Annotated in this window: 59 protein-coding genes (2 of these 59 only partly in view); 25 read left to right on the top strand and 34 right to left on the bottom strand. The window is 73.9% G+C overall.

The features are described from left to right. Positions 1 to 493: the 5' portion of a LysR family transcriptional regulator gene (locus tag AB0F71_RS22635; RefSeq protein ID WP_360237443.1), read on the bottom strand. 398 nt of this gene lie to the left of the window's left edge; only the first 493 of its 891 coding nucleotides appear in the window; its start codon is at positions 491 to 493; its stop codon lies beyond the left edge, outside the window. A gap of 160 nt (positions 494 to 653) precedes the next feature. Here AB0F71_RS22635 and AB0F71_RS22640 point away from each other — a divergent pair, with 160 nt between their 5' ends. Together AB0F71_RS22640 and AB0F71_RS22645 are read left to right on the top strand one after the other, a co-directional pair. Continuing rightward, positions 654 to 1,616 (top strand): DMT family transporter, encoded by a 963-nt coding sequence (locus tag AB0F71_RS22640; protein WP_360237445.1) that lies wholly within the window; start codon positions 654 to 656, stop codon positions 1,614 to 1,616. Positions 1,617 to 1,623: 7 nt separating this feature from the next. Further along, positions 1,624 to 3,069, top strand: coding sequence for an MFS transporter (locus AB0F71_RS22645; RefSeq protein WP_360237447.1), 1,446 nt, complete (start codon positions 1,624 to 1,626; stop codon positions 3,067 to 3,069). Here the strand turns inward: AB0F71_RS22645 and AB0F71_RS22650 are convergent. The 4 genes from AB0F71_RS22650 to AB0F71_RS22665 form a co-directional block, all read right to left on the bottom strand. After that, positions 2,984 to 3,364 (bottom strand): hypothetical protein, encoded by a 381-nt coding sequence (locus tag AB0F71_RS22650; protein ID WP_360237317.1) that lies wholly within the window; start codon positions 3,362 to 3,364, stop codon positions 2,984 to 2,986. The genes AB0F71_RS22645 and AB0F71_RS22650 overlap by 86 nt on opposite strands. 55 nt (positions 3,365 to 3,419) lie before the next feature. Then, positions 3,420 to 4,571: an SUKH-4 family immunity protein gene (locus AB0F71_RS22655; RefSeq protein WP_360237319.1), complete on the bottom strand. Its 1,152-nt coding sequence runs from the start codon at positions 4,569 to 4,571 to the stop codon at positions 3,420 to 3,422. A 248-nt stretch (positions 4,572 to 4,819) separates the two neighbouring features. Continuing rightward, complete coding sequence (locus AB0F71_RS22660) at positions 4,820 to 5,215, bottom strand: MmcQ/YjbR family DNA-binding protein (RefSeq protein ID WP_360237321.1); 396 nt, start codon at positions 5,213 to 5,215, stop codon at positions 4,820 to 4,822. Positions 5,216 to 5,366: 151 nt separating this feature from the next. After that, positions 5,367 to 5,690: a VOC family protein gene (locus tag AB0F71_RS22665; protein WP_360237324.1), complete on the bottom strand. Its 324-nt coding sequence runs from the start codon at positions 5,688 to 5,690 to the stop codon at positions 5,367 to 5,369. A 231-nt stretch (positions 5,691 to 5,921) separates the two neighbouring features. Here AB0F71_RS22665 and AB0F71_RS22670 point away from each other — a divergent pair, with 231 nt between their 5' ends. Next, positions 5,922 to 6,248: a TfoX/Sxy family protein gene (locus AB0F71_RS22670; protein WP_360237326.1), complete on the top strand. Its 327-nt coding sequence runs from the start codon at positions 5,922 to 5,924 to the stop codon at positions 6,246 to 6,248. A 60-nt stretch (positions 6,249 to 6,308) separates the two neighbouring features. Here the strand turns inward: AB0F71_RS22670 and AB0F71_RS22675 are convergent, their stop codons facing one another. The 4 genes from AB0F71_RS22675 to AB0F71_RS22690 form a co-directional block, all read right to left on the bottom strand. Next, positions 6,309 to 6,899, bottom strand: a complete 591-nt coding sequence (locus tag AB0F71_RS22675; RefSeq protein ID WP_360237328.1) for a DinB family protein — start codon at positions 6,897 to 6,899, stop codon at positions 6,309 to 6,311. 98 nt (positions 6,900 to 6,997) lie between these two features. Beyond that, a complete protein-coding gene (locus AB0F71_RS22680; protein ID WP_360237330.1) occupies positions 6,998 to 7,570 on the bottom strand; it encodes a dihydrofolate reductase family protein in 573 nt (190 codons plus the stop codon). 116 nt (positions 7,571 to 7,686) lie between these two features. Continuing rightward, positions 7,687 to 8,424, bottom strand: coding sequence for an SRPBCC domain-containing protein (locus AB0F71_RS22685; RefSeq protein WP_360237332.1), 738 nt, complete (start codon positions 8,422 to 8,424; stop codon positions 7,687 to 7,689). Then, the gene (locus AB0F71_RS22690; protein WP_360237334.1) at positions 8,421 to 9,098 is read right to left on the bottom strand and encodes a helix-turn-helix domain-containing protein; all 678 of its coding nucleotides are present in this window, start codon (positions 9,096 to 9,098) and stop codon (positions 8,421 to 8,423) included. The genes AB0F71_RS22685 and AB0F71_RS22690 overlap by 4 nt, the downstream gene beginning before the upstream one ends. Positions 9,099 to 9,266: 168 nt before the next feature. Here AB0F71_RS22690 and AB0F71_RS22695 point away from each other — a divergent pair, with 168 nt between their 5' ends. The 3 genes from AB0F71_RS22695 to AB0F71_RS22705 all read left to right on the top strand — a co-directional run bounded on the left by AB0F71_RS22695 (position 9,267) and on the right by AB0F71_RS22705 (position 15,209). After that, positions 9,267 to 10,133 (top strand): hypothetical protein, encoded by an 867-nt coding sequence (locus tag AB0F71_RS22695; RefSeq protein WP_360237336.1) that lies wholly within the window; start codon positions 9,267 to 9,269, stop codon positions 10,131 to 10,133. A gap of 1 nt (position 10,134) precedes the next feature. Beyond that, positions 10,135 to 11,847 (top strand): DNA polymerase Y family protein, encoded by a 1,713-nt coding sequence (locus AB0F71_RS22700; protein ID WP_360237338.1) that lies wholly within the window; start codon positions 10,135 to 10,137, stop codon positions 11,845 to 11,847. 83 nt (positions 11,848 to 11,930) lie between these two features. Beyond that, the gene (locus AB0F71_RS22705) at positions 11,931 to 15,209 is read left to right on the top strand and encodes an error-prone DNA polymerase (RefSeq protein WP_360237340.1); all 3,279 of its coding nucleotides are present in this window, start codon (positions 11,931 to 11,933) and stop codon (positions 15,207 to 15,209) included. A gap of 13 nt (positions 15,210 to 15,222) precedes the next feature. Here AB0F71_RS22705 and AB0F71_RS22710 read toward each other — a convergent pair whose 3' ends face one another. Together AB0F71_RS22710 and AB0F71_RS22715 are read right to left on the bottom strand one after the other, a co-directional pair. Continuing rightward, complete coding sequence (locus tag AB0F71_RS22710) at positions 15,223 to 15,780, bottom strand: Uma2 family endonuclease (protein ID WP_360237342.1); 558 nt, start codon at positions 15,778 to 15,780, stop codon at positions 15,223 to 15,225. A 65-nt stretch (positions 15,781 to 15,845) separates the two neighbouring features. Further along, positions 15,846 to 16,679 (bottom strand): TIGR03084 family metal-binding protein, encoded by an 834-nt coding sequence (locus AB0F71_RS22715; protein ID WP_360237344.1) that lies wholly within the window; start codon positions 16,677 to 16,679, stop codon positions 15,846 to 15,848. A 171-nt stretch (positions 16,680 to 16,850) separates the two neighbouring features. On the opposite strand from AB0F71_RS22715, the gene AB0F71_RS22720 reads away from it, so the two are divergent. Continuing rightward, complete coding sequence (locus AB0F71_RS22720; protein ID WP_360237346.1) at positions 16,851 to 17,681, top strand: LuxR C-terminal-related transcriptional regulator; 831 nt, start codon at positions 16,851 to 16,853, stop codon at positions 17,679 to 17,681. A gap of 16 nt (positions 17,682 to 17,697) precedes the next feature. Here AB0F71_RS22720 and AB0F71_RS22725 read toward each other — a convergent pair whose 3' ends face one another. The 3 genes from AB0F71_RS22725 to AB0F71_RS22735 form a co-directional block, all read right to left on the bottom strand. Beyond that, positions 17,698 to 19,233, bottom strand: a complete 1,536-nt coding sequence (locus AB0F71_RS22725) for an AMP-binding protein (RefSeq protein ID WP_360237348.1) — start codon at positions 19,231 to 19,233, stop codon at positions 17,698 to 17,700. A gap of 51 nt (positions 19,234 to 19,284) precedes the next feature. Then, entirely contained in the window at positions 19,285 to 19,650 is a 366-nt protein-coding gene (locus AB0F71_RS22730) for a MerR family transcriptional regulator (RefSeq protein ID WP_360237350.1), read from the bottom strand. Positions 19,651 to 19,748: 98 nt separating this feature from the next. Further along, a complete protein-coding gene (locus AB0F71_RS22735) occupies positions 19,749 to 20,519 on the bottom strand; it encodes an SDR family oxidoreductase (RefSeq protein ID WP_360237352.1) in 771 nt (256 codons plus the stop codon). Between the two features lie 144 nt (positions 20,520 to 20,663). Between AB0F71_RS22735 and AB0F71_RS22740 the strand changes: the two genes are divergently transcribed. The 3 genes from AB0F71_RS22740 (at position 20,664) to AB0F71_RS22750 (ending at position 22,476) form a co-directional block, all read left to right on the top strand. Next, positions 20,664 to 21,254 carry a GNAT family N-acetyltransferase gene (locus AB0F71_RS22740; RefSeq protein WP_360237354.1) on the top strand — a complete coding sequence of 197 codons (591 nt, stop codon included), beginning with the start codon at positions 20,664 to 20,666 and terminating at the stop codon, positions 21,252 to 21,254. 4 nt (positions 21,255 to 21,258) lie between these two features. Continuing rightward, positions 21,259 to 21,645, top strand: a complete 387-nt coding sequence (locus tag AB0F71_RS22745) for a VOC family protein (RefSeq protein ID WP_360237356.1) — start codon at positions 21,259 to 21,261, stop codon at positions 21,643 to 21,645. 180 nt (positions 21,646 to 21,825) lie between these two features. Next, the gene (locus AB0F71_RS22750; RefSeq protein ID WP_360237358.1) at positions 21,826 to 22,476 is read left to right on the top strand and encodes an NAD(P)H-binding protein; all 651 of its coding nucleotides are present in this window, start codon (positions 21,826 to 21,828) and stop codon (positions 22,474 to 22,476) included. A 15-nt stretch (positions 22,477 to 22,491) separates the two neighbouring features. Here the strand turns inward: AB0F71_RS22750 and AB0F71_RS22755 are convergent, their stop codons facing one another. Beyond that, positions 22,492 to 23,274 (bottom strand): class III extradiol ring-cleavage dioxygenase, encoded by a 783-nt coding sequence (locus AB0F71_RS22755; RefSeq protein WP_360237360.1) that lies wholly within the window; start codon positions 23,272 to 23,274, stop codon positions 22,492 to 22,494. 113 nt (positions 23,275 to 23,387) lie between these two features. On the opposite strand from AB0F71_RS22755, the gene AB0F71_RS22760 reads away from it, so the two are divergent. After that, positions 23,388 to 23,855 (top strand): MarR family transcriptional regulator, encoded by a 468-nt coding sequence (locus AB0F71_RS22760; RefSeq protein ID WP_360237449.1) that lies wholly within the window; start codon positions 23,388 to 23,390, stop codon positions 23,853 to 23,855. Positions 23,856 to 23,872: 17 nt separating this feature from the next. On the opposite strand, the gene AB0F71_RS22765 is transcribed toward AB0F71_RS22760, so the two are convergent. From AB0F71_RS22765 to AB0F71_RS22775, 3 genes are all read right to left on the bottom strand, one after another. Beyond that, the gene (locus tag AB0F71_RS22765) at positions 23,873 to 25,153 is read right to left on the bottom strand and encodes a sigma-70 family RNA polymerase sigma factor (protein ID WP_360237362.1); all 1,281 of its coding nucleotides are present in this window, start codon (positions 25,151 to 25,153) and stop codon (positions 23,873 to 23,875) included. A gap of 62 nt (positions 25,154 to 25,215) precedes the next feature. Then, the gene (locus tag AB0F71_RS22770; protein ID WP_360237364.1) at positions 25,216 to 25,587 is read right to left on the bottom strand and encodes a YciI family protein; all 372 of its coding nucleotides are present in this window, start codon (positions 25,585 to 25,587) and stop codon (positions 25,216 to 25,218) included. Between the two features lie 139 nt (positions 25,588 to 25,726). Further along, positions 25,727 to 27,226 (bottom strand): helix-turn-helix domain-containing protein, encoded by a 1,500-nt coding sequence (locus AB0F71_RS22775; protein ID WP_360237366.1) that lies wholly within the window; start codon positions 27,224 to 27,226, stop codon positions 25,727 to 25,729. Between the two features lie 394 nt (positions 27,227 to 27,620). Here AB0F71_RS22775 and AB0F71_RS22780 point away from each other — a divergent pair, with 394 nt between their 5' ends. The 3 genes from AB0F71_RS22780 to AB0F71_RS22790 all read left to right on the top strand — a co-directional run bounded on the left by AB0F71_RS22780 (position 27,621) and on the right by AB0F71_RS22790 (position 29,994). Next, positions 27,621 to 28,106, top strand: a complete 486-nt coding sequence (locus AB0F71_RS22780; protein WP_360237368.1) for a molybdopterin-dependent oxidoreductase — start codon at positions 27,621 to 27,623, stop codon at positions 28,104 to 28,106. A 101-nt stretch (positions 28,107 to 28,207) separates the two neighbouring features. Next, positions 28,208 to 28,726, top strand: a complete 519-nt coding sequence (locus AB0F71_RS22785) for a GNAT family protein (RefSeq protein ID WP_360237371.1) — start codon at positions 28,208 to 28,210, stop codon at positions 28,724 to 28,726. 230 nt (positions 28,727 to 28,956) lie between these two features. After that, positions 28,957 to 29,994 (top strand): sphingomyelin phosphodiesterase, encoded by a 1,038-nt coding sequence (locus tag AB0F71_RS22790; protein ID WP_360237373.1) that lies wholly within the window; start codon positions 28,957 to 28,959, stop codon positions 29,992 to 29,994. Positions 29,995 to 30,015: 21 nt separating this feature from the next. On the opposite strand, the gene AB0F71_RS22795 is transcribed toward AB0F71_RS22790, so the two are convergent. Further along, a complete protein-coding gene (locus tag AB0F71_RS22795; RefSeq protein ID WP_360237375.1) occupies positions 30,016 to 31,065 on the bottom strand; it encodes a LacI family DNA-binding transcriptional regulator in 1,050 nt (349 codons plus the stop codon). Between the two features lie 156 nt (positions 31,066 to 31,221). On the opposite strand from AB0F71_RS22795, the gene AB0F71_RS22800 reads away from it, so the two are divergent. Then, positions 31,222 to 32,184, top strand: a complete 963-nt coding sequence (locus tag AB0F71_RS22800) for a DUF4436 family protein (RefSeq protein WP_360237377.1) — start codon at positions 31,222 to 31,224, stop codon at positions 32,182 to 32,184. Between the two features lie 29 nt (positions 32,185 to 32,213). On the opposite strand, the gene AB0F71_RS22805 is transcribed toward AB0F71_RS22800, so the two are convergent. From AB0F71_RS22805 to AB0F71_RS22825, 5 genes are all read right to left on the bottom strand, one after another. Continuing rightward, a complete protein-coding gene (locus tag AB0F71_RS22805) occupies positions 32,214 to 32,969 on the bottom strand; it encodes a GNAT family N-acetyltransferase (RefSeq protein WP_360237379.1) in 756 nt (251 codons plus the stop codon). A gap of 174 nt (positions 32,970 to 33,143) precedes the next feature. Beyond that, positions 33,144 to 34,238 carry an exo-alpha-sialidase gene (locus AB0F71_RS22810; RefSeq protein WP_360237381.1) on the bottom strand — a complete coding sequence of 365 codons (1,095 nt, stop codon included), beginning with the start codon at positions 34,236 to 34,238 and terminating at the stop codon, positions 33,144 to 33,146. 155 nt (positions 34,239 to 34,393) lie between these two features. Next, positions 34,394 to 35,839 carry an NAD(P)/FAD-dependent oxidoreductase gene (locus tag AB0F71_RS22815; RefSeq protein ID WP_360237383.1) on the bottom strand — a complete coding sequence of 482 codons (1,446 nt, stop codon included), beginning with the start codon at positions 35,837 to 35,839 and terminating at the stop codon, positions 34,394 to 34,396. A gap of 109 nt (positions 35,840 to 35,948) precedes the next feature. Further along, positions 35,949 to 36,683 (bottom strand): alpha/beta fold hydrolase, encoded by a 735-nt coding sequence (locus AB0F71_RS22820; protein ID WP_360237385.1) that lies wholly within the window; start codon positions 36,681 to 36,683, stop codon positions 35,949 to 35,951. An 87-nt stretch (positions 36,684 to 36,770) separates the two neighbouring features. Next, positions 36,771 to 37,160: a thioredoxin domain-containing protein gene (locus AB0F71_RS22825; protein WP_360237387.1), complete on the bottom strand. Its 390-nt coding sequence runs from the start codon at positions 37,158 to 37,160 to the stop codon at positions 36,771 to 36,773. A gap of 161 nt (positions 37,161 to 37,321) precedes the next feature. On the opposite strand from AB0F71_RS22825, the gene AB0F71_RS22830 reads away from it, so the two are divergent. The 3 genes from AB0F71_RS22830 to AB0F71_RS22840 all read left to right on the top strand — a co-directional run bounded on the left by AB0F71_RS22830 (position 37,322) and on the right by AB0F71_RS22840 (position 39,302). Next, on the top strand, positions 37,322 to 37,915 hold the full coding sequence (locus AB0F71_RS22830) for a hypothetical protein (RefSeq protein WP_360237389.1): 594 nt from the start codon (positions 37,322 to 37,324) through the stop codon (positions 37,913 to 37,915). 95 nt (positions 37,916 to 38,010) lie between these two features. Continuing rightward, a complete protein-coding gene (locus AB0F71_RS22835; protein ID WP_360237391.1) occupies positions 38,011 to 38,553 on the top strand; it encodes a sigma-70 family RNA polymerase sigma factor in 543 nt (180 codons plus the stop codon). Beyond that, entirely contained in the window at positions 38,550 to 39,302 is a 753-nt protein-coding gene (locus tag AB0F71_RS22840) for a zf-HC2 domain-containing protein (protein ID WP_360237393.1), read from the top strand. The genes AB0F71_RS22835 and AB0F71_RS22840 overlap by 4 nt, the downstream gene beginning before the upstream one ends. Positions 39,303 to 39,345: 43 nt before the next feature. On the opposite strand, the gene AB0F71_RS22845 is transcribed toward AB0F71_RS22840, so the two are convergent. The 3 genes from AB0F71_RS22845 to AB0F71_RS22855 all read right to left on the bottom strand — a co-directional run bounded on the left by AB0F71_RS22845 (position 39,346) and on the right by AB0F71_RS22855 (position 41,624). Further along, on the bottom strand, positions 39,346 to 40,050 hold the full coding sequence (locus AB0F71_RS22845; protein WP_360237395.1) for a hypothetical protein: 705 nt from the start codon (positions 40,048 to 40,050) through the stop codon (positions 39,346 to 39,348). Between the two features lie 138 nt (positions 40,051 to 40,188). Next, entirely contained in the window at positions 40,189 to 40,785 is a 597-nt protein-coding gene (locus AB0F71_RS22850; RefSeq protein ID WP_360237397.1) for a DUF1990 domain-containing protein, read from the bottom strand. Further along, entirely contained in the window at positions 40,782 to 41,624 is an 843-nt protein-coding gene (locus AB0F71_RS22855) for a YndJ family protein (RefSeq protein WP_360237399.1), read from the bottom strand. The genes AB0F71_RS22850 and AB0F71_RS22855 overlap by 4 nt, the downstream gene beginning before the upstream one ends. Before the next feature lie 158 nt (positions 41,625 to 41,782). Between AB0F71_RS22855 and AB0F71_RS22860 the strand changes: the two genes are divergently transcribed. Further along, a complete protein-coding gene (locus tag AB0F71_RS22860) occupies positions 41,783 to 42,052 on the top strand; it encodes a DUF1876 domain-containing protein (protein ID WP_360237401.1) in 270 nt (89 codons plus the stop codon). Then, positions 42,049 to 42,258 (top strand): hypothetical protein, encoded by a 210-nt coding sequence (locus tag AB0F71_RS22865; RefSeq protein WP_360237403.1) that lies wholly within the window; start codon positions 42,049 to 42,051, stop codon positions 42,256 to 42,258. Before AB0F71_RS22860 ends, AB0F71_RS22865 begins: the two co-directional genes overlap by 4 nt. Before the next feature lie 205 nt (positions 42,259 to 42,463). Here the strand turns inward: AB0F71_RS22865 and AB0F71_RS22870 are convergent, their stop codons facing one another. The 4 genes from AB0F71_RS22870 to AB0F71_RS22885 form a co-directional block, all read right to left on the bottom strand. Further along, positions 42,464 to 42,904: a PPOX class F420-dependent oxidoreductase gene (locus AB0F71_RS22870; protein WP_360237405.1), complete on the bottom strand. Its 441-nt coding sequence runs from the start codon at positions 42,902 to 42,904 to the stop codon at positions 42,464 to 42,466. A gap of 30 nt (positions 42,905 to 42,934) precedes the next feature. After that, positions 42,935 to 44,548, bottom strand: a complete 1,614-nt coding sequence (locus AB0F71_RS22875; RefSeq protein ID WP_360237407.1) for a cytochrome bc complex cytochrome b subunit — start codon at positions 44,546 to 44,548, stop codon at positions 42,935 to 42,937. Between the two features lie 240 nt (positions 44,549 to 44,788). After that, a complete protein-coding gene (locus AB0F71_RS22880; RefSeq protein WP_360237409.1) occupies positions 44,789 to 46,297 on the bottom strand; it encodes an MFS transporter in 1,509 nt (502 codons plus the stop codon). A gap of 195 nt (positions 46,298 to 46,492) precedes the next feature. After that, positions 46,493 to 47,173: a TetR/AcrR family transcriptional regulator gene (locus AB0F71_RS22885; protein WP_360237411.1), complete on the bottom strand. Its 681-nt coding sequence runs from the start codon at positions 47,171 to 47,173 to the stop codon at positions 46,493 to 46,495. 221 nt (positions 47,174 to 47,394) lie between these two features. Here AB0F71_RS22885 and AB0F71_RS22890 point away from each other — a divergent pair, with 221 nt between their 5' ends. Together AB0F71_RS22890 and AB0F71_RS22895 are read left to right on the top strand one after the other, a co-directional pair. After that, positions 47,395 to 47,976, top strand: a complete 582-nt coding sequence (locus AB0F71_RS22890) for a Uma2 family endonuclease (protein WP_360237413.1) — start codon at positions 47,395 to 47,397, stop codon at positions 47,974 to 47,976. A gap of 121 nt (positions 47,977 to 48,097) precedes the next feature. Continuing rightward, positions 48,098 to 48,886, top strand: a complete 789-nt coding sequence (locus AB0F71_RS22895; protein ID WP_360237415.1) for a VOC family protein — start codon at positions 48,098 to 48,100, stop codon at positions 48,884 to 48,886. A gap of 6 nt (positions 48,887 to 48,892) precedes the next feature. Here AB0F71_RS22895 and AB0F71_RS22900 read toward each other — a convergent pair whose 3' ends face one another. Next, a complete protein-coding gene (locus AB0F71_RS22900) occupies positions 48,893 to 49,396 on the bottom strand; it encodes a hemerythrin domain-containing protein (RefSeq protein ID WP_360237417.1) in 504 nt (167 codons plus the stop codon). 123 nt (positions 49,397 to 49,519) lie between these two features. Then, complete coding sequence (locus AB0F71_RS22905; RefSeq protein WP_360237419.1) at positions 49,520 to 50,116, bottom strand: TIGR03086 family metal-binding protein; 597 nt, start codon at positions 50,114 to 50,116, stop codon at positions 49,520 to 49,522. A gap of 192 nt (positions 50,117 to 50,308) precedes the next feature. Here AB0F71_RS22905 and AB0F71_RS22910 point away from each other — a divergent pair, with 192 nt between their 5' ends. Next, positions 50,309 to 50,899, top strand: a complete 591-nt coding sequence (locus AB0F71_RS22910) for a DoxX family membrane protein (protein ID WP_360237421.1) — start codon at positions 50,309 to 50,311, stop codon at positions 50,897 to 50,899. 157 nt (positions 50,900 to 51,056) lie between these two features. On the opposite strand, the gene AB0F71_RS22915 is transcribed toward AB0F71_RS22910, so the two are convergent. Further along, positions 51,057 to 51,923, bottom strand: a complete 867-nt coding sequence (locus AB0F71_RS22915; RefSeq protein WP_360237423.1) for a PP2C family serine/threonine-protein phosphatase — start codon at positions 51,921 to 51,923, stop codon at positions 51,057 to 51,059. Between the two features lie 146 nt (positions 51,924 to 52,069). Between AB0F71_RS22915 and AB0F71_RS22920 the strand changes: the two genes are divergently transcribed. Both AB0F71_RS22920 and AB0F71_RS22925 read left to right on the top strand, forming a co-directional pair. After that, positions 52,070 to 53,167: an LLM class flavin-dependent oxidoreductase gene (locus tag AB0F71_RS22920; protein ID WP_360237425.1), complete on the top strand. Its 1,098-nt coding sequence runs from the start codon at positions 52,070 to 52,072 to the stop codon at positions 53,165 to 53,167. Further along, positions 53,164 to 53,356 carry the beginning of an FMN reductase gene (locus AB0F71_RS22925; protein ID WP_360237427.1) on the top strand. The gene runs 437 nt beyond the window's last position, so 193 of the gene's 630 nt are visible here — the first part of the coding sequence; it begins with the start codon at positions 53,164 to 53,166; its stop codon lies beyond the right edge, outside the window. Before AB0F71_RS22920 ends, AB0F71_RS22925 begins: the two co-directional genes overlap by 4 nt.

The following is a 53,356-nucleotide window of genomic DNA, read 5'->3' on the forward strand; positions in this document are numbered from 1 at the left end:
GCACGGCGCGGTACGGATCGTCCTGCAAGTGCACCAACCGCACGCCGGTCGGGGCCTCCTCGGACCGGAACACCACCGCGAGGTCGGCCCGGCCGTCCCGTACCTCGATGAGCGGGTCGACGGGGTCGGTCAGGCCCAGGTCGAGCCGCACGCCCGGGTACTCGCGGCGGAAGACGGCCAGCGCGGGTGCCACCAGGGCGGAGCCGGCCGTGGTGAAGTAACGGACGGTCAGGCAGCCGGTGCGTCCGGCCCGCAGGTCGGCCAGCGCCGCACCCGCCTCGGCGACCTGCCGGTCGATGGCTGCCGCGTGCCCGGCCAGCAGCAGCCCGGCGGCGGTCGGCCGTACGCCCCGCCCGATCCGTTCCAGCAGTGCTGTCCCGGTCTCCCGTTCCAGCGTTGACACCTGCTGGCTGACGGCGGACGGGGTGTAGCCGAGGGCGTCGGCGGCCGCGCTCACCGAGCCGTGGTCGACCACGGCGCGCAGCACCTGCATCCGGCGGACGTCGAGTGAGGCATTCATGCAGCGCAGCTTAAAGGTGGTTCAGAACTTTTCGCTTGTGCTAAGTGATCACCGCGCGCGACCGTCATCGGGCACCCCGCCACCCGAAACCCGACCGCCACCACCACCGACAAGGAGCTGGACCGTGCTGCGGATGGCCGTCCTCGCACTGCTCTGGGGCTCAGGCTTCCTCTGGATCAGGCTCGCGCTGCAACACGGGCTCACCCCGGTGCAGATCACCGTGCTGCGCGCCGCCCTCGGCGCCGCCGTCCTGCTGCTGCTCGCCCGCTCCGCCGGGCAACGCCTGCCACGCGGCGGCGCGCTCTGGCGGCGGCTCGCCGTGGCCGCGTTCTTCTGCAACGCCCTGCCGTTCCTGCTGACCGCCTACGGCGAACGCAGCGTCGGCTCCGGCCTGGCCGGGGTGCTGCACGCGACCACCCCGCTCTGGTCGGTGCTGATCGGCCTCGCCCTCGGGACGGAGCGGGCCCGGGGGCCATTGCGCCTCGCCGGTCTGCTGCTCGGCTTCGTCGGCGTACTGCTGATCCTCGCCCCGTGGCAGGACGGCAGCGGCATCGGTGACGGCATCGGTGACGGAAGCGGCGGCACCGGCGGGGGCATCAGCATCCCCGGGGCGCTCACCCTGCTCGGCGCGGCGGCGAGTTACGCCATCGCCTTCGCCTACATGGCCCGAGCATTCGCCGGGACGGCCACCGCCCCGCTCGCCCTCTCCGCCGCCCAGCTCTCCGCCGCCGCCGGGCTGAGCACGATCGCCCTGCCCACGGTCGGCCCGCTGAACCCGCTCGCCGGCGCCGATCCGCTCGGCCTGGCCGCCGTGACCGTCCTCGGCATCGCCTGCACCGGGCTGACCTTCCACCTCAACTACCGCCTGATCGCCACCGAGGGCCCGACCAGCGCCGCTACCGTCGGCTACCTGCTGCCGGTCGTGTCCACCGTGCTCGGCGCCCTGGTCCTCGGCGAGCAGCTGACCGTACGGGCGGTGGCAGGGATGGCCGTCGTCCTCGCCGGGGTGTTCCTCGCGAAGCGCCGGCCGAAGCCCACCCCCGCCCCAGTACCGGCGGACCCCGCCCCCGTATCGACCGCCCCCGCACATGACTGAACGGACCATGCGCCCCGACTCCCTCTGGCGGATCCCCGACTTCCGCACCCTCTTCACCGCCACCGCCCTCACCCAACTCGGCACCAACGTCGGCTACGTCGCCGTCCCCCTGGTTGCCGTCGAGGCCCTCGACGCGGGCCCCGGCCAGGCCGGTCTGCTCGCCACCCTGAGTACCCTCGCCTTCCTGCTCATCGGCCTGCCCGCCGGTGCCTGGGTCGACCGGATGCACCACCGTCGCGTCCTGATCGTGGCCGACCTGGTGAAGGCCGCGCTCTACGCCTCCGTCCCGCTGGCCTGGTGGCTCGGCGGGCTGACCCTCGGGCAGCTGTACGCGGTCGCGCTACTCACCGGCGCTGCCACGGTCTTCTTCGACGTCGGCTCGCAGAGCGTGCTGCCCGGGCTGGTCGGCCGCGAGCACCTGGTGGACGCGAACTCCGCCGTGGTCGGGTTGATGGCGGTCAGCAATGTCGCCGGACGCGGCGCGGGCGGGCTGCTGGTCCAACTGCTCACCGCGCCACTGGCGATCGCCGTGACCGCGCTCAGCCACCTCGGCTCCGCCCTGCGACTGACCGCCCTGCGACCGACCGCACTGCGTCGCACCCCCGCCGATGGCGTCCCCGTCCACCCCGACACCCCCACCCCCACCCCCGGTCTCGGCGCGCAGATCGCCGAGGGTCTGAGGCACGTCCTCGGCAACCCGGAGCTGCGGGCCCTGGCCGCCACCGCCTCCCTCAACAACCTCGGCTCGCAACTGGTCAACACCCTGCTCCCGGTCCTGTTCGTACGTGAACTGAACCTCCCCGCCTGGGCGTTGGGCCTGTTCTGGGCGGTCGGCGGGGTCGGCATCCTGCTCGGTTCGCGCTGCGCCCGCCCGGTCTCCGCCCGGCTCGGCGACGGTCGCACCCTCGCCCTGGCCGGCCTGTGCCTGGCGCCCGCCGGACTGCTGGTGCCGATGATCGGTGGCGGGCCGTGGCTGCTCCTGGCCGGGGCGGGCTGGCTGCTGGTCTCGCTCAAGACCGGCATGGACAACGTGCTCGGGGTGAGCCTGCGTCAGCGGATGACCGCGGACCACCTGCTCGGCCGGATGAACGCCACCTTCCGCTTCCTGCTCTTCGGCGCGCTCGCGATCGGCTCCGCGCTCTCCGGGCTGCTCGGCGAACTCCTCGGCCTGCGCACCACGCTCTGGCTCGGCGGGGCCGTCCTCGCAACGGCCTTCCTGCCGGTCTACCTGTCCCCGCTGCGCACCCGCCGCCGACCGTCCGCAGCACCGGTGAGCACGGCCACCAGCGCCCCCACCAGCCCGGCCCCTACCGGTACGGCCCCCACCAGCCCGGCGCCTACCAGCCCCGCCCCCACCAGCCCCGCCCCTACCAGCCCGCCCCGGTACCGTGCCCCGGTTGCCAGTCCAGCCCCGGGTCCGGACACGGACGGACGGTGTGCACCAGCGCGATGACCGACCAGACCACCACGGTCAGCAGCGCGTAGAACAGCAGCAGCGCCCAGAACGGCGTGGTGGACAGGCTCCCGTCCTCGAACCGGCACCAGGCGTCCGGCGGGAGCCAGGAGGCACCCGTCTCCAGCAGCCGACCGCCGCCCGACACCAGGCCGCGCTCGCAGCGCTCCCCGTAGCCCAGCGACCGCACGTACAGCAGGGCGTACAGCGCGCCCGCCGAGGCGAGGGAGAGGCCGGCGCCGATGCCGAGGAGCACCGCCCGTCTTCGCCCGGCCGCCGTACGGATGTTCGTCACCGGGGCAGCGTACCGGCGCGGCGGCACCGGCCGAGGGAGGAGCGGCCCCCGGTGTTCAGCCGAGCAGTCCGCCCAGGTGTCCGTCCTCCGCGAGCAGCCGCCAGGACCGCCCGGGCGAGGCGAAGGCCTCCGGATCGACGCCCTCGACCAGCCGGTCCACCACGGTGCTCAGCAGCGACTGCGGGTCGAACACCGCCCAGGTGTCCCGGCCCCGGCCGTGCTCCCAGCGCTCCCACTCGGCGCGCAGCCGCTCGTACGTCCACAGGGCGTAGAGCAGGGCGGTCAGGTCGCGGTTGAGGTACGCCTCGGGCTGCCCGTCGTCGTACCAGTCGGGCAGTTCGAGCCGCCCGGTGGCGCCGTCCAGGGCGATGGTGAGGTCGGACGGCCAGTCCCCGAGCGCGAGGTAGTCCCGCTGGTACGGGCGTTCCTCCTCGCCGTCGAAGTACTCGGGGTACGCCTCCGCCATGGTGACCAGCGGCTCCTCGCACACCCCGAACATCGCGCCGCCGAGCGGCAGTCCGACCTCGGTCAGCAGTCGGCGGGTCGGCTCGTGGGTGAGGGCGGCGGGCAGCGCCTCCGGCCGGAACCGGTGCACCCGGCCCGCCCCGCCCTCCTCGTCGGTCAGTGCCGCGAGCTCGGTGACCAGTTCGGTGCCGACCCGGTACGCGGGGCCGCCCGGGCCGCCGGGCAGCGCGCCCCAGCCCAGGGCGCGGACCAGCAGGGCCGTGCCCCAGTGTGCGGGCGTGGCGTCGTGCCCGAACAGCCCGGGGTCGATCTCCCGCATCCGCCGCTCGGCGCCGACCGTCACCTCGGCCACCACGGCGGGCCCGCGCCGTCCGTCCAGCGCCTCCGGGCGCCGGGCCGCCTCGCCCACGGCCTCCACCTCCCGCACCAGCGCGGCCAGCGCGGGCAGGTCGGAGGCCAGCCGGTCCCGTCGGGGGCCGCCGTTGCCGAGGAGCACCTCGCCGGTGGTCCCGTCCAGCAGCACCAGGTCGCCGACGGGGGCGAAGGGGGTGCAGTAGTCCGTCTCCCCGAGGACGAAGAGCCGCTCGGGCCCGGCGGTCGGGAGGGCCTTCAGCGAGCCGCCGCCGAGCACCCGGAAGTCCAGGAACGCCCCGGCCGCCGGCAGCCCCTCCCGCACCAGGAACTCCCGGCTCCCCCCGTGCACCACGCCACCCGGCACCCCGGCCACCCGCACCCACTCCACGTGCCCCGCCCTTCCCCGTTCCGCCCCCTGTCCCACCCGACCCTAGCGGGCCGACCCGACAGCGCAGCCGCCCCTCCGGACCCGCCCCTCCGGACCCGCCAGTCCACACCTGCCTGGACGCCGCCGTCGCCCGACTCCGCGCCCGACTCCGCGCCGAGGGCCACGACATCAAGAACGAGGACGCCACCCGCCTCTCCCCGTTCAAGGACCGGCAGGCACGTCAACTTCCTGGGCCGCTACCTACCGTCCTACGGACGACGATGGGCCTGATCGCGGTGGAGCCTGCGCAGCCGGTCGCGTGGGGTGCGGGGCAGGCCGTCCACTACGCACTGCCAGGAGTGACTGATCATTTCGGCGATCTCCTCGTCGGGGACCGTGCCGTCCAGGTGCACGGTGATCCAGTGCCACCGCGGGCCCTGGTACCCGTACCCGGGGCGTACCGCGGGGTGCTGCTCGTACAGGTGCAGGGCGAGGGCGGCTTCGCACTTCATGCTCAGCCGGTCGGGCTGGGAGGTGTTGGCCGCTGCCAGGGTGGCGAAGATCTTGCCGCCGGTCTTGTAGACGGGCCGGTGCGGGCCCCAGGGCTCTTCCTCACTGACCTCGGGCAGGTCCAGGGCGTATGCCGCGACCTCGTCGGGATTCATTCGGTGTCGTCTTTCGTGCGCGGGTGGGGCAGGTCGCCCGTCGGGACCCGGCCAGGTGCTCCCGTGGGGCGATGCCCCCGGGCCGAGGGGGAGCGCGATCGGCCGGTCCCTCGCCGGACCACGCTCCGAGCCAGGGCGTCCTGAGCCCGGGTCAGGCGTATTTGCCGAGGTCGCTGGCCTGGAGGGCGGCTTGGTCGTTGATGCCGATGACGTAGCCGTCCGGGTCGCGGAAGTAGAAGATGCGCTGGCCGGTGTGGTCGGTGTCGGTGTCCTTGACGATCTCGGCGTGCTGAGCGATGTGGTCGTGCACGCCGTCGAAGTCGTCCACGCCGAGGTAGAACATGCCGGCGAAGCCGATGGGGGTGTCGGCCAGGCTGGGCAGCCAGTTCTTCAGGTCGGCGTTGCTGTAGAGCATGGCGCAGAATCCGCCCCGGTAGAGCAGCATGTGGATGTCGTCGCCGGGGCGTGCGTGCACTCCGGGGGCCGCCGTCCTGGTGAGAGCAGCCGCTGCGAGCGGCTGGGGCCGTCAGCGGGTGCGGCTGGTGCGGCTGGTGCGGAAGGGGTGGCGGGAGGGGTCGAGCAGGACGGTCCCGCGGTTTCGCCCTCCGAAAAGACCGTAATGGCCATATAGGACAGTTAATGTCCTATATGGCTCATGGTGGGGTTGCGCGGGCAGGGGCCGTGGCGCGTGGGTAGCGTCAGGGCCATGGCGTATGACGAGGTGCTGGCGGAGCGGATCCGGGAGCTGCTGGAGGAGGACAGCGAGGTCGTCGCGAAGAAGATGTTCGGCGGACTCGTCTTCACAGTGCGGGGAAACACGGCGGTCGGCGTGGTCGGCGACGAACTGCTGGTACGAGTCGCCCCGGACGACACCCCACAGGCCCTCGCCCAGCCCGGCGCGCGGCCCTTCGAGGTCCGCGGCCGGATCTCGAAGGGCTGGGTCATCGTGGCGGGAGAAGTCCTCGACGACCACGTCCTGGACGACTGGCTGCAACTGGGGCAGAGGGCCGCTGCCGCACTTCCGCCGAAGTGACCCCCCTCCGTCCCCGACGCGAGTTCCTGGGGTGAGCCGGTTCCGGTTCCGCCCCGGGGCTCAGGCGAGTCCGCCCGCCTCGCGGGCCGCCTGCTCCACCCGGTCGCGGTGGGCCTGCCACCACGAAGCGTCGCCGGGGGCCGTGTTGGCGCCGTCGGAGCGCTGGCCGGTGGCGCCGTCGACGAGTTCACGGACCAGGTCGGCATGGCCGACGTGCCGGTGGGTCTCGGCGATCAGGTGGACGAGTACCCGGTGCAGGGTCTGCTGCGGGCGGTCGCCGAACGGGAGTCGGCCGACGGCGTCCAGCGGCAGCGCCTCGATGGTGGCGTCCGAGTGCGCCCAGACCCGGCGGTAGCGCCCGACGATCTCCTCGGTGCTCTCCTCGGCCCGGGCCCACAGGTCGCCGTTCGGCTCGTCGGTGCCGATGATCCACAGCGGGGTCGGTTCGGGGAAGGGGCGCCCGAAGGTCTCGCCGAGGTACAGCGCCTCGGCTCCGGTGACGTGCTTGACCAGCCCCAGGAGGTTGGTACCGGTGGGCGTGAGCGGTCGCCGGAGGTCGTACTCGGAGAGGCCGTCCAGCTTCCACAACAGGGCGTCGCGGGCGTCCTGGACGTAGATCCGCAGGTCGTTCTTGTCGTTGTTCGCCGTCATGGGATCAGTCTGTTGACCGCCGGGAACCTGTCCATCGGTTTACCCCGGCGGTCCGCGACGGGCGCGGGCCCCGGGGACGCGCTGGGCGGGAACGCCGGTCAGCGCACGACGTCGAAGATCTGCTTCTGCAGGCCGTTGCCGTAGACCTGGTGCTCGACCAGCTCCAGCTTCTGGGCGTCCTTGTCCGTGGCGCTGAACAGGCGCTTGCCCGCGCCGAGCAGCAGCGGGTAGACGAGCAGGTGGTAGCGGTCGATCAGGCCGGCGTCCGAGAGGCTGTGGTTCAGGGCGGCGCTGCCGTGCAGGATGATCGGCCCGCCCTCGGTCTCCTTGAGGGCGGCGACCTGGTCGACCGAGCGCAGGATGGTGGTCTCGCCCCAGTTCGACACCAGGTCGTCCTCGGTGAGGGTGGTGGAGACGACGTACTTCGGCAGCGTCTTGTAGCGGGCGAACTCCGGCATGTCCGGCCAGACCGGGCTGAACGCCTGGTAGCTGACCCGGCCCAGCAGCATCGCGGTGGCCTCCTCCTGCTCCCGCCCCTTGATCTCGTAGGCCTCGGGGAGGAACTCGACGTCCTTGAAGGTCCATCCGGAGTTCCGGTAGCCGGGTTCGCCGCCGGGGGCCTCGACGACGCCGTCGAGCGAGATGAAGGCGGAGCTGATCAGGGTGCGCATGGGTGGTTCCTCGGTTCTCGTGGGTCTGCAGTCTCGTGGGTCTGCGGTTCTTGTGGCTCTGCGGAGGCGGTTACGGGCGGTGCGTGCGCGTCGGTCGGGCGAGGGCCAGGCGCGGGTCAGGCGAGGAGCCCGGTCAGCCACCGCTGCCAGGCGGCTTCGGCCCCGTCCGTCCCGGGCCCGAAGAGGTGGTGGAACATCAGCACCGTCCCCGCGCCGTGGTGGAAGGTGAGGAGCCCGTCGGCGGTGCGGAGTTCGAAGCGTTCGTCGTCCGCCCAGACCACCTCCCCGTCCAGTGCGGGCAGTCCGGTCGGCTCGGCGTGGGTCAGGGCACCCACGGTGACCGGCAGTGGCAGTGACAGTGCGTCGGCGAGGAGGCTGCGGACCTCCGGGTCCGGGCGCCCGCCTCCGGGCGCCGCGGCGAAGACCGGGGTGCCGGTGCGGCCGGGGAAGTGGGTGAGGTACTCGCGGAGCGTGTGCAGGTGGAACGGCCAGCCGCGGCGCAGCGCGTCGTACTCGTCCTGCCAGTCGTCGCCGAGCAGGCCGCTGTGGACGACGCGGAGCACGGTGCTGCCGCCGTCCCGGCCCTCGATCAGGTACTCGAAGGCCATGAACCGGCCGTCCTCGGCGGTGGCCGTGCGGGTGGCCAGGCGCTTGCCGGGCTCGTGGGCGGTGACCACCGCCTCCGTGCGGTGGCCGCCGATCTCCATGCCGGCGGTTCCGCCCCCGCGCGGGTCGAGTTCGTTGCGGCCCATGAACCAGGAGTCGAGGCCCGGTCCGGTGGCGATGGCCTCCCAGACCTGTTCCGGGCTCGCCGGGAGGGTCGTCTCCAGTTCGATCTCGAAGGGGTGGGTCACGTCCGGTTCTCCTGGTCGTCTTCGGGCTGCGGCCGGTCGCCTTCGGGCTGGGATCGGTCGCTTTCGGGCTGGGGTCGGTCGCCTTCGGGCTTGGGCGCCGAGGGGATCTGGTGGAGTCCGACGACCACCCGGTGGCTGCGGCCCCCGGGGGCGGACTCGTCGTGGTAGCGGCTGACCAGGGTGGCCACGGCCAGGGACAGTTCCTCGGCGAAGGCCGTCCGGTCGGCGGCGGAGGCGAACCGCACCTGGGCGTCGATGCCGAAGGTGGCGACCCGCCGCCCGGCCCGGGAGGCACCGGTGAGCAGGGCCCCGACCTCCTGCACCAGCCGGGAGCCCAGGGCGAGCAGCCAGCGGGCGGAGAGCTGGTCGGGGGAGCGGGAGGGGTCGGGGCTCACGGCGGCCAGGACGCTGGGGGAGATCACGTAGGAGGCGGCGGTGGCGCGGTACACCCGTTCGGTGACGTTGCCCTTGCGTCGTTCCTCGGCGAGTTCGACGAGTCCGTGCCGTTCCAGTTCTTTCAGGTGGTAGTTGACCTTCTGTCGGGGCAGTTCCAGCCGGGTGGCCAGCATGGAGGCCGAGCCGGGCTCGGCGAGGGCGGCGAGGATCCGGGACCGGATCGGGTCCAGGGAGGCCTCGGCCGCGGCGGGTTCTTCGATCACGGCGACGTCCAGCACTCCTCCAGCATTCAACCGACAAAAAAATTTGTCAAGGAAAAAAGGGTTGTCGGTCAGCCGAAAGGGCCAAGGGGGCTCCGGCATTCGGCGCATCCGACACGGAGTGTGACGAATGAGGGCGGTGGGGTGGACTTGAATCTTTGCGAACGGATGTTCGATCCTGGGGCTGTGTCCGTTTTCGAACCTGCTTTCGAATCCGCCGCCGAGCAGCCCGAACGCCCCGTGCTGCGGCCGGTGGCGCTCCCGGCTGCCGCGCCCGCCTCCGAGGCGGGGCGGGCGGCCGGGCGAACTGATGGGCAGGCGGACGGGCAGGCGGCCGGGCACGGACTGGTACCGGTGGTGCCCGCCCTGCGCGAGGTGCTGCCGGACGGCGGACTGCGGCGCGGGACGGCGGTGTCGGTGGCGGGCGGGGACGCCGGACTGCTGCTCGCGCTGGCCGCCGGGGTCCGGGAGACCGGGGGCGGCTGGGCGGCCGCGATCGGGCTGCCGGACCTGGGCCTCGCCGCCGCCGAGGGGTACGGGCTGGACCTGCGCCGCCTGCTGGTCGCCGACGACCCGGGGCGGCACTGGCCCGAGGTGGTGTCGGTGCTGGCCGGCGCGGTCGAACTGATCATGCTGCGCCCGGACGGCCCGGTGCCCCCGAAGCTGGCCGCCCGCCTGGCCGCCGTGCTGCGGCGCAGCGGCTGCGTGCTGCTGGTGGCCGGCCCGTGGCCGGGGGCGGCGCTGCGGCTGGGGGTGCGGTCCAGGCGCTGGTTCGGGCTGGGGGACGGCTACGGGCAGCTCGCCGGGCGTCAGGTGGAGGTGGTGGCCGAGGGGCGCGGCTCGGCGGTGCGCGGCCGGACGGCCCGGCTCTGGCTGCCGGACGAGCACGGCGCGGTGCGCCCGGTCCGGGAGCAGGCGCAGCCCCTCGCCGTTCCCCCGGGCCCCGTGGCCGTGCCCACGGCCGTCCCCACGGCTGTCCCGGTGGCCGTGCCCGCCGTCCCCGCCCTGCCCGCCGCACCCGAGGCGGCCCCGCTCGTGGCGGCGGTGGTGTGACATGCCGACGACGCCCGACGGCGACCGGACCCCCAGGGTTCTGGTGGTCTGGTGCCCGGACTGGCCGGTGGTGGCCGTCACCGGTGACGACCCGGTGGCCGTGACGGAGGCCGGACGGATCCTCGCCTGCTCGGCGGGTGCCCGGGCCGCCGGGGTGCGGCAGGGGCAACGGCTCAAGCTGGCCCAGCGGCTCTGCCCGGAACTGGAACTGCGCGACCGCGACCCGGAGGCGGAGACCCGCCGCTTCGAGCCGGTGGTCGCGGCGGTGGAGGCGTTCACGCCCCGGGTGGAGGTGATCCGCCCGGGCCTGTGCGCCATCCCGGTGAAGGGCCCGGGCCGCTACTTCGGCGGCGAGGAGGCGCTCGCGACCCTGGTCGGCGCGGCGGTGACGGACGCCCTCGGGCGACCGCCCGTCCCGGACGCCGTCCCCGGCGCGGTGGCGGTGCCCGCCATGCCCGCCACCACCCCAGGCCCGCCCGTCGGATCCACCGAACCTGCCGAAGCCGCTGGATCCACCGAACGCACCACCGAACCGATCGAGCCCACCACCCCGACCGCCCCTCACGCCCGGATCGGCGTCGCCGACGGCCTGTTCGCCGCCGTGCTCGCCGCCCGCGCCGGGGTGCTGGTGCCCGCCGGCCGTACGGCGGAGTTCCTCGCCCCCTACCCGGTGGCCGCGCTGGGCGACGAGGCGCTGGCCGAGCTGCTGGGGCGGCTCGGCCTGCCCACCGTCGGGGCCTTCGCCGGGCTGCCGCCCGAGGCGGTCGCGGACCGCTTCGGCCCGACCGGGACGGTCGCGCACCGGCTGGCCCGCGGCCTGCAGCCGCGCCCGCTGGTGCCGCGCGACGAGGAGCCGGACCTCGCCGTCGAGCAGCGCTTCGACCCGCCGGAGCGGTCGGCCGAGCCGCTGGTGTTCGTCGCCCGCACGCTGGCCGAGCAGCTGCACCGGCGGCTGGCCGGGGCCGGGCTGACCTGCCGCCGGGTGGCGGTCGAGGTGGCCTGCGCGGACGGTCGGACGGCCTCCCGGCTGTGGCGGCACGAGGGCCGGCTGTCCGCAACGGCGCTGGCCGAACGGGTCCGCTGGCAGCTCCAGGCCTGGCAGGGCATGGGCACCTTCGCCGCCGGGCATGGCGATCGAGAGGGCTTCGCCCTGCTCCGCCTCGCCCCCGACGGCCTCTCCCCGGACCAGGGCCGCCAACTCGCCCTGTGGGGCCAGGCCGTCGCGGACGACCGGGTGGAGCGCGCGGTGGCCCGGGTGCAGTCGGTGCTCGGGCACGCCGGGCTGCGCCGGATCGAACCGGCCGGCGGTCGTGGCCCGGGCGAGCAGCAGGTCCGGGTGCCGTGGGGCGAGCCGTACGAGGCGGCAGCCGCGGCGGAGGCGCCCTGGCCGGGGCGGCTGGCGGAGCGGTCGGCGGACCTCTGGCCGGCCGTGGTGCTGCGCGAGCCGGCGCCGGTACGGGTGCTGGACGAGGCCGGCCGGCCGGTCACGGTGGACGGCCGGGCGGGGGTGTCGGGTCGGCCCGCCCTGGTCGTGACCCGGGGCGGCGAGGAGCGGGTGGCGGCCTGGACCGGGCCCTGGCCGGCGGTCGAGTACTGGTGGGACCAGTCGCTCGCCCGCCGCCGGGCGCGGTTCCAGGTGGTGGTGGACGGCGGTCGGGCGCTGCTGCTCACCGTGGAGGGGGGTGCGTGGTACCTGGAGGCCGGCTACGACTAGCGGCCCGAAGGCCCGAAGGCCCGAAGGCCCGTAGCAGGGGGCAAGGGGGCAGGACCAGTACGAGAACGACGAAGGCAACCCCGATGGGCTTCACCAGCCACCCCACCGTCCCGTGGAGCGAACTGCACCGCCGGCTGACCGGCGCCGCGCCGGACCGCACGGTCGTCCCGCTGCGCCGCCCCGCCGAGGAAGCCCGCGCCGAACAAGCCCGCGCCAAGGAAGCCCCCACCGCGGAACCCCCCACCGAGGAGCCCCCTGTCGTAAAGTCCGGAGGCCCAGCCCCCGCCGAACCCTGGGCCGAACTGCACGTCCACTCCGCCTTCAGCTTCCTGGACGGCGCCAGCGACCCGGAGGACCTGGTCGCCGAGGCGGCCCGGCTGGGCGTGGAGACCCTGGCGATCACCGACCACGACGGCCTGTACGGCGCCGTCCGGCTCGCTGAGGCGGCCCGGGGAACAGGCGTGGCCACCGTGTTCGGCGCCGAGCTGACGATCAGTCACAAGAGTGCCACCGAACACCTGTTGGTCCTCGCCCGCGACCCGGCCGGCTACCGCCGCCTCTCCGCCGCGATCGCCGCCGCCCAACTGGCCGGCGGTGCCAAGGGCCGCCCGGCGTACGACTTCGCCGCGCTCGCCGAGGCGCATGACGGCCACTGGGCGGTGCTCACCGGCTGCCGCCTCGGCCGGGTCCCGGCGGCCCTCGCGACCGGCGGGGCGGAGCGGCGACTGCGCACCCTCACCGAGGCGTTCGGCCGCGAGAACGTGTACGTCGAGCTGATCGACCAGTGGCTGCCCGGCGACGACCGGCGCAACGACGCCCTCGCCGCGCTCGCCGGAGAACTGCGACTGCCCGTCGTCGCCTCCACCAACGCCCACCACGCCGGCCCCGCCCAGGGCCGGCTCGCCCAGAGCCTGGCCGCCCTGCACGAGCGCCGCACGCTCCAGGAGGCGGCCGGCTGGACCAGGGCCTCCGGCACAGCGCACCTGCGCTCGGGCCGGGAGATGGCCGCCCGGCTGGCCCGCTTCCCCGGCGTGCGGCAGGCCACCGCCGAACTCGGCCGGGCCTGCGCCTTCGACTTCACCAAGCTGGACCCGGAACTGCCCGGCTACCCCGTCCCCGAGGGGGAGACCGAGATCGGCCACCTGCGCGCCCTGGTCGCGGCCGGCGGCCCGGCCCGCTTCGGCCCCGGCAACGCCGCCGCCCGCCGCCAGCTCGCCAAGGAACTCGACGTGATCGAGGACCTCGACCTGGCCGGCTACTTCCTGATCGTGCACGACATCGTGGACTTCTGCCGGAGCCAGGACATCTGGTGCCAGGGCCGCGGCTCGGCCGCCAACTCGGCGGTCTGCTACGCCCTCGGGATCACCGCCGTCGACCCGATCCACTACAAGCTGCTGTTCGAGCGCTTCCTGTCCACCGCCCGGGACGGCCCGCCCGACATCGACCTGGACATCGAGAACCGCCGCCGCGAGGAGGTCATCCAGTACGTCTACCGCCGCTACGGGCGCGAGCACGCCGCCCAGGTCGCCAACGTGATCACCTACCGGCCCCGGCTGGCGATCCGCGACGCCGCCCGGGTGCTCGGCTACCCGCAGGGGCAGGTGGACGCCTTCAGCCGGCAGACCGACTTCCGCTCCGCCCCCGGCGAGGACGCCGTCATCCCCGCCGACGTGCTCTCGCTCGCCGCCCAACTCCACGGCCTACCACGCCACCTGGGCATCCACTCGGGCGGCATGGTGCTCACCAAGGAGCCGATCGGGGAGATCTGCCCGACCGAGTGGGCGCGGATGCCCGGGCGTTCCGTCCTCCAGTGGGACAAGGAGTCCACCGCGGGCGCCGGGCTGGTGAAGATCGACCTGCTCGGCCTCGGGATGCTCGCCGCGCTGCACGACGCCTGCGACCTGATCGAGCAGCACCACGGCCTGCGCTACGACCTGGCGACCATCCCGGGCGACGACCCGGGCGTGTACGCGATGCTGCGCCGCGCCGACACCGTGGGCGTCTTCCAGGTCGAGTCCCGGGCGCAGATGGCCACCCTGCCCCGGCTCAAGCCGGACCACTTCTACGACCTGGTGGTCGAGGTCGCGCTGATCCGCCCCGGCCCGATCCAGGGCGGCTCCGTCCACCCGTACCTGCGCCGCCGCGCCGGGGTGGAGCCGCCCGGCTGCCCGCACCCGCTGATGGAGAACGCCCTCGGCAAGACCCTCGGGGTGCCGCTGTTCCAGGAGCAGATGATGCAACTCGCCATCGACTGCGCCGGGTTCACGCCCGCCGAGGCCGACCGGTTGCGCCAGGCGATGGGCGCCAAGCGCTCGCACGAGCGGGTCGCCCGGCTGCGCGACCGGCTGCTCACCGGGATGGCCGAGCGCGGCATCCCGCCCGAGGTCGCCGAGGACGTCTACGGCAAGATCGAGGCCTTCTCCAACTACGGCTTCCCGGAGTCGCACGCGATCAGCTTCGCCTACCTGGTGTACGCCAGCGCCTGGCTCAAGTACCACTTCCCGGCGGCCTTCACCTGCGCCCTGCTGGCCAACCAGCCGATGGGCTTCTACTCGCCGCTCAGCCTGGTCGCGGACGTCCGCCGGCACGGCGTACGGGTGCGCGGAGTGGACGTCAACGCCAGCGGGCCGCGCCCCACCCTGGAGCCGTACCGGGGCCCGACCCCCGCGCCGCCGCTGACCGCCGGCCACCCCCAACCGGCCATCCGGCTCGGGCTGGAGACGGTGCGCGGCATCGGCACCCCGCAGGCCGAGCTGATCGCGGCCGGGCAGCCGTACGCCGACCTGGAGGACTTCGCCCGCCGCACCGGCCTGCCCGCGCCCGTCCTGGAGGCGCTGGCGACGGCCGGGGCCTTCGACTGCTTCGGACTGACGAGGCGTCAGGCGCTGTGGGCGGCGGGCGCGTTCGCCGGGATCTCGGCCGAACTGCTCCCCGGCACCACGCCCGGCACCGAGGCACCGGAACTGCCCGGGATGAGCCCGGTCGAGGAGACCATCGCCGACCTGTGGGCCACCGGCACCTCAGCCACCAGCCACCCGCTCCAGCACCTGCGCGCCCACCTGGACCGCGGCGGGGCGCTCAGTGCCGCCCAACTCCCGGACGTGCCACCGGGAACGGCCGTGGTGGTCGGCGGCCTGGTCACCCACCGCCAGCGCCCGCCGACGGCCGGCGGGGTGCTCTTCCTCAGCCTGGAGGACGAGACCGGCCTGATCAACGTGATCTGCAACCGCCCGGTCTGGGAGTCCCAGCGCCGCACCGCCCTGGACCGGGCCGGCCTGCTGGTGCACGGCCACATCGAACGCGACCGCGGCGCCACCAACCTGATCGCCACCCGCCTCACCCCGCTGCGGATCGGCCTCTGATTCCTTGGACCACTCAGCTGGGGTAGCGCACGAGCCCGCTCAGGTCCAGGTCGAAGTCGAACGGCTCGGGAATGCGCATGCTGTCGCCGAACTTCCGGTCGTGCCGCACGTGGTAGCGGTCGTGGTTCGGTTCGGAGAACAGCGTGACCGTGCCCTCCCGCGGATCGATGATCAGGTAGAGCGGGACGCGCATCACCGCGTAGTCGCGGAGCTTGTCCACCCAGTCGTTCCCCGCGTTGGAGGGCGACACCACCTCGACCGCGATGAGGGCTTCCTCGGCGGGAGTGGTGTTGCCTTCCCGAGTGAAGGAGGCGATCGGAAGATAGGTCAGATCGGGGGAGCGCTCCTTCGTCACGTCGAGGGTGGTCAGCGCACTGTTGCCGCTGAAACCGTAGTCGTCCGGGACGCGGCGCTCGAACTGCCGCTGGACGAGTCCAAGGTTCAACTGGTGAATGTTGGGTGGAGTCGTCTGCATGACCAACATGTCGCCGGACCATTCGACCCGGACGCCTTCGGGGGCCGTGCGCAGCACCTCCTCGACGAAGTCGCGGTGCCGCTCGTAGAAGCTCATGGTGCCTGCTCCGGTCTGTGCGTTCGGCCGCCTCGCAGTCTATGCGCGAAACCACCCCGGGCCGTTCAGGCGCCGGGGGCCGGCTGCCGCCCCTTGCCGGGAGGGCCGGCGAAGGCCTGGGCGATCGGCAGCCAGATGGTGGCGATCGGGCCGGTGGCGGTCAGGGCGAGGTCGTCGCGGTGGCGGCGCTGGGTGACCAGGAGGCAGAAGTCCAGGGCGGGACCGGTCACCACGTCCATCGCGTCCGTGGGGCCGAAGGCCCACGAACCCCCGTCGGGCGCGGTCAGTTCGAGCCGCACCGGGCGCTCCGGGGCGGGCAGGCCGTGCGCCGCGAAGGCGAAGCCGAGGGTGCGCAGGCCCAGGTGGGCGATGTTCCGCAGCCGGTCGGTGGGTTCCCGGGTCGCGCCCAGCGCGTCCGCGACGTCCTGGCCGTGCGCCCAGGTCTCCATCAGCCGGGCGGTGGCCATCGAGGCGGGCTTCATCGGCGGGCCGAACCAGGGCAGCCGGACGTCGGCGGGGGCGGCGGCCAGGGCGGCCTGCACCTGCGCCCGGCCGGCCCGCCAGCGGGCGAGCAGGGCGGCTGGTTCGGCGGCCGCGCCCTCCCGGGCACCCTCCTCGACCGGATCGGCGCCGGCGGCCAGCAGCTGGGTGAAGCGGCCGCCGAGCGAGGCGGTGAAGTTCTCCGGGTCGCGGGCGGCCAGTGCCGTCCAGTCGTCGGTCCAGGCCAGGTGGGCGATCTGGTGCGCGACCGTCCAGCCCTCGGCCGGGGTGGGCGCAGCCCAGTCCGCGGCCGACAGTCCGGCCACCAGCGCGTCCAGGACGGCGCTCTCGGCCCGCAGGTCGGCCAGCAGGCCGTGCAGGACGTCGCCCGCGGCGCCCGGGGTGTTCGGGTCGGTCATCGGTTCTTTCCTCCGGTCCGGGCGGTTACCACTCGTCCACTACTCGTCCACTACTCGTCGGTAGCCCCGCGGCGGCACCCTACGCCCCGACCGGCGTCGGCGCCCGCCACTCCACGGAACACGCACGTCAGGACTCTCGCCTCCGCTCGCACCGCGTGTGACAATTCCGCGATGACCAGGGCTGCGGACCCCCTCACCGCCGTGCCGGACGGCGCCCCCGACCACCCCTCCCACCCCTCTCACCCCTCCCACCCCGAGTACGCCGGCCGTCCGGAGCACCCCGACGACCCCGAACTCGCCGCCCGCGCCGCCGAGCTGGTGCGCCGCGCGGTGCTCGGTGACCTCGCCCGCCGGGTGGTGGCCGAGTGCGGCGCCGACGTCGGCCTGGTCGGCGTGCCCGAGCCGCTGCCCGGCAGCCGCCCCGGCAGCGAGGGCATGGTGCTGCGCCACTGGGCCGGCACCCGGGCGGACCTGCTGCACGACGTGCCGGTCCCGGCCGGTCTCGGCCTCGGCGGCCGGGCGCTCGCCGAGCGCGCGCCCACCTGGGTGTCCGACTACCGTGCGGCCACGACCATCTCGCACCAGTACGACGCGGCCGTGGCCGCCGACGACCTGTACGCGATGCTCACCGTCCCGCTGCTGGACGGCGACACCGTGCACGGCGTGGTGTACGCCTCGCTGCGCACCGTCGTCCCGTTCGGGGACGTCCGGATCTCCGCCGTCGGCCGGCTGGCGGCGACGGCCGCCCGGGCGCTCGCCGGGGCGGCGGCCTGGAACCGTACGAAGCCCGAACCAGTGGTGCCCGCACGGCCGTTGACCCGGCGCGAGCACGAGGTGCTGCGCTGGGCGGCGACCGGCCGGACCAACCCGGAGATCGCCGCCCACCTGGGCCTGACCTGCAACACCGTGACCGGCTACCTCAAGTCCGCGATGCACAAGCTCGGCGTCCGCAACCGGACCGAACTCGCCCTGGCGGCCCGCGCCTCGGGCCTCGTCAGCTGACGGCGGACGGCGGACGTTAGTTGACCTGGCGCTCCCGCCCGCTCCAGTACGGCTCGCGGAGCCGGAACTTCTGCAGCTTCCCGGTGGCCGTGCGCGGCAGCTCGGCCCGGAACTCCACCGAGGTGGGCGACTTGTAGCCGGCCAGCCGCTGCTTGCAGTGCGCGATCAACTCCGCCTCGGTGACGGCCGACCGGTCCTCCCGGAGCACCACCAGGGCCTTGACCGTCTCGCCCCACTTCTCGTGCGGCACCCCGATCACCGCGACCTCGGCCACCGCCGGGTGGCCGTACAGGCAGTCCTCCACCTCGATCGAGGAGACGTTCTCCCCGCCGCTGATGATGACGTCCTTCTTCCGGTCCGAGATGGACAGTTGGCCGTCGGTGAGGGTGCCGCCGTCGCCGGTGTGGAACCACTCGTCCCGCAGCGCCTCGGCGGTCGCCTCCGGCTGCCGCCAGTACCCGTCCAGCACGGTGTTGGAGCGCACCAGCACCTCGCCCTGGGCGTCGACCCGCAGCTGGGTGCCGAGCGCGGGGGCGCCGGCCTGCACCAGCTTCTCGGCCCGTTCGGCGGCCGGCAGGGTGTCCCACTCGGCACGCGAGCGGTTGACCGTGACGATCGGCGCGGTCTCGGTCAGGCCGTAGAGCTGCATGAACTCCCAGCCCAGCTGCTCCTCGACCTGCTGCACCACCGAGGTCGGCGGCGGGGCGCCGGCCACGATCATCCGCACCCTGTCCCGGCCGGGCACCGGGCCGTCCCAGTCGGCGGCCGCGTCCAGCACCATCTGCACCACGGCGGGCGCGCCGGACAGGAAGGTCACCCCGTGCCGCTCGACCCGGCGCAGGATCTCGGCGCCGTCCACCTTGCGCAGCACGATGTGCCGGGCGCCGAGTCCGGTGAGCGAGAACGGCAGGCCCCAGCCGTTGGCGTGGAACATCGGCAGGGTGTGCAGGTACACGTCCCGGTCGTTCGCGCCGTAGTGCAGGCCCATCAGCGTCGCGTTCAGCCACACGTTGCGGTGGGTGAGCTGAACGCCCTTGGGGCGGGCGGTGGTTCCGCTGGTGTAGTTGATGGTCGCGGTGTCGTTCTCGGAAACGGCGTACCGGCGGGGAGCGTTGTCGAAGTCGTACAGCAGCGCGTCACTGTCCGCGCCGAGCACGAACTTGTGCTCGGCCACCACCCCGTGCAGGGCGTCGGCGAGTTCGGGGTCGACCAGCAGCACGGAGGCGCCGCTCTGCTCGACGATGTACGCGACCTCCTCGGCCCGCAGCCGGAAGTTGACCGGCACCAGTACCCGGCCGTACCCGCTCACCCCGAAGAAGGAGGTGAGCAGCCGGGCCGAGTTGTGCGAGACGATCGCGACCCGTTCGCCCGGGCCGACGCCGAGCCGGTCCAGCCCGGCGGCCTGGGCCCGGGCGAGTTCGGCGACCCGTCGGTAGCTCAGCTCGCCCCAGGATTCGGCCGGTTGCACCGGCTCGTCGACGATGCCGACCCGGTCGCCGTAGACCAGCTCGGCGCGGTCGAGGAAGTCCATCGCGGAGAGTGGAATCTGCATGCGCCCACTGTGCTATCCCGCGCGCCCGCTGCACACCCCCGATCGGGGGTGTCACCCGTTCGAACGCAGCCGCTCGGCCGTCGTCAGCGCCGCGAGCAGCCGGTCCCGGGCCTCGGTCTGGGCGGCGATCCGGCGTTCCAGCGCGGCCAGCCGCTCCCGGACGATCTCCAGCACCTGCTCGGACGGCGGGCGGGACAGCACGTCCCCGTCCAGGCAGCCGAGCAGTGGCCGGAGGTCCTCCATGGTGAGCCCGGCGGCGACCAGGGCGCGGATGTTGCGGACCCGCGGGACGGCCGAATCCCGGTACTCCCGGTAGCCGTTGGCCGCCCGCTCGGAGTCGATCAGCCCGGCCTGCTCGTAGTGCCGCAGCGCCCGGGCGGTACTGCCCGTCCGCCGCGCCAGTTCACCGATCCGCACCGCCGCCCCGCCCCGTCCCTGCTCCGCCGCATCCCTGTTGCGCCGCGTCCCACTCCGCCGCGCCCCTGTTGCGCCGCGTCCGTCCCTGGTCCGTCCGGTCAGGCCACCAGCGCGCCCCCGTCGACGGACAACACTACGCCGGTCACGAACGAGGCCTGCGGCGAGGCGAGTCGGGTGATCGCCCAGGCCACCTCGGCGGGTCGGCCGATCCGGCCGAGCGGGGTGATCCCCAACTGCCACTCGCGGATCGCCGCCGACTGCTCGGGGCTGAACCCGGAGTGCTCGCCGATCGGGGTGTCGATCGCCCCGGGCGCCACCGCGACCACCCGGATCCCGCGCGGAGCGAGTTCCACCGCCCAGCTGCGGGTGATCGTCTCCAGCGCCGCCTTGCCCGCCGCGTACACCGAGTTGGTCGGCCAGCCACGCTGCCCGACGGCCGTGCTGACGTTGACCACCACGCCCTGGGTGGCGGCCAGGGCGGGCACCGCGGCCTGCCCGAGCAGCACCGGGGCGACCAGGTTGGTGGCCAGCAGCGCTTCGATGCCGGGCCGGTCGAAGTCGCCCAGGGCCTGCCCGCTCCGCACGATGCCGGCGTTGTTCACCAGCACGTCGAGCCGCCCGTACCGCTCCAGGGCCGTTCCGACGATGGTCTCCGGGGCGTCCGGTCCGGTGACGTCCGCGACCAGCGGCTCGATCAGGCCCGGGTGCGCCTGCGCCGTCTCCGCCAGCGGCCCGGGGCGCCGCCCGACCGCCACCACCCGGGCGCCCTCGGCCGCGAAGGCCCGCGCGGTCTCCCGCCCGATCCCCGTCCCGGCCCCGGTGACCACCACGACCCGGCCCGCTCCGGCTGCTTCGTTCGCTTCGCTCATGGGGGCAGTCTCCGACCCTGCCGCCAGCGTCAGGGTCAAGCCGCAACCGTCGAGCAGCAACCGTCGAGCAGCAACCGTCGAGCACCGGCTGTTCGTCCGTCAGGAAGATCGCGACGCGGTTCCGAACCCACGGGGAGAGCACCCATGAGCCACCACCGGCCCGACCCGGCCCTGACCACTTTCCCGACGGCGGACGGCCTGCTGCTGCGCCCCTTCGAGGACGCCGACGCGCCGGCCCTGATCGAGGCCTACCGGGACGGGACGCTGCGCCGGTTCAGCCGGACCTGGCCGGACGACCCGGAGCGGGCCGCGCACTGGCTGGCCGTGCAGCGCGAGGGCCGGGCGAACGGCACCCGGTACGCCTTCGCCGTGGTCGAGGACGGCGGGCTGGTCGGCAATGGCGGGCTGGTCGGCAACGTGGTGCTCAAGCGCGGTGCCCCGGGCGGGGAGCGGGCCGAGGTCGGCTACTGGACGGTGGCCGCGGCGCGCGGCCGGGGCGTCGCCCCGCGCGCGGTGGAGGCGCTCACCGTCTGGGCCTTCGAGGCCTTCGCCGGGGACGGCCTGCTCCGGATCGACCTGCTGCACGAGGGGGACAACGAGGCCTCCTGCCGGGTCGCAGAGAAGAGCGGCTACGCGTTCACGGAGATCGTCCCGGCCTTCCCGCCGTACCCGTCGGACGGTCACCGGCACTGCCGGAAAAGGCTGGACACGACCGAATGGCACAGGTCAGAGTGAGCGCATGGCTTCTCTGGTGCGTCACGTGACGATCGACTGCGCAGACCCGTTCGCCCTCGCGGACTTCTGGGCGAAGGTGCTGGACGGCACCGTCGGCGAGGACGACAACCCGGGTGACCCGGAGGCGGTGGTGGACTCCGCCGGCGCCTCGCTGCTGTTCATCCAGGTGCCCGAGGGCAAGACGGTGAAGAACCGGGTCCACCTGGACCTCCAGCCGCAGGACCGCAGCCGTGACGAGGAGGTCGAGCGCCTGCTCGCCCTGGGCGCCACGGTGGTGTCGGACCAGCGCCGCCCGGACGGCACCGGCTGGGTCACCATGGCGGACCCGGAGGGCAACGAGTTGTGCGTCGAGCGCAGCCAGGCCGAGCGCATCGCCACCGGCGCGTCCTGAACCCGCCGGGGCCCCTGAACCCGCCGGGGCCCTGAACCCGCCGGGCCCCTGAACCCACCAGTGCGTCTGAACCCGCCGGGGCGTCCTGCGCGGGCGGCCGTTCGCACTTCCGTCCGATAATCGACCTGTCTGAGGCCAGTGACAAGCGAGACCACCCTCCGAGCACCAGGCAGGTACCCCATGGCCAGAATCGCCGTGATCGGCGCCAACGGCAGCATCGGCAGCGCCGTCGTCGCGGAGGCGGAGGCCCGCGGGCACGAGGTCACCGCCGTGGTCCGCGAGCCGGACCGCTACCGGGGCACCGCCGCCCGGGTGGAGCGCGGCGACGTGCTGGACCCGGCCGACGTGGCCCGGGTGGCGGCCGGCCAGGACGTCCTGGTGAGCGCCGTCGGCGGCGGCGACGGCCCGGGCCACCTGGCGTTGATCGAGCCCGCCGCCCGTTCCCTGGTCGAGGGCCTGCGGGCGCTCGCCGACGGCACCGCGCCCCGGCTGATCGCGGTGGGCGGCGCGGGCGGCCTGGAGACCGCCCCGGGCGTGCGGGTCTGGGACACCCCGGGCCTGCCGGAGCCGCTCCTGCAGATCATGCACGCCCACGGCGAGGCGCTGGACTACTACCGGACCGTCTCCGACGTCCGCTGGACGGTGCTCAGCCCGGCCGCCGAGATCGGCCCGGGGGAGCGGACCGGTCGCTACCGGACGGGCCTGGAGCAGCTGCTCACCGATGCCGAGGGGCAGAGCCGGATCTCGGTGCCGGACTTCGCGGTCGCCCTGGTGGACGAGATCGAGCAGCCCGAGCACATCGGCGAGCGCTTCACCTGTTGCTCGCTGTAGCGCCGGCTCACCCGTTCAGCCCAGCTGGACGGACCGCTTGGCCAGTCCCATCCAGAAGCCGTCGATCACGCTGCGCTGGCTGCCGAGGTCGGCCTCGCCGGCGCCGAGGGTCACGAACAGCGGCGCGAAGTGCTCGGAGCGCGGGTGGGCGAGTCGCCCGGCCGGGGCCTTGTGCTCGAAGTCGAGCAGCGCGTCCACGTCCTGGGCGTCCAGCGCGCGCCTGCCCCAGTCGTCGAACTCGGCCATCACCGAGCTGATCCGGCCTTCCCTGCTGAGCGCCCGCAGGTTGTGGGTGAAGAAGCCGCTGCCGATGATCAGCACGCCCTCGTCGCGCAGCGGGGCGAGCCGGCGGCCGATCTCCAGCAGGCGCTGCGGGTCCAGGGTGGGCAGGGAGATCTGCAGCACCGGGACGTCGGCCTCCGGGAACATCTCCACCAGCGGCACGTACGCGCCGTGGTCGAGCCCGCGGTCGGGGATGTCCTGGACGGGCGTGCCGGGGGCGCGCAGCAGCTTGCGCACGCGCTCGGCCAGCTCGGGCGCGCCGGGGGCGGCGTACCGGACGGCGTAGTAGTGCTCGGGGAAGCCCCAGAAGTCGTAGACCAGCGGGACGGTGGTGACGGCGCCGACGGCCAGCGGGGCCTCCTCCCAGTGGGCGGAGACCATCAGGACGGCCCTGGGCCGGGGCAGGTCGGCCGACCAGGCGGCCAGCTGGCCCGGCCAGATCGGGTCGTCGGCGAGCGGCGGCGCGCCGTGCGAGAGGTACAGGGCGGGCATGCGCTCGGGGGCCGCGGTGCTCAAGGCGTCCTCCTCAAGGGGAACGAGTGGGTAGTTCAAATTTGAACCTCTACTTCGGGACGGTACACCTTCGTTCGAATTTGAACAACAGGAGTAGGCTTCACCCCATGTCCTCACTGAACGAACCCCGCTGGCTCGACCAGGACGAGATGGCCGCCTGGCGGGGCTTCGTCGTCGCGAGCAACCTGCTCAACCGGCGGCTGGAGCGCCAGCTCAAGGACGACTCCGGCCTCTCGCACCAGCAGTACGAGATCCTGGTGCACCTGTCCGCCGCCCCCGGCGACTCGCTGCGGATGACCGAGCTCGCCGACAAGCTGGTCACCTCCAAGAGCGGCCTGACCTACCAGGTCACCCAACTGGAGCGGATGGGCCTGGTCGGCCGCCGCTCCTGCCCCAGCGACGTGCGCGGCGTCATCGCCGAACTCACCGACCAGGGGCGGGAGACGCTCCGCCAGGCCGCCCCCGGCCATGTCGCCCTGGTGCGCGAGCTGCTGATCGACGTGCTCACCCGCGAGCAACTCGCCGTCCTCGCCGAGGGCCTGGGCGCGGTCAGCGCCCGCCTGCGCCAGGACGACACGCCGTAGGGCGTTTCCGACAACCCCTAACCGTCCCCCGTTCGGGCCCCGGTCGCCCCCTGGCCGTCACCCCCGAGTCCGGCCGCCCGCTCCAGCAGCAGCTCCCGCTCCCGCTCGTTGCGGGTCAGCCCCGCCGCCCGCTCGAACTCCGCCCGGGCCTGCGCCGTCCGCCCCAGCCGGGCCAGCAGGTCGCCCCGTACGCTCGGCAGCAGGTGGTAGTCGCGCAGCGCCGGCTCCGCCGCCAGCGCGTCCACCAACTCCAGGGCGGCGGCCGGGCCCCGGGCCATCGAGACGGCCACCGCCCGGTTCAGCGCCACCACCGGCGAGGGCGTCAGCACCAGCAGTCGGTCGTACAGCGCGGCGATCGTCGCCCAGTCGGTGTCCTCGTAGCGCCGCGCCCTGGCGTGGCAGGCGGCGATCGCGGCCTGCACCGAGTACGGCCCGCCGCCCGCCCGCCCGAACGCCTCGAAGCCGCGCCGGATCAGCAGTCCGTCCCAGCGCGCCCGGTTCTGCTCGGCCAGCAGCACCGGCCGCCCGTCCGGCCCGGTGCGGGCGGCCGCCCGGGAGGCCTGGAACTCCAGCAGCGCGGCCAGCCCGTGCGCCTCCGGCTCCCCGGGCACCAGCGCGGCCAGCACCCGGGCCAGCCGCAGGGCGTCCTCGCACAGCTGCGGGCGCAGCAGGTCGTCCCCGGCGGTGGCCGAGTACCCCTCGTTGAAGATCAGGTAGACGACCTCCAGCACCGAGGACAGCCGCTGCGCCCGGTCCTCGCCGTACGGCACCTCGAACGGCACGCCCGCCTTCGCCAGCGTCCGCTTCGCCCGGACGATTCGCTGGGCCACCGTCGCCTCCGGCACCAGGAAGGCGCGGGCGATCTCCGGGGTGGTCAGCCCGCCCAGCAGCCGCAGGGTGAGCGCGATCCGTGCCTGCGCCGACAGCACCGGGTGGCAGGTGGTGAAGATCAGCCGCAGCAGGTCGTCGTCGATGTCATCCGGGCCGGACGGCTCCGCCGGCTCCGGTGCGTCCTCCAACGACCGCCCCACCTCGGCGAGTTTGCGGGCGTAGACCTCCCGGCGGCGCACCAGGTCGACCGCCCGCCGTTTGGCGGTGGCCGTCAGCCAGGCGCCCGGGTTGTCCGGTACGCCGTCGCGGGGCCACTGCTCCAGCGCGGCCACCAGGGCGTCCTGGGCCAACTCCTCCGCGAGGCCGACGTCCCGGACGATCCGCGCGGCCGCGGCGATGATCCGCGCGGACTCGATCCGGAACGCCGCCTCGACGACCGCCGTCGCCTCCCTCTCCGTCACGGCCACCCATCAGAGCAGCCGGAGCGGCGGGAGGCAACGAACGCCGCGACCCTCACCTGGCGAGGCCCTTACTGCGGGGGCTGCGGCATCTCCTCGATCTGCCGGACCTCCGCCTCGACCTGCCAGTGCGCCGGGTGGGTCTGCAGGAAGCGGCGGGTCCACTCCAGTGCCTCCGCCTTGTCCTTGCACTGCAGGATCGCGTACCCGCCGACGACCTCCTTGGTCTCGGTGAACGGCCCGTCGGTGTAGCCGATCTTCCCGTCGGTCCAGCTCACCCGGGTGCCCTGGGCGGTCGGGGTCAGCCCGGCGGTCTCCAGCATCACCCCGGCCCTGGTGATCTCCTCGAACAGTGCCCCCATCCGCTGCTCGAACCCGGGGTCGGGCTCCCAGCCGTCCCGGCCCTTCTCGTCGATCCGGACCAGTGTCATGAAGCGCGGCATGGTGACTCCTCGGTCGTGCGGGCGGGGCCGTTCCCCGCCGCTCACCCCTGCGTCGATCGGGCCGGCGCCGGATCGACATCCGCCGGGAGGAATCTTCGAAGAATGTTTCCGCCGATTCCCCGGGTGCGGTCCGCGGGTCTCAGCGCCCCGCCGCCCCCGGCGCGCACAGCAGTGCCGCGCGCAGGTCGGTCCGGTCCCGGAGCCGGGCCAGGTTGCGGCCGGTCAGCTCCTCGATCCGGCGGATCCGGTAGTGGACGGTGTTGACGTGGATGTGGAGCTGCTCGGCCGTCCGCGCCCAGGAGCCGTCGTGGTCCAGGAACACCGCCAGGGTGCCGAGCAGCGAGACGCCGTTCTCGGCGTCGTGGGCGGTCAGCGGGGCCAGCAGCCGGGCGTGGAACGCGGCCGTCACCTCGGGCGGGATGCCGCGCAACAGCCCGTCCAGGGAGTCCAGTTCGGCGGTGCTGGCGATCGGACCGGTGGCGCCCGCCAGCACGTACCGGGCCTGCACCAGGGCCGCCCGCAGCGCCTGGGGGGTGGCCGGGGCGGCCGGACCGACGCCGATCCGCAGGGTGTGCCGGTCGGTCAGCCGGGCCTGGAGGGCGGGCCGGGCCCGGCGCAGCCGTTCGGCGACCCGCTCGGCGGGTGCGGCCACCAGCCCCGAGGTGAGCCCGGCGCGGTCGGTGCCCGCCGCGTACGGGGCGTCCAGCGGGTGCAGCGCCTCGGCCAGCGCGTGTGCCGCCCAGTCGGCCGGGGCCTCGTCGCCGGCCCGGCCGGGCTCGATCCGCGCGGTGACCGCCACCAGCGGGCCGGTCTCGGCCAGGCCGCAGGCGGCGAGCGGTTCGGCGAGTCCGGCGTCGTCGGCCAGCGCGTCCAGCAGCCGTCCGGCGGCCCGCCGCCGGGTGCCCGCCGCGGCCCGGGCACGGGCGGCGAGCGGGGCGAGCAGCTCGGCGAGGCCCTGGAGCGCCGGTTCCACGGCGGGGGTGTGCGGGTGGGCGCGCAGCCGCCAGCCGTCGAACGGGGAGCCGTCCTGCGGGCCGACCGGCAGCCCGGGCCCGCCGCGGCCGGTGGCCGGCGCGGGCTGGGGCGGGCCGGCCACCGGGCGGCCGCCGGCGGTGCCGATCGAGCACTCGGGCAGCCCGAGCCGGCCGACCGCGTGGGCCAGCACCTGCCCGGGCGCGGCCTCGGTGCGGACCAGGTCGAGCAGTTCGCTCCGGACGGTCTCCGGGATCGCTGCGGTGTCCTGCGCCCCGGCCCGCAGGTCGCCCCAGAGCCGCAGGTAGACCCGGTCGGTGACGGCCCGGAAGCTCACCCCGGCGGGCACCGCGAGCAGCGGGATGGCGTGGGTGCGGCAGGCCTCGGCCAGGCCGTCCGGGATGCTGCCGTGGGTGCCCTCGCCGGCCAGCAGGGCGGCCACGCCGGCGCTGCGCAGCGCGGTGGCGAAGCGCAGCGCGCCGGAGGCGTCGGCGGGCTGCCACCAGACCAGGCCGGTGAGCACGAGTTCGCCGGGCTGGAGGTAGCGGGCCGGGTCCTGGAGGTCGGTGGAGCTGACGCCGGTGACCGGGCGGTCGAGCAGGTCGGGGGTGCCCCAGGCCAGCCGGATGGACAGGTCGTCGAGGTGCAGCAGGTCGCCGACGATCATCTCTCGCTCGCTCTCGCCCGGGTGTCGCTCTGGTGCGTCGCGTCGCCTCCTCTCGCAGATGAGAGGGGTGTCAACGCATGGGCATCGTAAATGCCAGTGGAAGCGCCGTGAATCTTCTTGTCGGATCATCCAGCGGCGGGCCCGGTGGCCGGTGTGCGGAACCAGTGGTCCGCCCGATTGCCGGGCTGCTTGGATCGGGGTGCGGGGCGCACCGGGCCTTCTCCTCCCGGCGCACACCGTGACCGGCCTCGCACGTGCGAGCTGAAACCTCGACCAGTCATCTCAGCTGCCGCTGAATGAGGGCATTCAGCGCCGCAGGCGCGAATGACGGAGCTGCCCCTCGGGTAGTCCTCCTCCCGGGCCGCAGTGGCGCGGCCCGGGAGGAAGGAGCGCCATGATCCCGGCCGGCCCCGGTGTGACCCCGGCACCACCCACCGTCCGGCTGCACGGCCACCTCGACGAGCCGGCCGAGCTGACCGTCGAGCAACTGCGCACCCTCCCCGCGCACCGGGTCGAGGTCAGCTTCGACTGCCTGACCGAGGGCGAGCAGCGGCACGGCTACGAGGGCCCGGCGCTGCTGGACGTCCTGCTCGCCGCCCGGCCCCGGATCGACTTCTCCGGCCGCAAGCAGCGGCTGCGCTTCCTGCTCAACGTGGTCGGGGCGGACGGCCACCGGGCGGTGGTCTCCTGGGCCGAGATCGACCCGGACTTCGGCGGCCGCCGGATCCTGCTCGCCACCAGCATGGACGGCGCCCCGCTGGACGCGGACGGCCCGCAGCTGGTCGTCCCGGACGACCACTGCGGCGCCCGCTACGTCAGCGCCGTCACCGCCGTCTGGCTGGGCCCGCTCGGTGACCAGGAGCGGCCCGCCGCGGACTGACCGCCCCGGCCCCCGGCGTCGGCCGGCCCCGGTCGCAGTGCCGGCCGGGACCCCCGGAAAATCGCTGGCCGGGGGCGGCTTTCCGTGCCAACATGCCCCATATGGGGACGATTCTGCACGGCACCCTGGTCACCCTCCGCCCGGCCACCGCCGACGACATCCCGGCGCTGGTGGCGATCCGCAGTACGCCCGAGGTGTTCGCCCGCTGGCGGGGCGGTGACGATCTGGTCGACGCGGTCGCACGGGACTTGGAAGCGCCCGAGACCGAGACCTTCGCGATCGACGTGGGCGGCCGGGTGGTCGGCGCCGTGCAGTGGTACGCCGAGAACGACGACGAGTACCGGCACGCCGGGATGGACATCTTCCTCGACCCCTCGGTGCACGGCCTGGGCCTGGGGACGGACGCCGTGCGCACCATGGCCCGGCACCTGGTGCACGACCACCACTACCACCGGCTGGTGATCGACCCGGCCGCGGACAACCTGGCCGCCATCCGCTGCTACACCAAGGTCGGCTTCCGCCCGGTCGGCACCATGCGCCAGTACGAGCGCGGTCCGGACGGCACCTGGCACGACAACCTGCTGATGGACCTGCTCGCGGACGAACTGTCGGACGGCTGACGGCCGTTCACCGGCACCCGGCGGCGGATGCCAGGGTGTACAGACATCTTGTCAGCCGACTGCCCTGAGCTGTACAGACACCTCGGCGCCACAGGAGCGATCGCAACTGATCGCCTGGAGTTCTTCCCTGCGTACCGAGCAGTAGCTAGCGTTCCCCCGCCAATCACCGGCGGCCGGTCACCCCGGACCGTCCGGACCCCACCGGTTGACGGACCCCCAGGAGAACGCCCATGCTCTCGCGTCGCACGGCCACCGCCCTCACCTCGGCGGCCGCCGCCGCACTGCTGCTCGGCGGCACCGCCCCGAGCGCCTCCGCCACCACCGCGGCGAGTCCCACCCCACTGTCCGTCCTCGCCTTCAACGTCGACCTCGGCACCGCGATCGTCGACAGCACCCAGAACGAGCAGGCCGCCCGCCGCACCCCGGTGATCGAGCAGATCGTCCGGCAGCACAACGCCGACGTGGTCGTCCTGGACGAGCAGTTCAACAACAGCTCGACCGCCGACATCAACGCCAAGCTCGCCGACCTCTACCCGTACCGCACCCCGGTGGTCGGCGGGACCTGCTCCGGCGGCGGCTGGACGGGCGTCAGCGGCAACTGCTCCAGCTCGTGGTTCGTCATCAACGGCGGCACGATGATCCTCTCCAAGTACCCGATCACCACCCAGTACGCCCACGTGTTCAGCAACTCCACCTACGGCACCTGGGACTACCACGCCAACAAGGGCGCGGCGCTGGTGCAGGTGAAGAAGAACGGCAGCACCGCGTGGGTGGTCGGCACCCACCTCCAGGCGGACGAGGCCGACACCTCCACCGACACCACCCAGTCCACCCGACTCGGCCAGCTCGCCGAGATCCGCGCCTGGGTCGACGGCATCGTGGGCAGCGGCGCGCCGGTGCTGATCGGCGGCGACCTCAACGTCGAGTACTTCCACGGCCAGGCCCGCGGCGACTACGCCAACGCCCAGAACGCGGTGAACGGCGTGCTCGGCACCCCGGCCACCGTCCCGAACCAGGCCCGCACCACCATGGACTGCCCGGTCTCCTCCTGGTGCCAGTACATGGCGGGCGTGGAGACCTTCCCGACCGACTACCGGGACGACCTGGACTACATCGGCTACCTCAACGCCCCGGGCCGCCCGGTGCCGAGCTCGATGTCCGACGTGAAGATCGACTTCGACCCGCAGGCCGGCTGGGTGCCGGGGCAGCCGGACACCGTCGCGCCCAGCGACCACTACCCGGTCGAGGCCACCTTCCAGCTCAACTGACCGAGTCCCCAAGGCTGTTGTTCAGGGCGCCGACAGGGTCGGCGAGTCGGCAGGGGCGCCGGCCGGGCAGCCGCAGGAGCGCCGCGCCACCAGCCGGGCCGGGAAGGTCCGGGCCCCGGCGGCGCGGCGCTCCGGTCCGCCGAGCACCAGGTCCACCGCGGCCCGGGCCATCTCGTCCTGCGCGGTGGTGACGGTGGTCAGCGCCGGTCCGGCGATCACCGCCTCGGCGATGTCGTCGAAGCCGGCCACCGCGAGCTGCTCGGGCACCCGGATGCCCAGGTCGTCCGCGGCCCGGAGCAGGCCGATCGCCTGGTCGTCCGTCGCGCAGAACACGGCGGACGGCCGGTCGGGCCGGCTCAGCAGGGTGAGCGCCTCGGCGTGCGCCCGGACCCGGTCGAAGGGCGCCGGGGTGAGCCGGCCGTCGGTGGACAGCCCGGCCTCGGCCAGGGCCGCGGCCCAGCCGGCCGTCCGCCCGGTGACCGGGTCGAGCGGGCTGAGCGCGAGGGTGCCGCCGAAGCAGTGCACCTCGCGGTGGCCGTGGTCGAGCAGGTGGCGGACCACCTCGCGGGCGCCGCCCTCGTCGTCGGCCACCACGGCCACGCCGTCGACGCTCTCGGTGCGGTGGTGCAGCAGCACGACCGGGGTGCCGTCGGCCGAGTCGAAGCCGCTCAGCCCGGGGGCGGCCGGGTCCTGGGTGACCAGGATCAGCCCGTCCACCTGCATCCCCAGGAAGGCCCGGATGTAGTGCGCCTCGCGCTCGTCCGCGTAGTCGGAGTTGCCGATCAGCAGCAGCCGGCCGTGCTCGGTGGCGGCCTGCTCCACGGCGTGGGCGAGCCCGGCGAAGAAGGGCTGGCGGGCGTCCGGCACGACCATGCCGAGCAGGTCGGTCCGGCGGCGGGCCATCGCCTGGGCGACCCGGTTGGGCCGGTAGCCGAGCTCCTCCACCGCCGCGAGCACCCGGGCCCGGGTGGCCGGCGCCACCGGACGCGGTCCGTCGTTGATCACATAGCTCACGACCGCTGTGGACGTCCCCGCCACCCGCGCCACATCGTCCCGTGTCACCCTCGCCATGACCGATGAGCCTACACAGCGGCTCCGACCAGCGCGTTTCCGCGTCCGGGGAAGCCCCGATCGGCCCGCCCCGGTTGCGGGCCGGCCGCCGCCGCCCGGAGGGTGGCGGGACGGGCGGCACCCGCTGCCGTCACCGCCGACGGTGGGAGCAGGCCGATGAGCGCGCCTCCGCAGCGGCGGGCCGGTCGGAGCGCACGCCCGGCGGCCCGGCCGAGGGTCCGGATCCACTCCCGCGCGCGCTCCGCCGTCGCGGGCAGCGCCCGGCCGAGGGTCCGGCCCTGGCGGGCGTACACGGTGGTGGTCGCGATCGTCCTGTCCGTCACCGCGGGCCTGCTGCTCTACTTCGACGAGCGCTCCAGCCGCAGCCATGCCCAGGTGGTGGGCGCCACCGCCCCCGGCCCGGACTTCCTGGAGGTCGACGTGACGCTCCAGCGGGTGGACGCGGCCGCGCAGACCGTCACCGCGAAGATCGTCACGCAGCTCCGCGGTGCCCTGCAGACCGCGGACAACCCGCTGGTGCCCACCGGGGACGTGGTGCTGGAGACCACCTCGCTGGAACAGACCGTGCTCAAGTACCCGGCGGGCCAGCAGATCGGCTCCAGCACGGTGACGTTCAGCCTGTTCGACGGACGGATCTCGGACTACCCCTTCGACCGCTACTACGCGATCATCGGCTTCGCGGCGACCGTCGGCGGGCGGTCCGTCCCGCTGGTGATGGGGCTGACGGAGGGCGACCCCTTCTTCGTCTTCAAGCAGGACGGGAAGCTCAGCGAGGGCAACGGCGTCGCGGTGACCGAGCGGATCAGCCGCTCGCGCAGCACTTTCATCCTGGCCTGGTTCATGATGGCGGCGATGTGGGCGCTGGCGTTGTCCGTCCTGGTGGCGGCCTGGCTGATCGTCCGGCAGCGGCGCGGGATCATCTGGCCCGCCCTGAGCTGGATGGCGGCCACCCTGTTCGCCCTGGTCGGCATGCGCAACGCCGCGCCCGGCAGCCCGCCGATCGGCTCGCTGCTGGACTACGCGGCGTTCTTCTGGGCGGAGCTGCTGGTCGCGGTGGGCCTGACCATGGTGGTGGCGCGAGGTGTCCGGGTCGAGGGCGGGCGCGGGTCCGGCCCCTGACGCACTGCTCGGCCTCGGCGCCGGAGGACTCAGCCGGCGTCCGGCACGAGCACGGTCAGCGAGGTCTCCCGCAGCTCGAAGCCCAGGGACTCGTAGACCCGACGGGCCGGGTTGCCCTCGGAGACCACCAGGTGCACGTCGGCCAGCCCGCGCCCGGCGGCGTCCGCGACCGCCCGGCGGAGCAGGTCGGCGCCGAGCCCGCGGTAGCCGCGCTGGGGGTGGCGGAAGACCTCGGCGACCCAGGGCAGGCCGTCACGGTCGGTCAGTACGGCGGCGCCGACCACCCGGTCCTCGGCGTCCACGGCGAGCAGGCTGGACGGCAGCACCGGGCCGATGGCCTTCCCGGCCAGCAGCGGGCCGATCCGCTCGGCCAGGGCCCGGGCGTCGTCCCCGGGGAAGTGGTCCACGTGCGCCGGGTCGAAGGCGGCCCGCCACGGCTCCAGCAGCTCCTCGGGCGAGCGGTCGCAGGGCACCGCCCGGAGCCCCTCGCGCAGCGGCGCGCCGGCCCAGTCGGCGGGCGGGGGATCGGCGCGCAGGTCCCGCCGGAGGGTGTGGGCGTGGCGCAGGGCCCTCGCCCCCTGGGCGAGCAGCCGCTGCCCGAGCTCGGGGCTGGCGGAGACCACCCAGCCGGCCAGTTCGGCGCGGATGTACGCCACGGCGTCCGCCGAGTCGCCCAGCACCTCCAGCAGGTCGGCCCAGGGGCGCCCCTCCCGCTCGCCCGGCTGGTACCGCAGCACCGGTGCCCCGGCGCTGTCGTGCCTGACCACCCAGTCCGTTTCGGGCACGGCCCCACCCCATTCACAAGAGTCACGCGAGTCACGAGTTCGTTCGTCGACGGCCCATGCTCACCAGAACCGGAGCGCCCCGGCAACCGGTTTTCGATCGGCGGATCCACCTGCCCGGCGGATCCCACAGCCCGGCGGATCCCCTGCCCCGCGGATCCTCCTGCCCCGAGGAGCTCAGCCCACCACCGCCGCCCGGACGCAGAGCACGTCCGGCAGGTGGGAGACCAGCAGCGACCAGGTCTCGCCCTCGTCGCGGCTGCCGTACACGTCGCCGGTCCGGTTGCCGAAGTAGATCCCGGCCGGGTCGGCGTCGTCGGTGCGCAGCGCGTCGCGCAGCACGATGCCGTAGTGGTCCTCGCCGGGCAGCCCGTTGGCCAACTGCTGCCAGCTGGTGCCGCCGTCGGTGGTGCGGAAGACCCGGCAGCGGCGGCCCGGCGGGATCCGGTCGTCCGAGCCGCCGAGCGGGAAGAGGTAGGCGGTGTCGCCGCGGCGCGGGTGGGCGGCGATCGCGAAGCCGAACTCGGCGGGCAGGCCGTCCGCGATGGAGCGCCAGCTCCCGCCCCAGTCGTCGCTGCGGTAGACCCCGCCGTGGTTCTGCAGGTAGAGCCGGTCGGGGTGGACCGGGTCGGCGGCGATCTTGTGCACGCACTGGCCGAACTCGGGGTACTGGCGCTCCTGCGGGAAGAACTCGGCGCGCAGGCCGGTGTTGGAGGGCTCCCAGCTGTCGCCGCCGTCCTTGCTGCGGTAGACGCCCCCGCTGGAGACCGCGACCAGCAGCCGCTGCGGGTCGCGCGGGTCGGTGAGGACGGTGTGCAGGCCCTGGCCGCCGTAGCCGGCGCCCCACTCGGGCCGCTGGGGGTGGTTCCAGAGCGGTTCGACCAGGGTGAAGCTCTCGCCCCCGTCGATGGAACGGAACAGGGCGGCGGGTTCGGTGCCCGCGTACACCACCCCGGGGGCCTCCGCTCCGGCGGGCTGGAGCTGCCAGACCCGGGTGAGCGAGGCACCGGTGGACTCGGGGAAGCGGATCGCCGGGCGGGCCGGCTCGTGCCAGTGGGCGCCGAGGTCGTCGGAGCGCCACACCGAGGGCCCCCAGTGACTGCTGTCGGCGCCGACCAGCAGTCTGGTGCGGCCCTCACGGCGGTCGATCGAGACGGAGTAGATCGCGTTCATCGGGAAGTGCGGCCCGCTGAACTCCCAGTCCAGCCGGTCGCGGCTGCGGCCGAGAAAGAGGCCCTTCTCGGTTCCGACGGCCAACAGCACCTCGGTCATGCCTCACACCACCTGATCGCGAGCGGCCCCCCCTGGACGGCCCCCCGGGGCGCGGCGGACGCGGCCCCTCCGCCCAGTGTCCCGCCGTCCACCGGCGGTCACATCTCGCCGCGCCGCGTCCCCCGCGGAGGGGGAGGGGGTGCCCGGGGGAGGGGTCAGCCCCGGCAGCCCTCCAGCAGCCGCAGCCACACCTCGCTGATCGTCGGGTAGGCGGGGACGGCGTGCCAGAGCCGGTCGATCGGCACCTCGCCGACCACCGCGACGGTCGCCGAGTGCAGCAGTTCGGCGACGGCCGGGCCGACCAGGCAAGCGCCGATGATCACCTGCCGGTCCAGGTCGTAGACCACCCGGGCGCGGCCGCGGTAGTCGTCGGCGTAGAGCGAGGCCCCGGCGACCTTGCCGATCTCGTGGTCGACGGCCTTGACCCGCAGGCCGAGCCGCTCGGCCGCGGCCAGGGTCAGGCCGACGGCCGCGACCTCGGGCCGCGTGAACACCACCTGCGGCGCTCCGGCGAGGTCGGCGGACGCGGAGTGCGCGCCCCAGCGCGAGGTGTCCAGTGCGCGCCCCTCGGCCCGGGCGGCGATCGTCGCACCGGTGATCCGGGCCTGGTACTTGCCCTGGTGGGTGAGCAACGCCCGGTGGTTGACGTCCCCGGCGGCGTACAGCCACTCGCCGTCCACGCCCAGCACCGTGCAACTGTCGTCCACGTCCAGCCAGTTCCCCGGCCGCAGCCCGACCTGCTCCAGCCCGATGTCGGCGGTGCGCGGGGCCCGGCCGGTGGCGTACAGCACCTCGTCGACGGTCAGCCGCTCGCCGCCGGAGAGCGTCAGCACCACCGGCCCGGTGGCGTCGGCCCGCTCCAGTGCCCTCACCTCGGTGCCGAAGCGGAGGTCCACGCCGGCCTCCCGCAGCCCCTCGGCCACCAGCTCGCCCGCGAAGGGCTCCATCCGCGGCAGCAGCGCGTCACCGCGCACCAGCAGCACCACCTCGGAGCCGAGCGCCCGCCAGGCGGTGGCCATCTCCACGCCGACCACCCCGCCGCCGACCACCGCGAGCCGCCCGGGGACGGTCGGCGAACCGGTCGCCTCCCGGTTGGTCCACGGGTGCGCCTCCGCCAGCCCGGGCACGGTGGCCGGCAGCACCGGGCGGCTGCCGGTGCACACGACGACGGCGTGCCGGGCGGTGAGCACCCGCTCGGTGCCGTCCTCCGCCTCCACCGTGACCGTCCGCACGCCCGCCAGCCGGCCGTGGCCGCGGACCAGCTCGATGCCGGTGTCCCGCAGCCACTGCACCTGGCCGTCGTCCTTCCAGTGCGAGGTGAAGGAGTCCCGCCGGGCCAGCACCGCCGCCGCGTCCAGCCGGCCGTCGCCGACCGCCTGCCGGGCGCCGCCCACCGCGCGGGCATCGTCCAGTGCGGCGGCCGGGCGCAGCAGCGCCTTGCTCGGCATGCAGGCCCAGTACGAGCACTCGCCGCCGACCAGTTCGGCCTCCACGATCACCGTGCTCAGGCCCGCGGCGACGGTCCGGTCGGCCACGTTCTCGCCGGTCGGCCCGGCGCCCAGGACGATGACGTCGTACTCCCCGGTGGTGCTGCTGGTCATGTCCCGTCCTCCGTGGTCTCGCGGGTCGCCCGGTCCCTGGCCGGGTGCGGCGTGCGCCCCATCCTGCGACGCGGACCGGCCGGAGCGCGGGCGAACACGCCAACCGTGATCAGATCGCCGCGAGTTCCGCGAGCAGCGCGGCGGTGTCGGCCGGGCGGGAGAACATCGGCCAGTGCCCGGTGGGGAGTTCGCGCAGTTCCCAGTTCGGCCCGGCCATCCCGACGAACCACGGGTGGCCGGACGCGATCATCTCCCGTACCCGGTCGAGCGGGAAGGAGCAGGTGACCAGGGCCTGTGGCAGGGCGGCCCCGGCGCCGGTCAGCCGGAGCCGGTCCCGGTACGCCCCGACCGGGTGCGGGGTGAGCCGGGTGCGGATCCGTTCCAGCGCGGCCCCGTCCAGGCCCTCGGTGCTGGAGCCGTGGGCGGCCATGTACTCCCAGGAGGGCATCGGGAGCCGGCCGTCGACCGCGGTGGCGTCGGCCTCGGCCCGGAACTCGGGCTGCCACAGGTCGTACACCGAACCGCCGTCCGCCATCGGCCCGCTGTCCAGGTAGGCCACCCGCCGGATCCGTTCCGGCATCCGGTCCGCGACTCCGCCGACCGGGGCGCAGGCGCCGCTGTGCGCGACCAGCAGCACGTCCCACAGGTCCTCGCGCACCAGCAGGTCGGCCAGGTCCGCGATGTGCTCCTCCAGCCCGAAGTCGCCCTGCTCACCGGCCCGTTCGGCCAGCCCGGGCAGGCTCACCGGGAAGACCCGGTGCCCGGCCGCGCGCAGCGGCGCGGCCACCTCGTCCCAGGCCCAGGCACCGAGCCAGAATCCGGGAACCAGTACGAACGTGCTCATGGTGGACCGTCCTTCCGCGGTGGGGCCCCCGGTCCCGGTGCTCCCGGCGCGGCTCAGGGCTCAGGTTCGGGGCTCAGGGTTCAGGGCTCAGGCCTGACCCTCGGCCGCCTGCTCCTGCGCCACCTTGCGCTTGACCTCGGCCATGTCCAGCTCGCGGGCCTGGCCGATCAGGTCCTCGAACACCGGCTCCGGCAGCGCCCCGGCCTGGGAGAAGATCAGCACGCCCTCGCGGATGATGGCCAGCGTGGGGATCGACTGGATGCCGAACGCGGCGGCCAGCTCCTGCTGGGCCTCGGTGTCGACCTTGGCGAAGACGAGGTCCGAGTGGCGCTCCGCGGCCTTCTCGTACACCGGGGCGAACTGGCGGCACGGCCCGCACCACCCGGCCCAGAAGTCGATCAGGACGAAGTCCTTGCCCTCCGGGCCGGGGATGATGTCGTCGAAGTTCTCGGTGGTCAGCTCGACCGTGTTGCTCATCTCGCGGATCCTTCCCTTCCGAAGGTGCCGGTACGGATCATGCGCCCGGGACAACGGTGATGCCCGACGGGGTATTCCGGGCCCGGCCGGGACTGAGCACCGGGCGGCCACCGTCCGTACTGAGGGGTGTCCAGTCCGTTCACCGACGCGGGAGGCTCCCCATGCGCAGCACCACACCCCGCACCCGCCGGGCCGCTGTGCTCGCCGCCTCCGGCCTCGCCGCGGCGGCCCTGGTCGCCGGCTGCGGGTCGTCCGGATCGGGCAAGTCGAGCGCACCGAGCCCGTCGAGCAGCTCCGGCGCCCCGGCCGCCGCCACCCTCCGGACCGCCGACGACCCCAAGCTCGGCACCATCGTCACCGACAGTGCGGGCTTCACGCTCTACCGCTTCGACCAGGACCAGAGCAACCCCTCGGACTCGTACTGCAACGGTAACTGCGCCACCCTCTGGCCGCCCGAGCACGCCAACGGCGACATCACGGTCAAGGGCATCGACAGCAAGCTGGTCGGCAGCTTCACCCGCGACGACGGCACCAAGCAGGTCACCGTCAACGGCTGGCCGGTCTACCGCTACTCGCCGGACACCAAGCCCGGCGACACCAAGGGCGAGGGCGTGGCCGGTCAGTGGTTCGCGGTGACCCCGACCGGCGGCAAGGCGATGCCGGGCGGCACCCCGGCGCCCGCCACCCCGGCGCCCGCGACCCCCGCGCCGAGCACCCCCACCCCGACACCCACCCCGCCGTCGTCGGGCTACTGACCGACGGCCGCCCGACCACCACCACCACCACCCACTACTGACCACTACTGACCACCGCCCTCGACCGGGAGGCCCGGGTGCGCAACGATGAAGTGGTGACCGATGAGCACCCCGCCGCACACGGCCCGGGGGCCGCGGACGAGGAGCTGATGCGGGCCCTGTACCGCGAGCATGCCGGTCCGCTGTTCGGCTTCGTGCTCCACCTGGTCGCCGGGGACCGGCAGCGCGCCGAGGACGTCGTCCAGGAGACCCTGGTCCGGGCCTGGCGCAACATCCACCGGCTCGACCCGAAGGCCGGCTCGCTGCGTCCCTGGCTGGTCACCGTGGCCCGCCGGATCGTGATCGACGACCACCGCAGCGCCGCCGCCCGCCCGCACGAGGTGGACGCGTCGGCCCTGGAACAGCTGCCCGCCGAGGACGAGATCGACCGGGCGCTGCGGATGATGACCGTCGCCGACGCGCTCGCCGACCTCTCGCCCGCCCACCGGGAGATCATCGTCGAGACCTACCTCAAGGGCCGCACCGCGAAGGAGGCGGCCGCCGTCCTCGGCATCCCGGCCGGGACCGTCCGGTCGAGGGTGTTCTACGCACTGCGCTCGCTCAGGCTCGCGCTGGAGGAACGGGGAGTGACATCGTGATCGAGCGGCCCGCCCCCGCCCCCGGCCCGCCCGGTGGCCCGTCCGGTGGCTCCGAGCACCTGGACGTCGCGTCGTACGTCCTCGGCCTGCTCGAGCCCGCCGAGCGCGCGGGCTTCGAGCTGCACCTGGCGGACTGCCCGCAGTGCACCGGACAGGTCGGCGAACTGGGCTTCGTGGAGCCGATGTTGGGCGAGTACGTGGCGTCCGCGCGGGCCGCCGGACTGGACCCGGCCGACTTCGCGCCGGTGCCGGACGGGCGGCTCCTGGACCGGCTGATCGCCGAGGTCGCGGCCGGCCGGCGGCGCGGCCGGGTGCGGCGGCTGGTGCTCGCCCTGGCCGCGACCGCGATGGTCGCGGCCGGCCCGGCCGTCACGGCCGCGGTGCTCACCGCGGAGACCACGCCCGCCGTGGTCGCCGTCGCCGAGCAGTTCAGCGCCAGCGACCCGGCCACCGGGGCCAAGGCCACCGTCGGTGTCGACGGCACCACCTGGGGCAGCCGGGTCAGCCTGCAACTCTCCGGCGTGCAGGGCCCGTTGACCTGCCGGTTGGTCGCCGTCTCGCACGGCGGCGAGCACCAGACGGTCACCACCTGGTACGTCCCGGCAGACGGCTACGGCGAACCCGACGCCCCGGGAGTGCTGCGCACCACCGGCGGCGCGGCCATGCAGCCGGGCGCCATCGACCACTTCGAGGTGCGGGTCCAGAACTCCGACGCCCTGCTGGTCTCCGTCCCCGCGCACCGGGGGTGACCGGGCACGGGGCATGACCGGGTACGGGGCACCGGCAGGGCGCTCAGCACCCCGGGTGCGGCCCGTCGTACCTGACCAGGCGCTCGATCCGGGCCGTGCCCAGCTGGGCGGGCCAGTGCGGGTCGGGCTCGCCGCCGTCGGTCATGTGCTCCCGCCGCCAGGTCCGGCCCCAGTCGACCCGCAGCTCCGGCTGGAAGCTGTGCCACCGGCCGCACGGGCAGGGCACCAGCACCCGGGCGCAGGTGCGGCACAGTTCGGCCCGGTCGTGGCCGGTCGACACCTCCACCGCGGGCCCCTCCTCCCCGCAGGCCGGGCAGCCGGGCAGTTCGGCCCCGTCCAGCAGCGCGTTCTGCCGTCGGACGTACTCGGGCAGGCTCAACGCCGGGTGCAGGAAGGGGTCGTGGCGCCAGGCGTCGTTCGGCGAGGTCCACCAGGGCTGGTTCCACCACACCGGCGTCGCCGCCCGGCGGCCGTCCCGCTTCTCGGCCCGCCGCTGCGCCGCGTACCGCTCCGCCCGGGCCAGCCACAGCTGCCGTGCCTCGTGCAGTTCCTCCACCGCCCGCACCAGGGACTGCGGGTCGGCCGCCAGGCGCCGGGGCATCCGGGCGCTGAGGGTCAGGTGGTGGTAGGTCGCCCGCAGGCCGTACGGGGCGAAGCCGGTCAGGCAGGTGCGCAGGGCGCTGTGGCGGCGGTGGACGGGCAGCGCGGTGTCGAGCACCAGGGCCCGGTGGGTGTGGAAGCTGGTCACGGCCTCGGCTCCTCGCCGTCCTCGGGGGCGTCCGTCCCCGGGGCCGGAACCGGCACCGTGGGCGGCGGTGTCATCCGGCGATCATGCCGCAGGCCCGGGTCGGACGGCCGGCGGATCCGGGCCGCCGCCGGGCGGGGGTCAGCGCGGTCCGCCCTGCACCGCGTCCGCCGCGACCGCCGCCAGCACCCGGCCGCAGCGCCGGGCGAAGGCGTGCTGGAGGAGCGGGAACAGCGGGCCGACCAGCCGGGCCCACCAGGCGACCGGCCGGCTGAACGCGGTGACGCCGAACCAGACCGTCCCGTCGGGCGCCAGCTCGACCAGGAAGGTCTCCTCGCCCCGGCCGAGGTGGCCGTGCCTGGTCCCGTAGGTGAAGCCGTACCGGTCCGGGCCGTCGTCGACGGCCAGCACCCGGTTGGGCGCGCCCGCCCGCAGCGGGCCGGCGCCGATCGCGCAGCGGACGGCGACGCCCGGGGCCGCCCGGTTGGCCTCCGCGTCGATCCGGACGCCGGCCAGCCGGTGCATCCGCCAGCCGAGCAGCGCGGCCCCGGCGACCTCCAGGGCGGCGCGGCCGTGGCCGATCGGGGCCCGGTGCCGCAGGTGGTGGTAGCCGGCGGGCAGCTCGCCGGTGCGGCTGGCGCCCTGCTCGGGGTAGCTGTAGTCGGCCCCGGGGTGGCTGTGGCCGGTTCCGGGGTGGCCGTGGCCGTGGCCGGTCCCGGGGGTGCTGTGGTCGTTCATCGGGCGTCCTCCGCGGTGGTGATCCGGCGCCAGGCGAGGAGCGCGCAGAGCGCGAAGCCGAGCGCGTTGCCGAGGCCGTGGGTGGCGGCCATCCAGGCCAGGGTGGGGTGGGGGAGTCCGGCGGCCCGGCCGAGCGCCCACCACAGGGCGAGCAGCATGGTGAGCGCCAGCACGCCCGAGGAGACGGTGAGCAGCCCGGCGGTGACCGGGTCGGCCGCGCGGGGGCGCAGGTCGCGCCAGCTGACCAGGCCGACCAGCCACATTCCGGTGCTGAGCACGACCGCTCCGGCGAACTGCCACCAGTTGCCGAGGAAGTACCCGGCGAGCACCAGCAGGGTGCCGGCCGGGACGCTGAGCGCCGCGCAGCGGGCCGCCGTGGAGCCGGGCGCCGAGGCGCGGCAGACCAGTCCGGCGACCAGCGCGGCGGTGAATCCGGCGTAGTGGAAGTGCGGGACGGTCAGTGCCAGGATGTGCGGTTCGAAGCCGAACAGCGGGTAGCCGGAGCGTTCGGCGACCAGGGCGACCCCGGCCACCGAGGGCGCGGCGAGTGCGGTGAGCACGGCGATCTCGGCGGGGGCGAGCGAGCGGGTGCGGGCCAGTCGCCGGGGCGCGTGCAGGGCGACGGCCAGGGTGCCGAGGGCGTAGAGGACGGCGGTGGCGGTGGCGAGGCCGCCGCGCGGCAGCCAGAGCGACAGCGCCCCGGGGACGGCGGCGAGCGGCCAGAGCCGGCGGATCCGGGCCAGCCCGGGTTCGTCGACGAGGGCCAGGCCGAGCGGCAGGACGGCGCCCATGCCGAGCAGGACCAGCAGGTCGACCAGTTCGGTCGTGCCCTTGTCCATGGCGGGCACACCCCCTCTTGAACGCGTTCAAATGCCCTTCGTCCCGCGACTCTACGTCGCCGAGTTGAACATGTTCAACCTGGCCCCGGTCCGGCTGGCCTGGTGTTCACGCTGGGTGCGGCGCACTCTGGAGGAGTAACCGATGGAGGTGATCCGCCATGCAGACTCTGGTCGGTTGGCACATCGAGATGGAGTTCCGCGAGGAGGGCGCGCGGACCAGCGCCGCCGCCCTGCTGAGGCTCGGCGACGGTACGGAGGTGCGGGCCCACGGCTACAGCAGCCGCCACCCCTCCGACCCAGAACAGCTGCGGGTGGGCGAGGAGATCGCGGGCGCCCGCGCACTCAACGACCTCGCCTCGCAACTGCTCACCAAGGCCCACGGCGAGATCCAGGACGTCAGCCCGGTCCCGACCCACCCGCTCTCGTGACCGCCCCGCACCCGGACGGCGGCCAGAGCCGATCCGGACGGGACCCGAACCGGCCGCGCATCCCGCTGATCTGCCCGCGCTGCGGGCACGAGCAGCGGGTCGTCCCCGGCGGCCCCGAGCGGGCGGTCAGGGTCGTGCACGTGGGGACCGGCCGGGAGGCCTGCGAACCGGGGGACCTCGCCCGGGCACCGGACGACGGGGCCTGATCCGCGAGGCTCCCCGAACCCGAGCGAGGGGAGACACGAGCGCGCCGAAACGCCGAGCGCCCGGGAACGCGAGCGCCCGGCAGCGCCGAGCGCCCCGAAACGTGGCGCGCCCGGAAACGTCGGGTGCCGGGCCCCCGTCCCCACGGGTCCCGGCACCCGACGGGCTCCGAGGCGCCCGAAAGCCCTTCCGCACCGCCCAGTTGACTCAGTTGACGCAGTACGTCCCCGGCGGCCGCCACTCCGGCCCGACCAGCCGCTGCTCCAGCTCGTTCGGGGTGATCCGGATCCCGACCGTCCCGGACAGCCCGACCCGGAACCGGCTGCGGGCCAGCGCGATCAGCGCCGTCAGGCCGTACTTGTTGATCAGCGAGGTGCGGTAGCGCGCGGTCGCGTCGGCGTCGCAGAGCCGGGCGCGGGCCGGGAGCCGGCGGCCGGTGGGGCGCCCGTGGGCGTCGCAGGGGCCGATCAGCACCCGGGGGTGGCGGCGGATCCGTTCGGCCTCGCCGGAGTGGGCCGGGGTCCAGACGCCGAGCGCCGGGCCGTCCGCGACCACCCACAGCTGGGAGTCCAGTCGGCTGCCGTCGTCGCCGAAGGTGGTCAGCAGGAGGTACCTGCTGTCGGCGAGCCGGTCGGTGGGGTCGTGCATGATCTCCTCCCTCGCACAGGGGGGGCGGGGTCAGTGGTGACCGTGGCCCTCGGTGATCTCGCGGTACTCCTCGACGCCGGGCTTCTCGACCCGGGCGTGCTCGCCGTGGAACCCGCGGGACAGCCGCACGCGGGTGCGGGTGAGCGCGCCCGCGGGCCGGGCCACTCCATTCTCGTCGACCGCGGGCGGCAGTTCGAGGGGGCGGGGCTGCTCGTGCGAGGTGAGCCGGTGCAGTTCGGCGGGCGCGAGCCCGGCGTGCACCTCGGTGAACTCGCCGTGCGGCAGCCTCTTGATGACGCCGGTCTCCCGCCCGTGCAGCACCTTCTCGCGGTCCCGCCGTTGCAGGCCCAGGCACCAGCGCTTGGTCACGACGAAGACGAGGACCGGGACGACGAAGAAGCCGATCCGCACCGCGTAGGTGATGGAGTTGAGCGACAGGTGCAGATGGGTGGCGATGAGGTCGTTGCCGCCGCCCGCGAGCATCACCAGGTAGACGCTGATCCAGGCCGCGCCGAGGGCGGTGCGGACCGGTGCGTTGCGCGGCCGGTCGAGCAGGTGGTGCTCCCGGGCGTCGTTCGTCACCCAGCTCTCGACGAACGGGTAGACCGCGATCGCGCCGAGGATCACCGGGAACAGCGTGAACGGGATCAGCACCCCGAGGTTGAGGGTGTGCCCCCACAGGCCGATCTCCCAGCCCGGCATCACCCGGATCAGGCCCTCGGCGAAGCCCATGTACCAGTCGGGCTGGGCGTCGGTGGAGACCTGGTCGGGCCGGTACGGGCCGTACGCCCAGATCGGGTTGACCGTGGCGATCGCGGCCATCAGCGCGACGATCCCGAAGACCAGGAAGAAGAAGCCGCCGGCCTTCGCCATGTAGACCGGCATCAGCGGCATGCCGACGACGTTCTTCTCGGTCCTGCCGGGGCCCGCCCACTGGGTGTGCTTGTGGTAGAAGACCAGGATCAGGTGCGCGACCAGCAGGCCGAGCATGATGCCCGGGATCAGCAGGACGTGGATGGTGAAGAACCTCGGGATGATGTCGTGCCCGGGGAACTCCCCGCCGAACAGGAACATCTGGATGTAGGTGCCGACCAGCGGCACGGCCAGCACCACGCCCTCGATGAACCGGATCCCGGTGCCGGAGAGCAGGTCGTCCGGGAGCGAGTAGCCGAAGAAGCCGTCCAGCATGCCGAGGAACAGCAGCAGGAAGCCGAATACCCAGTTGATCTCGCGCGGCTTGCGGAACGCGCCGGTGAAGAACACCCGCATCATGTGCACGAACATGGCCGCGACGAAGACGATCGCCGCCCAGTGGTGGATCTGCCGGATCAGCAGCCCGCCGCGGACCTCGAAGCTGATGTCCACGGTGGAGGCGTAGGCCTCGGACATCGGGACGCCCTTGAGCGGGACGAACGAGCCGCTGTAGACCACCTCGCCCATGCTCGGCTTGAAGAACAGGGTCAGCCAGACACCGGTCAGGATGATGATCAGGAAGGTGTAGAGGCAGATCTCGCCCAGCATGAAGGACCAGTGGTCCGGGAAGATCTTGCGCAGGTTGGCCCTGGCGAGGGAGTAGATCCCCAGCCGGCCGTCCGCCCAGTCGGCGGCCCGCTGCCCCCGCCCTGGGTTCTGATTCCGGGTCATGTGCACGCACCTCAGTCCGAAGGAAACGGGGATCAGTCCCCGATTCGCACTGAGGTCACAATAATCGGGGACTGATCCCCACTTCTACCCGGGGCCCGTTCCGTCGCGGCTCACCGATGACGGACGGCCTGCCCGGAAGCGACGGGCGACCCGGAAACGGCGAGCGGCCCGCCCGGTGTCGTGGAAGACACCGAACGGGCCGCATGCGCACCCGAGTCACCCCGTGGGGTCCCGCGAGGGTCAGTGCACCAGCACCGGCACCTCGTCGCTCTTCGCCGCACCCGAGTCCGCACCCGCGGCGCCGGGCTGGCCGGCGTTGATCAGGGTGAAGGCGACGGTGGCGGCCGCCACCAGGATCCCGAAGGACACCCAGATCGCGGTCGAGAAGCCGTGCACCATGCCCTGGAGCTGCACCGCCTTGTCCGCCGCGGCGGCGTGGTGCGAGGTCAGCCAGCTGGTGGTGGCGCTGGCCGCGATGGTGTTCAGCAGCGCGGTGCCGATGGCGCCGCCGACCTGCTGCGAGGTGTTGACCATGGCCGAGGCCACGCCCGCGTCACGCGGCTGGACGCCGTGGGTCGCGAGGCTCATCGCCGGCATGAAGGCGGTGCCCATGCCCAGGCCCATCAGGACCAGGCCGGGCAGGATCAGCGCCGGGTACGAGGTGTCCAGGCCGATGTGGGTCAGCAGGAACATGCCGACCGAGGCGGTCAGGAAGCCCGGTGCCATCAGGTAGCGCGCCGGGACGCGGGTCATCAGCCGGGCGCCGATCTGGGTCGAGCCGGTGATCATGCCCGCCACCATCGGCAGGAAGGCGACGCCGGTCAGCACCGGGCTGTAGCCGCGCACGACCTGCAGGTAGTAGGTCAGGAAGAGGAACAGGCCGAACATGCCGATCACGGCCATGCCCAGGGACAGGTACACCCCGCCGCGGTTGCGGTTCAGCACCACGCGCAGCGGCAGCAGCGGGGCGGCCACGGAGCGCTCCACGAGCACGAAGGCGCCCAGCAGGACGACGGCCGCGGCGAACAGCGCGATGGTGCTGCCGGCCGTCCAGCCGCTGGACTCGGCGCGGGTGAAGCCGTACACCAGCGAGACCAGGCCGGAGGTCACCAGCACCACACCGGGGATGTCCAGCTTGTTGCGGTTGCGGCCGCCGGCCGGCTCGCGGATCACCATGACGGCGCCGGCGATGGCCACGATCGCGAAGGGGATGTTGACGAAGAAGGTCCAGCGCCAGTTCAGGTACTCGGTCAGCGCGCCGCCGAGGATCAGGCCGATGGCGCCACCGCCACCGGCGATCGCCCCGTAGATGCCGAACGCCTTGGCGCGCTCCTTGGCCTCGGTGAAGGTCACGGCGAGCAGCGACAGTGCGGCCGGCGCGAGCAGGGCGCCGAACACGCCCTGGAGGGCACGGGCGCCGAGCAGCATCGCGGTGTTGGCCGCGGCGCCGCCGAGCGCGGAGGCGAGGGCGAAGCCGGTCAGGCCGACGATGAAGGTCCGCCGGCGGCCCCAGAGGTCCGCGATCCGGCCGCCGAACAGCAGCAGGCCGCCGAAGGCCAGCGCGTAGGCGGTGATCACCCACTGGCGGTTGCCGTCGGATATGCCCAGGTCGGTCTGGGCGGACGGCAGGGCGATGTTCACGATGGTGGCGTCGAGGACGACCATCAGCTGGGCGAGGCCGATGAAGATCAGCGCCTTCCAGCGCCTGGGATCGGGGATCGTCGCCTGTGCGGCGTCGGTCTGAGACATGGGGGTACCCATTTCACGGTGCGTGGTGTGCGAGAACGGTCAACTGCCGTACGGGAACGGCAGGTTGCCGTACGGGTGCGAGGGCGCGCGGAGGCGCCCGGAGACGACTCCGGTCAGTCGCGCGGAAGGTGGGGTGCGAGTGGGTCGGATCGGACTCGGATCAGGATCGGATCAGTGGTGGGTCCAGGTGGTCGGTCAGTGCCGAGGGCGGAAGTCCTCGAAGGTCGCGGCCCGGCCGGGCAGCGTCGAGCGGGCCGGCGCGCGCAGGCCGTCCAGGAACAGCTGCAGGTGGCGGTGGACGAACTCGTCGAGCAGTTGGCAGGAGGTGCCCGGCAGCGGCCGGGTCAGCTGACTCATCGCGACGAACAGGTCCCCGTGGTCGACGTCCGGCCGGAGTTCGCCGGTGGCCCGGGCGCGCTCCATCAGTCCGCTCACGGCGGACCGCAGGCGCTCCCGCGTCTCGGTCAACTCCGGGTCGTCCGGATCGACGGTACTGGTGAAGACGGCGCAGAGCCCGCCGACCTTCTCCGCCACGGTCGCGTGCACGAACCGCTGCAGAGCGTCGAACGGACCGCCGCCCACTCCCGCGTCCGCCTCGGCCGTCGCCGTCTCGGCGAGGGCCAGGATGCGGTTCTTGACGAGCAGCGCCACTTCCTGGATCAGCGCCGTGCGGTCCGGGAAGTTCCGGTACAGCGTGGCATTGCCGACCCCCGCCCGCTTCGCGATCTCGTCCAGCGGCACCTCGGCACCGTGCTCGACGAACGCGTCCCGGGCCGCCAGCACGATCCGCTCCCGGTTCCGGCTCGCGTCCGCACGCAACTTCGGCGTGCGCACACTCCCCGTGGAACGGGCCGGCTCTGCGGCGACGGTGGTCATGGCGACTGCTCCTCCAGGATACCGGGGAAGTTCTCCCCGCTTTCTCCAACGTACTCGGAAACGGGGAATCCGTCCCCGCAATTTCCTCCCGTGCTGTGACCTGCGTCACATCCATGTGTGGATGGGATGCGGTCGGCTGTCGTCAAAACCGGGCGCCCGCGTATCCACTCGCCGGTGCGCTCGTTGCACCCGGCGGGTGCCCAGGCGAAGGAGCAGAGCCCGTGACCGCGATCTCCGAACGCCCCCAGATGCTGCCCGAGCAGTTCGAGGAGTTCGTCCGCCGACTGGGCCGGACCGTCGAAGGCATCCGGCCGGAGTTCATCAACGGGAAGCTGGGGGTCAAGCCCGTGCCGGACGGAGACCACGGCCGCATCATCCAGTGGCTCAACCGGATCTCCATCCAGGCTCGGCCGGAGCTCTACGTGCATGACCAAGGACTCAAGCTGCAGGGCTACCAGGGCGGATTCGCTCGCCCGGACGGCACACTGGCCGACGCGGATGCCTTTGTGGGCCATGGTGAGTGGGCTACGACCGAGCAGGTTCTCATGGTTGCGGAGGTCACGTTGTTCGAATCCGACACGGACCGCCGTGACCGCGTCGAGAAGCCCCGCGCGTACGCCGAGACCGGGATCCCCGTCTACCTGCTGATCGATCGCGATTCCGCCGAAGTCATCGTCCACAGCCAGCCGGACGGCGTCCGCTACGAGACCGTCCAGACCCTCCCCTTCGGCAGGAGCGTCCGCCTGTCCGACCCGGTCGGCATCACGCTGGACACCGAGCCGCTCAAGAACTGGGTCCGCTGAGCCCGGCCGTGCCTTCCCGGACGGGCTACCCCGGCCGCCGTAGGGTGTGGGCGTCCCGGGCGGCCGGTGGGCCGCGGGAGTCGGGAGGGGCCCGGCGGCCGGGTCGGCGAGGAGGTCCGCGATGGGCAGCGAGGAGACGACCGCGAAGGTGCGCTGCGTGGCGGCCGTTCCGTGCTGGGTGAGCCTGATGGCCCGGGACCTGGAGAGTGCCACGGGGTTCTACGGTCCGCTGCTGGGTTGGGAGTTCGAGCCCGGGCCGGAGCGCTTCGGCCCGTACGTGCACGCGGTGACCGGCGGGGAGGCGGTGGCCGGGCTGGGGGTGGCGGGCCTCGGGGCGGTGCCGGTCTCCTGGACCAGCTACTTCGGGACGGAGAGCGCCGACGCCGCCGCCGACGCGGTGCGCGAGCGCGGCGCGACCCTGGCGGTCGGCCCGCTGGCCTTCGACGCCGGGCGGGTGGCCTTCGCGGCGGACCCGGCCGGGGCGGTGTTCGGCATCTGGGAGGGCCCGCTGGGCCGGGCCCGGAGGCTGAACCTGCCGGGTGCGCCGGTCTGGATCGAACTGCGCACCCCGGACCCGTTCGCGGCGGCGCTGTTCTACGGCGAGGTGTTCCGCTGGGACGGCCGGGACCCGGAGCGCTTCGAGGTCCGCTGGGAGCACGACCGGGTGGTGCTGCGCGCGGAGGGGCACAGCGTCGCGGCGCTGGCCAAGGAGCAGGCGGAGGGCCCGGCCGGCCCGCCGCCGCACTGGGAGGTCTCCTTCGCCGTCCCCGACACCGACCGGGCGGTGGCGCGGGCCGTGGAGCTGGGCGGGGCGGGGATCGGCCCGGTCTTCGACTCCCCGTACGGCCGGGTGGCCCGGCTGCGGGACCGTGAGGGCGCCCGCTTCGCGGTGATCAGCCCGAAGAGCTGAGCGGCCTCAGCCCGAGGGGCCGGTGCCCGAAGGCTCGGCGCCTGCCGGCTCGCTGCCTGCCGACTCGGTGTCCGCCCGCTGCGCCCGGAGCCGTTCGCCGAGCGCCGCGCGGGTCGCTGCGGGCAGGGCCTTGCGGGCGGCCGGGAAGACCGTCTTCTCCTCGCCGGTGAGGTGCCGCCGGAGGGTGTCGCCGAGGCCGCGCAGCAGGGTGTCGAAGGCCGGGTCGGCCGGGCCGACTCCTTGCAGGTCGGCGAGGTACTGCCCGATCGCCAGGTGGTCGTGGATGCTGCTGAACACCAGGGCGCCGCCCTCGGGCACGTCGTGCTGGACGAGCGGGAAGAGGTGCTCCTCCTCGGCGGCGCAGTGGCTGAACAGCAGATCGGTCAGTCTGGTGACCAGCTCGCCGCGCTCGGCCGAGCCGGCCGGCGCCGCCTCGGCGCGGTCGAGCAGGTCGGTGGCCGCCTTGTGGTCGGCGGTGAACTCGCCGAGGATGTCCGGCCTGCGGCTCATGGCGTGCCCGCCTCTCGTCCGGGATCAGGACTCGCCCCCCGTACTGTCCAGTATCCGGCGCCGCCGCGTGGAACCTCCGGTCCGGCTGCCGCCGGGCTCGGGTTCCGTACGGAAAGTCCCTGCTCAGCCGCTGTCCCGCCGCCCGGTGAGGGCCAGCAGCCGGGTCTGCGGGGTGGCGTCCGCGGGCACCGGCAGCGGCGGGTCGAACAGTCCGCTGCCGGAGAGGTCGCCGTAGCCGCCGATCTCGCCGAGCGCGAAGTCCACCAGGCCGGCCGGGAGGCGGGTGCGGGTGCCGATGGCCTCGGCGAGGTCCCAGGCGTGGACGACCAGGTCGGCGGTGAGCTGGTCCAGGTAGTACTGCCCGGAGACGTCCGCGAAGGAGAGGTGGACGGTGAGTTCGGTGGCGCCGGGCACCTCCCAGGCCTGCCGGGCGGCTTCGGCGGCGGAGCTCCAGGCGGCGACCGGGTCGTCGCCGAGCACGTCGCCGTCGTAGCGGCCGCCGACCTCGGCGATGGTGGCGCCCATCAGCAGGTCGGGCACCCAGAGCTGTTCGGCGGTGAGGTGGTTGACCAGGTCCCGCACCGTCCAGTCGGCGCACGGGGTGGGGGAGTCCCACTGGCCGGGGGCGACCAGCCGGACCCGCTCGTCGAAGGCGGCGAGTGCCTCGGGGTAGGGCGTGCCGGACCGGCTGGCCGGCTGGTGTTGCCTGCGGTGAGCCATGTCTCCACCCTGCCCCGGCCCCGGTGGGGTTCGCGAGTCGTCCATGCACCGTCAGTTGTTCAAATTCGAACTCCACGGTACGGTCGGAGAGCGGCCGGTTCAAGTTTCAACTAGAGGCGCGGCGTGTCCCGCCCCGCCCGGCCGCATCACCACACGCACCCCTACGACCGACCCCGATCGATGGAGACGCGCATGCCGAGCAGCAGCCCGAGCACGACCGCCGCCACCAGTCCCACCGGCCCGACCGGCCTCGCCGCCCGCTTCGCGCGGGACGGCTCCGGGTCCGCGACGACCTCCCCGCACGCCTACGACGCCGGACTCCTGCTCCTGCGCCTGGTGCTCGGCCTGACCATGGCCGCGCACGGCAGCCAGAAGCTGTTCGGCTGGTTCGGGGGCGGCGGGATCGACGGCACCGGTCAGTTCTTCACCATGAGCGGCTACCCGGCCGGCAACGCCATGGCCGTGGTGGCCGGCCTGACCGAGGTCCTGGGCGGACTCGGCCTCGCCGTCGGCCTGTTGACCCCGCTGGCGGGCGCCGCGATCGTCGGCACGATGGTCAACGCGATCGCCGTCACCTGGGGCGGCGGCTTCTTCGCCCCGAAGGGCAGCGAGTACGAGCTGCTGCTGACGGCGGGCGCCGCCGCCCTGGCGCTGACCGGCCCGGGCCGCTACGCGGTGGACCGCTTCCTGCCGGTGCTGAAGGCGCACCGCCTGGCGTACGGCGTGGCCGCCGTGCTGGTCGGCCTGGCGACGGCCGGGGTGATCCTGCTGCTGCGCAAGTAGCGGGCCAGTGCCGCCCCCTCGGCGGCTCAACTCGCTTGCCGGGACGCCGTACTGATGGACCGTCAGTACGGCGTTCCGGCGTCCCGCGTTCCGGCGTCCCGCGTTCCGGCGTCCCGCGTTCCGGCGTTCCGGCGTTCCGAGGTGGTGCCGCGCGCGATCACTCGCCGATCCGCACCAGTGCCAGGGTGATGTTGTCCGGGCCGCCCGCCTCGATGGCCGCCTTCCACAGCTCGAAGGCGGCCCTGCCGTCGGCCCGGTCGGAGGGCCCGTCCGCGCGGGTGAGCAGTCCGGCGAGCTCCTCCTCGGGCACCGGGTCGGTCAGGCCGTCGCTGCACACCAGGTAGCGGTCGCCGGCGGCGAGCGGCGCGACCCGTACGTGCGGTTCGACGAAGGTGAGCCCGAGCGAGCCGCCCAGGGTCTGGGTGACCAGCGGGGTGGTGCGCCGGCCGGGTGGCAGCGGCGGGCTGTCGTCCACGCTGACCCGCTCCAGCCTCACCGGTGCCGGGCTGCCCTGGGCCGGGCCCGGCCGTCCCCGTGTCGACCGCTCCTGTGTCGGTGGCTCGGCAGGCGACGGCTCAGCGGGCGGCGGCTCCGGGCCGTCACTGCTGATCCGGTAGACCCGGCTGTCGCCCACGTTGAAGACCACGGCCCGGTCGGGCAGCAGCACCAGCCCTGCGACCGTGGTCCCCATCGCGGCCAGCTCCGGCTCCCCGGCGGCGGCCGCGTAGACCGCCCGGTTGCACTCCTGGAGCTCCTCCCGGACGGCCTCCTCGCCGTCCAGTCCACCCCCGGCGGCGGCGAGCCGCCGGGCGACCAGGGCGCTGGCCACCTCGCCGCCGGGGTGGCCGCCGAGGCCGTCGGTCACGGCGACCACGCAGGGCGGGCCGAGCGGGAAGAGCAGGGTCTGCGGATTGGTGGTCACGGTGGCGCAGAGCGTCCACGGGCCGACCGTGAGGCTGTCCTCGTTGTGCTCCCGCACCAGGCCCTCATGGCTCAGTGCGCTCACCGCGATGTACGGCGTCATCGGTTCGCCGTCCTTCCGCGGGCTCCGGCCGTTGCCGGGGCCCGCCTTCCATTGTCGGCGGGAACCGCGGGAATAACGATCCGCAGCCGCGTGCTAGGGTGGTTGAAAGTTGAACGACTTGGACCTCCTGGAGTGTGGTGAGCAGCATGCAGTTCGGAATCTTCACCGTCGGCGACGTCACCCCCGACCCGACCACCGGCCGCACCCCCAGCGAGCACGAGCGGATCAAGGCGATGGTGGCCATCGCGCGCAAGGCGGAGGAGGTCGGCCTGGACGTCTTCGCGACCGGCGAGCACCACAACCCGCCGTTCGTCCCGTCCTCGCCGACGACCATGCTCGGCTACGTCGCCGCGCAGACGGACCGCATCATCCTCTCGACCTCGACCACGCTGATCACCACCAACGACCCGGTGAAGATCGCCGAGGACTTCGCGATGCTCCAGCACCTCGCCGACGGCCGGGTGGACCTCATGATGGGCCGCGGCAACACCGGCCCGGTGTACCCGTGGTTCGGCAAGGACATCCGCCAGGGCATCCCGCTCGCGATCGAGAACTACGCGCTGCTGCACCAGCTGTGGCGCGAGGAGGTCGTCGACTGGCAGGGCCGCTTCCGCACCCCGCTGCAGTCCTTCACCTCCACCCCGCGCCCGCTGGACGACGTCCCGCCGTTCGTCTGGCACGGTTCGATCCGCAGCCCGGAGATCGCCGAGCAGGCCGCCTACTACGGCGACGGCTTCTTCGCGAACAACATCTTCTGGCCCAAGGAGCACTTCCAGAAGCTGATCGACCTCTACCGCGAGCGCTACGCCCACTACGGGCACGGCACCCCCGAGCAGGCGGTGGTCGGGCTCGGCGGCCAGGTGTTCATGCGGAGGAACTCCCAGGACGCGGTGCGCGAGTTCCGCCCGTACTTCGACAACGCGCCGGTGTACGGGCACGGGCCCTCGCTGGAGGAGTTCACCGAACAGACCCCGCTGACCGTGGGCAGCCCGCAGGAGGTCATCGAGAAGACGCTGACCTTCCGCGAGACCTTCGGCGACTACCAGCGCCAGCTGTTCCTGATGGACCACGCCGGCCTGCCGCTCAGGACCGTGCTGGAGCAGCTGGACCTGCTGGGCGAGGAGGTCGTGCCGGTGCTGCGCGAGGAGTTCGCCAAGGGCCGCCCGGCCCAGGTCCCGGACGGGCCGACCCACGCCGCGCTGGTCGCGGCCCGGGACGAGCAGACCGTGGAGGTGGCCAAGTGACCGCACTCAAGGTGGCCGTGGTGAGCGCCGGCCTCAGCAAGCCGTCCTCGACGCGGCTGCTGGCCGACCGGCTCGCCGAGTCGACCGTGCGCCGGCTCGGGCTGGAGGGGCGGGAGGTCGAGGTCACCGTGGTCGAGCTGCGGGACCTCGCCGTGGACATCGCCAACAACTTCGTCACCGGCTTCCCGG

The sequence above is a fragment of the Kitasatospora sp. NPDC028055 genome (genome assembly GCF_040637885.1).
Classification (GTDB): domain Bacteria; phylum Actinomycetota; class Actinomycetes; order Streptomycetales; family Streptomycetaceae; genus Kitasatospora.

Bases quoted from the DNA above. Each gene is read 5' to 3' on its own strand.
- AB0F71_RS22910 (WP_360237421.1), top strand. From the start codon at position 50,309: ATGCCGAGCAGCAGCCCGAGCACGACCGCCGCCACCAGTCCCACCGGC.
- AB0F71_RS22740 (WP_360237354.1), top strand. From the start codon at position 20,664: ATGAGCCACCACCGGCCCGACCCGGCCCTGACCACTTTCCCGACGGCG.
- AB0F71_RS22700 (WP_360237338.1), top strand. From the start codon at position 10,135: ATGCCGACGACGCCCGACGGCGACCGGACCCCCAGGGTTCTGGTGGTC.
- AB0F71_RS22720 (WP_360237346.1), top strand. From the start codon at position 16,851: ATGACCAGGGCTGCGGACCCCCTCACCGCCGTGCCGGACGGCGCCCCC.
- AB0F71_RS22905 (WP_360237419.1), bottom strand. From the start codon at position 50,116: ATGGCTCACCGCAGGCAACACCAGCCGGCCAGCCGGTCCGGCACGCCC.
- AB0F71_RS22820 (WP_360237385.1), bottom strand. From the start codon at position 36,683: ATGAGCACGTTCGTACTGGTTCCCGGATTCTGGCTCGGTGCCTGGGCC.
- AB0F71_RS22660 (WP_360237321.1), bottom strand. From the start codon at position 5,215: ATGAATCCCGACGAGGTCGCGGCATACGCCCTGGACCTGCCCGAGGTC.
- AB0F71_RS22725 (WP_360237348.1), bottom strand. From the start codon at position 19,233: ATGCAGATTCCACTCTCCGCGATGGACTTCCTCGACCGCGCCGAGCTG.
- AB0F71_RS22770 (WP_360237364.1), bottom strand. From the start codon at position 25,587: ATGCCGCGCTTCATGACACTGGTCCGGATCGACGAGAAGGGCCGGGAC.
- AB0F71_RS22880 (WP_360237409.1), bottom strand. From the start codon at position 46,297: ATGTCTCAGACCGACGCCGCACAGGCGACGATCCCCGATCCCAGGCGC.
- AB0F71_RS22810 (WP_360237381.1), bottom strand. From the start codon at position 34,238: ATGACCGAGGTGCTGTTGGCCGTCGGAACCGAGAAGGGCCTCTTTCTC.
- AB0F71_RS22775 (WP_360237366.1), bottom strand. From the start codon at position 27,226: ATGATCGTCGGCGACCTGCTGCACCTCGACGACCTGTCCATCCGGCTG.
- AB0F71_RS22735 (WP_360237352.1), bottom strand. From the start codon at position 20,519: ATGAGCGAAGCGAACGAAGCAGCCGGAGCGGGCCGGGTCGTGGTGGTC.
- AB0F71_RS22875 (WP_360237407.1), bottom strand. From the start codon at position 44,548: ATGACCCGGAATCAGAACCCAGGGCGGGGGCAGCGGGCCGCCGACTGG.
- AB0F71_RS22745 (WP_360237356.1), top strand. From the start codon at position 21,259: ATGGCTTCTCTGGTGCGTCACGTGACGATCGACTGCGCAGACCCGTTC.
- AB0F71_RS22870 (WP_360237405.1), bottom strand. From the start codon at position 42,904: ATGCACGACCCCACCGACCGGCTCGCCGACAGCAGGTACCTCCTGCTG.
- AB0F71_RS22860 (WP_360237401.1), top strand. From the start codon at position 41,783: ATGCAGACTCTGGTCGGTTGGCACATCGAGATGGAGTTCCGCGAGGAG.
- AB0F71_RS22830 (WP_360237389.1), top strand. From the start codon at position 37,322: ATGCGCAGCACCACACCCCGCACCCGCCGGGCCGCTGTGCTCGCCGCC.
- AB0F71_RS22750 (WP_360237358.1), top strand. From the start codon at position 21,826: ATGGCCAGAATCGCCGTGATCGGCGCCAACGGCAGCATCGGCAGCGCC.
- AB0F71_RS22795 (WP_360237375.1), bottom strand. From the start codon at position 31,065: ATGGCGAGGGTGACACGGGACGATGTGGCGCGGGTGGCGGGGACGTCC.
- AB0F71_RS22895 (WP_360237415.1), top strand. From the start codon at position 48,098: ATGGGCAGCGAGGAGACGACCGCGAAGGTGCGCTGCGTGGCGGCCGTT.
- AB0F71_RS22785 (WP_360237371.1), top strand. From the start codon at position 28,208: ATGGGGACGATTCTGCACGGCACCCTGGTCACCCTCCGCCCGGCCACC.
- AB0F71_RS22885 (WP_360237411.1), bottom strand. From the start codon at position 47,173: ATGACCACCGTCGCCGCAGAGCCGGCCCGTTCCACGGGGAGTGTGCGC.
- AB0F71_RS22710 (WP_360237342.1), bottom strand. From the start codon at position 15,780: ATGAGCTTCTACGAGCGGCACCGCGACTTCGTCGAGGAGGTGCTGCGC.
- AB0F71_RS22790 (WP_360237373.1), top strand. From the start codon at position 28,957: ATGCTCTCGCGTCGCACGGCCACCGCCCTCACCTCGGCGGCCGCCGCC.
- AB0F71_RS22780 (WP_360237368.1), top strand. From the start codon at position 27,621: ATGATCCCGGCCGGCCCCGGTGTGACCCCGGCACCACCCACCGTCCGG.
- AB0F71_RS22800 (WP_360237377.1), top strand. From the start codon at position 31,222: ATGAGCGCGCCTCCGCAGCGGCGGGCCGGTCGGAGCGCACGCCCGGCG.
- AB0F71_RS22705 (WP_360237340.1), top strand. From the start codon at position 11,931: ATGGGCTTCACCAGCCACCCCACCGTCCCGTGGAGCGAACTGCACCGC.
- AB0F71_RS22645 (WP_360237447.1), top strand. From the start codon at position 1,624: ATGCGCCCCGACTCCCTCTGGCGGATCCCCGACTTCCGCACCCTCTTC.
- AB0F71_RS22715 (WP_360237344.1), bottom strand. From the start codon at position 16,679: ATGACCGACCCGAACACCCCGGGCGCCGCGGGCGACGTCCTGCACGGC.
- AB0F71_RS22850 (WP_360237397.1), bottom strand. From the start codon at position 40,785: ATGAACGACCACAGCACCCCCGGGACCGGCCACGGCCACGGCCACCCC.
- AB0F71_RS22920 (WP_360237425.1), top strand. From the start codon at position 52,070: ATGCAGTTCGGAATCTTCACCGTCGGCGACGTCACCCCCGACCCGACC.
- AB0F71_RS22670 (WP_360237326.1), top strand. From the start codon at position 5,922: ATGGCGTATGACGAGGTGCTGGCGGAGCGGATCCGGGAGCTGCTGGAG.
- AB0F71_RS22900 (WP_360237417.1), bottom strand. From the start codon at position 49,396: ATGAGCCGCAGGCCGGACATCCTCGGCGAGTTCACCGCCGACCACAAG.
- AB0F71_RS22640 (WP_360237445.1), top strand. From the start codon at position 654: ATGGCCGTCCTCGCACTGCTCTGGGGCTCAGGCTTCCTCTGGATCAGG.
- AB0F71_RS22675 (WP_360237328.1), bottom strand. From the start codon at position 6,899: ATGACGGCGAACAACGACAAGAACGACCTGCGGATCTACGTCCAGGAC.
- AB0F71_RS22825 (WP_360237387.1), bottom strand. From the start codon at position 37,160: ATGAGCAACACGGTCGAGCTGACCACCGAGAACTTCGACGACATCATC.
- AB0F71_RS22915 (WP_360237423.1), bottom strand. From the start codon at position 51,923: ATGACGCCGTACATCGCGGTGAGCGCACTGAGCCATGAGGGCCTGGTG.
- AB0F71_RS22855 (WP_360237399.1), bottom strand. From the start codon at position 41,624: ATGGACAAGGGCACGACCGAACTGGTCGACCTGCTGGTCCTGCTCGGC.
- AB0F71_RS22815 (WP_360237383.1), bottom strand. From the start codon at position 35,839: ATGACCAGCAGCACCACCGGGGAGTACGACGTCATCGTCCTGGGCGCC.
- AB0F71_RS22680 (WP_360237330.1), bottom strand. From the start codon at position 7,570: ATGCGCACCCTGATCAGCTCCGCCTTCATCTCGCTCGACGGCGTCGTC.